The 42,536-nt window shown below is 60.4% G+C and carries 20 protein-coding genes (1 of these 20 only partly in view); 13 read left to right on the top strand and 7 right to left on the bottom strand.

Annotated features, from left to right (window positions below):
* Together JL015_RS11730 and JL015_RS11725 are read right to left on the bottom strand one after the other, a co-directional pair.
* Nucleotides 1-6,824 (bottom strand): non-ribosomal peptide synthetase (locus JL015_RS11730; RefSeq protein ID WP_201018594.1); only part of this gene is annotated, 6,824 nt, incomplete at its 3' end.
* Nucleotides 6,821-10,234, bottom strand: coding sequence for a non-ribosomal peptide synthetase (locus JL015_RS11725; RefSeq protein WP_201018593.1), 3,414 nt, complete (start codon nucleotides 10,232-10,234; stop codon nucleotides 6,821-6,823). The genes JL015_RS11725 and JL015_RS11730, both read right to left, overlap by 4 nt.
* 366 nt (nucleotides 10,235-10,600) lie before the next feature.
* Here JL015_RS11725 and tssI point away from each other — a divergent pair, with 366 nt between their 5' ends.
* Genes tssI through JL015_RS27680 form a run of 4 tightly spaced genes read left to right on the top strand, consistent with a single transcriptional unit; the run spans nucleotide 10,601 to nucleotide 18,361 of the window.
* Nucleotides 10,601-12,670, top strand: a complete 2,070-nt coding sequence (tssI, locus tag JL015_RS11720; protein WP_201018592.1) for a type VI secretion system Vgr family protein — start codon at nucleotides 10,601-10,603, stop codon at nucleotides 12,668-12,670.
* Entirely contained in the window at nucleotides 12,667-15,906 is a 3,240-nt protein-coding gene (locus tag JL015_RS11715) for a hypothetical protein (RefSeq protein ID WP_201018591.1), read from the top strand. Before tssI ends, JL015_RS11715 begins: the two co-directional genes overlap by 4 nt.
* Complete coding sequence (locus JL015_RS27685; RefSeq protein ID WP_236250201.1) at nucleotides 15,903-17,147, top strand: hypothetical protein; 1,245 nt, start codon at nucleotides 15,903-15,905, stop codon at nucleotides 17,145-17,147. The genes JL015_RS11715 and JL015_RS27685 overlap by 4 nt, the downstream gene beginning before the upstream one ends.
* Nucleotides 17,144-18,361, top strand: coding sequence for a hypothetical protein (locus tag JL015_RS27680; RefSeq protein ID WP_236250200.1), 1,218 nt, complete (start codon nucleotides 17,144-17,146; stop codon nucleotides 18,359-18,361). The genes JL015_RS27685 and JL015_RS27680 overlap by 4 nt, the downstream gene beginning before the upstream one ends.
* Nucleotides 18,362-18,374: 13 nt before the next feature.
* Here JL015_RS27680 and JL015_RS11700 read toward each other — a convergent pair whose 3' ends face one another.
* Nucleotides 18,375-19,358, bottom strand: a complete 984-nt coding sequence (locus JL015_RS11700; RefSeq protein WP_201018590.1) for a TauD/TfdA family dioxygenase — start codon at nucleotides 19,356-19,358, stop codon at nucleotides 18,375-18,377.
* Nucleotides 19,359-19,664: 306 nt separating this feature from the next.
* On the opposite strand from JL015_RS11700, the gene JL015_RS11695 reads away from it, so the two are divergent.
* Genes JL015_RS11695 through JL015_RS11660 form a run of 8 tightly spaced genes read left to right on the top strand, consistent with a single transcriptional unit; the run spans nucleotide 19,665 to nucleotide 25,868 of the window.
* Nucleotides 19,665-20,885 (top strand): PepSY-associated TM helix domain-containing protein, encoded by a 1,221-nt coding sequence (locus JL015_RS11695; RefSeq protein WP_201018589.1) that lies wholly within the window; start codon nucleotides 19,665-19,667, stop codon nucleotides 20,883-20,885.
* Nucleotides 20,882-21,424, top strand: a complete 543-nt coding sequence (locus JL015_RS11690) for a hypothetical protein (protein WP_025260691.1) — start codon at nucleotides 20,882-20,884, stop codon at nucleotides 21,422-21,424. The genes JL015_RS11695 and JL015_RS11690 overlap by 4 nt, the downstream gene beginning before the upstream one ends.
* Entirely contained in the window at nucleotides 21,421-21,759 is a 339-nt protein-coding gene (locus JL015_RS11685; protein WP_025260692.1) for a hypothetical protein, read from the top strand. Before JL015_RS11690 ends, JL015_RS11685 begins: the two co-directional genes overlap by 4 nt.
* Nucleotides 21,756-22,328: a DUF6162 family protein gene (locus JL015_RS11680; protein WP_201018588.1), complete on the top strand. Its 573-nt coding sequence runs from the start codon at nucleotides 21,756-21,758 to the stop codon at nucleotides 22,326-22,328. The genes JL015_RS11685 and JL015_RS11680 overlap by 4 nt, the downstream gene beginning before the upstream one ends.
* Before the next feature lie 35 nt (nucleotides 22,329-22,363).
* Entirely contained in the window at nucleotides 22,364-23,293 is a 930-nt protein-coding gene (locus JL015_RS11675; protein ID WP_201018587.1) for a metal ABC transporter substrate-binding protein, read from the top strand.
* Nucleotides 23,290-24,051 carry a metal ABC transporter ATP-binding protein gene (locus tag JL015_RS11670; protein ID WP_201018586.1) on the top strand — a complete coding sequence of 254 codons (762 nt, stop codon included), beginning with the start codon at nucleotides 23,290-23,292 and terminating at the stop codon, nucleotides 24,049-24,051. The genes JL015_RS11675 and JL015_RS11670 overlap by 4 nt, the downstream gene beginning before the upstream one ends.
* Nucleotides 24,051-24,950 carry a metal ABC transporter permease gene (locus JL015_RS11665; protein WP_201002881.1) on the top strand — a complete coding sequence of 300 codons (900 nt, stop codon included), beginning with the start codon at nucleotides 24,051-24,053 and terminating at the stop codon, nucleotides 24,948-24,950. Before JL015_RS11670 ends, JL015_RS11665 begins: the two co-directional genes overlap by 1 nt.
* Nucleotides 24,951-25,868 (top strand): metal ABC transporter substrate-binding protein, encoded by a 918-nt coding sequence (locus tag JL015_RS11660; protein ID WP_201018585.1) that lies wholly within the window; start codon nucleotides 24,951-24,953, stop codon nucleotides 25,866-25,868.
* A gap of 184 nt (nucleotides 25,869-26,052) precedes the next feature.
* On the opposite strand, the gene JL015_RS11655 is transcribed toward JL015_RS11660, so the two are convergent.
* The 4 genes from JL015_RS11655 to JL015_RS11640 form a co-directional block, all read right to left on the bottom strand.
* Nucleotides 26,053-26,280 carry an MbtH family protein gene (locus tag JL015_RS11655; protein ID WP_025260698.1) on the bottom strand — a complete coding sequence of 76 codons (228 nt, stop codon included), beginning with the start codon at nucleotides 26,278-26,280 and terminating at the stop codon, nucleotides 26,053-26,055.
* A gap of 81 nt (nucleotides 26,281-26,361) precedes the next feature.
* Nucleotides 26,362-27,774 carry an aspartate aminotransferase family protein gene (locus JL015_RS11650; protein ID WP_201018584.1) on the bottom strand — a complete coding sequence of 471 codons (1,413 nt, stop codon included), beginning with the start codon at nucleotides 27,772-27,774 and terminating at the stop codon, nucleotides 26,362-26,364.
* A 165-nt stretch (nucleotides 27,775-27,939) separates the two neighbouring features.
* Nucleotides 27,940-40,944: a non-ribosomal peptide synthetase gene (locus JL015_RS11645; RefSeq protein ID WP_307726266.1), complete on the bottom strand. Its 13,005-nt coding sequence runs from the start codon at nucleotides 40,942-40,944 to the stop codon at nucleotides 27,940-27,942.
* A gap of 97 nt (nucleotides 40,945-41,041) precedes the next feature.
* Nucleotides 41,042-41,800: a thioesterase II family protein gene (locus JL015_RS11640; RefSeq protein ID WP_201018583.1), complete on the bottom strand. Its 759-nt coding sequence runs from the start codon at nucleotides 41,798-41,800 to the stop codon at nucleotides 41,042-41,044.
* A 324-nt stretch (nucleotides 41,801-42,124) separates the two neighbouring features.
* On the opposite strand from JL015_RS11640, the gene JL015_RS11635 reads away from it, so the two are divergent.
* On the top strand, nucleotides 42,125-42,536 hold the 5' portion of the coding sequence (locus JL015_RS11635; protein ID WP_201002659.1) for an RNA polymerase factor sigma-70. 119 nt of this gene lie beyond the right edge of the window; the window shows 412 of its 531 coding nt (coding positions 1-412); its start codon is at nucleotides 42,125-42,127; its stop codon lies beyond the right edge, outside the window.

The following is a 42,536-nucleotide window of genomic DNA, read 5'->3' as shown; positions in this document are numbered from 1 at the left end:
TGGTCGCCAAAACGCTCGAACCATGGGATCAGGCTGGTGACGTCCAAAGCTTCGCCGCCAAACACAACAGTACGCAGTGCCAATGGCGCTTGAGATTCACACGCCACCCGCATCAACTGCTTGAACGCCGATGGCGTCTGGTTCAGCACCGTGACGTTTTCCTGCGCCAGCAAGGCATGGAAATCTTCCGGCGAGCGGCTGACGTCGCGAGGCACGATCACCAGGCGACCGCCGTGCAACAACGCGCCAAAAATCTCCCAGACCGAGAAGTCGAAGGCGTAGGAATGGAACAGCGTCCAGACATCCTGATCGTCAAACTTGAACCAGTCATCGGTGGCGGCAAACAGGCGCATCAGGTTGTGATGCGGCAACAGCGTGCCTTTTGGCTTGCCAGTCGAACCCGAGGTGTAGATCACGTAGGCCAGGTTATCCGGCGTCGTCAGGTTGACCGGGTTGCTGTCGGCATAACCACTCAGGGAATCGCTCAGCGACAAGGTCTGCACCTGCGGCGGCAGCGGCAGGCTGGCCAGCAAGTGATCCTGAGTCAGCAACAAGGCAATGCCGCTGTCATCCATCAGGTAGTTCAGGCGCTCAGATGGGGAATCCGGGTCCAGCGGCACATAGGCGCCACCCGCCTTGAGAATCGCCAGCAGGCCGACGATCATTTCCAGGCTGCGCTCCACCGCCAGACCGACCCGCACATCCGGGCCAACGCCCTGCTCGCGCAACTTGTGAGCCAACTGGTTGGCGCGACGGTTCAGTGCATCGTAGGTCAGTTGCTCATTGCCCAGAGTCAGGGCAATGGCCTGAGGCACACGAGCGGCCTGGGTTTCGATCAACTGGTGAGCGCACTGCGCGCTTGGCCACGCCTGCACGGCTTGCGTCCAGCCGGTGGGCAATGCCAGTTCGCCCAACGAGGCCGATGGTGCAGCGCTCAGGGTTTGCAGCAAGTGATCGAAATGGCTGGCCAGTTGCGCCACGGCCTCTGCACCAAAGTGCTGGCAGTCGTAGCTGAAACGTACCGACAGCACATCGGCAGCCTCGACAACCAGCGTCAGCGGATAATGCGCCTGTTCCTGATTGTGCAACCCACTGAAAGCCAAGCCTGCCGGGGCCTGTTGCAAGGCTTCGGACACCGGGTAGTTCTCGAACACCAGAATATTGTCGAACAACGCCTCGCCGCCGCTGGCCGCCAGACGCTGGATTTCGTACAGCGGCGTGTGCTCAAACTCGCGCAGGGCAAGGTTCTTGGCCTGCACGTGCTGCACCCAGTCAGCGACGGTCTGTTCAGGTCGCGGGCTGGCGATGACCGGCAAGGTATTGATGAACAGGCCAAGCTGCTCTTCAACCCCTGGCAAGTCCGCCGGGCGTCCTGCCACGGTTGCGCCAAAGGTCACGCTGGCTTGACCGGTGTAGCGCTGCAACAGCAACAGCCACGCCGATTGCACCAAGGTGTTGAGCGTCACGCGCTGCTCGCGGGCAAACTCGCTCAGGCGCTGGGTGCCGGCAGCATCGATCAGGTGGAAGTAATCGCCATAACCCTGCCCGCCTGCACTGGATTTAAGCGCCTGGACCAGACGGGTCGGCTCGTCCAGTTCGGCCACCTGTTCCGTCCAGAAGCGCTCGCTGGCCTGGGCATCCTGGCGTTGCAGCCATTCGATGTAATCGCGATAACGGCTACCCTGCTGTGGCAGCGGCTGGCCGCTGTAGCGTTGCAGCACTTCACCCAACAGGCGCGAACTGCTCCAGCCGTCCATGAGGATGTGATGGCTGGTGTAGATCAGGTGATGGGTATTGTCCGTCGTACGCAGCAGCGCCAGACGCAACAATGGCCCCTGGGTCAGATCGAAGCCTTTCTGGCGGTCGGCCTGCGCCCAGTCATCCAGCCATGTCGCCTGTTGTCCGCGAGCGTCCAGCTCAATGAACGGCAGGGTTGCCTGGCGCTGCACCACTTGCAGCGAGTGCTCAAGATGGCTGACGAATGCACTGCGCAGCACCTCATGAGCATCCACAGAAGCTTGCCAGGCAGCCTTGAAGCGTTCGACGTCCAGACCCGACACATCGACGCGCAACTGGTTGATGTAGTTGCCCGCCTCATGCTCGAAAAGGCTATGGAACAACATGCCTTGCTGCATCGGTGCCAGCGGGTAGATATCGTCGATATTCGCGGCGGCAATCGGCAAGCGGTCCAACTGCGCCTGAGTCAGGGCCGCCAGCGGGAAGTCCGATGGCGTAACGCCCTGCTGGCCATTGAGACAGTGTTCGATGACCTCTGTCAGCGCCTGCTCGTACTGACGCGCCAGTGCCTCGATGGTCGAAGCCTGATACACCTCGGCACTGAATGCCCAGTCCAGTTGCAACTGTCCATCGAATACCTGGCCATTGATGCTCAGCCAGTTGCTCAACGGCCCGTCTTCACTCAAGGCATGGCCGCAGCTGTCCGCGCTCGGCACAAACAGCGCGCCGTCACGTTCACTGAAGCTGCCGTCGAATTGACCCAGGTAGTTGAAGGTGACCTGCGCTTGCGGCAAGGCAGCCAGTTCACGACCAAAACCGGCATCGCCCAGATAACGCAGAACGCCATAACCGACGCCCTTGTTCGGCACGGCCCGCAATTGCTCCTTGATGCCGCAGATGCTGGCGCCCGTATCGGCCTGCGGTGTCACCTTGACCGGGAACAGGCTGCTGAACCAGCCGACAGTGCGGCTCAGGTCCATATCGTCAAACAGGTCTTCGCGGCCGTGCCCTTCAAGCTGGATCAACACCGATGGCTGCTGGCTCCACTGGCACAGCACCTGCGCCAGCGCGGTCAGCAGCAGGTCGTTGACCTGAGTCCGGTAAGCCGCTGGCGCTACCTTGAGCAGCTTGTGGGTGAGGTCTTTGCTCAGCCAGGACGAAGCATGGGCAACGTCACGATTGCGCTGCGTCCCTTCGGGATTATCACGGGGCAGCGGCTGGATATCGCCACTGAGGGTTTGTCGCCAGTAATCACGTTCGGCAGCCAGGGTTTCGCTGGCCGCATAACGATGCAGTTGCTCGGCCCAGGCCTTGAGAGAGCTGGTCTTGGCAGGCAACGCCAGGGCCTTGCCGGTATTCAGGGCGACATAGGCTTGTTGCAGGTCTTCCAGCAAGACACGCCACGATACGCCGTCCACTACCAAGTGATGGATGACCAGCAGCAGGCGCTGTTCGCCTTCGGGCAGGCTCACCAGCACTGCGCGCACAAGCGGGCCGTTCTTCAGGTCCAGGCTGCGCTGGGCTTCGTCGGCCAGTTCGGTCAGGCGCGAAAGATCGTCCAGCTCATGCACCCACAGCAGGTCGCGGGTGGACAGCGGCCCGAAGGTCGCCTGCCACTCGCCATCCTGTTGGGCAAAACCCAGGCGCAAGGCGTCATGTTGCTCGATCAAGGCCTGCAAGGCGGCCAGCAGATGACTGGCTTCCAGCGGGCTGTTGGGCTTGAGCATCACCGACTGGTTCCAGTGATGGCGCTCGGGAATCTTCATCTCGAAGAAGCGTGCCTGGATCGGCAGCAGCGGCAGGTTTCCGCTGACCTGCTCGACCACCGCAGCAGGCTTCTTCTGGATCAGCTTGGCCACCGTCGCCAACTGGGCGATGGTCTGTTTCTCGAACAGTTGCTTGGGGCTCAGTTTGAGGCCCTGACGCTTGGCACGGGCGATGATTTGCAGGCTGAGGATCGAATCCCCCCCCAGCTCGAAGAAGTTGTCGGTCGTGCCGACCTTATCCAGCTTGAGTACATCGGCCCAGACCGCCGCGAGTTTTTCCTCGATCTCGCCGACCGGTGCGGTATAGCGCTGTTTGACCACGCCCGGCTTGGGCAGCGCACGCTTGTCCAGCTTGCCGTTGGCGGTCAGCGGCAGACGCTCCAGCACCACGAACTGCGCAGGCACCAGGTATTCCGGCAGGCTGGCGGTCAGTTGTTCGCGCAGGTTTTCGACCTGCAACGTCGTGCCCGCAGCGGCCACGCAATAAGCCACCAGTTGCAGGCGGGACTCGTCACCTTCAACCGCTTGCGCCACCACCGCAGCCTCGGCCACTGACTCGAAACGCAGCAGTACCCGCGCCACTTCGGCAGGCTCCACGCGATAACCGCGCACTTTCACCTGATCGTCGCTGCGACCGATGAATTCCAGCAGCCCCTGACGACTGCGACGCACCCGATCACCGCTGCGATAGGCGCGCTGCCCTTCACCGGCAAAGGGGTCCGGCACAAAGCGTTCGGCCGTCAGGCCCGGTTGCCCGAGATAACCCAGCGCCACGCTGTCGCCACCAATGTACAACTCGCCCGCAACCTGTTCGTCGCTCAGGTTCAGCACATCGTCCAGCACGTAAGCGTGAGCACCCGGCAACGGCGTCCCCACCGGCACGGAGCGGGACGGATCGATGGCCCGGACTTCATGGGTCAGCACACCGACCGTGGTTTCACTGGGGCCGTAATGGTTGATGAAACGGCAGCCCGGCTTGAGCTGACGAACCTGCTCGAACAAGCCTGGCGGACAAGCCTCGCCGCCCACGATCAGCGCATGCTGTGGCAGTACGTCAGCGGGATTGGCGGCCTGCAACAGGGCCGCAAGATGGCCGGGCACGATTTTCAGCACGCCGACGCGATGCTCGGCCATGTACTCGGCAAAACCGTCCGGGTCGAAACCCAGGGCTTCGGTCAATACATGCAACGGACGCCCGGAACACAAGGCACCGAACAGCACGGTATGGCCCAGGTCGGCGGCGATGGTCGAGACCAGTGCCATGCTGGCGTTCGGCGCCAGCTCCAGACGTTCAAGCAGGCCGCGCACATAGCTGGCCAGCGCGCCATGGCTGACCAGTACACCCTTGGGCTGGCCAGTGGAGCCGGAGGTGTGAATCACATAGGCTGGCGACTGTGCCGAAACCTCAATAACCGGACTGCTCACAGACTGGTGCTGCCACTGCATCGGCGCATAGGCCAGGCCCTGACAGCCAGCGACTGCCAGCGAGGTCTGGCGCTGATCGCCTTCGGCACACAGCAGCACCCGCGCACGGGCACCCTCCAACATCTGTTGCAGGCGCGCATCCGGCGCCTTGACGTCCAGCGGCATGTAGACGCCGCCCGCCTTGAAGATCGCCAGCACCGCCGTGAGCCATTCCAGCGAGCGCTCCATCAGCACTGCCACGGGCTGGCCTTCGCCCACGCCCAGGCTCGCCAGATGATGTGCGAGGCGGTTGGCCGCCTGATCCAGCTCGGCAGTGCTCAAGGTATGTTCAAGGCAACGAGCGGCCAAGGCATGGGGCTGCTTCTCGACCTGAACATTCCATTGTTGCAGCACCTGCGCAGCAGGTTCACGGGCAACTTGCGGCTGCTGGACCGGCAACGCGCCCAGACTGAACAAAGGCGCTTCGGGAGCCGCCAGCAAGGTTTTGAACAGCTCCAGCAAGGCAGGAATGAAGCCCTCGATGGTCGAGCGCTTGTACAGATCGCTGGCGAAAGTCATGTCGCCATGGATCAACGTGCCGTCGTCGGTGATATCCAGCGCCAGATCGAAATGCGCGCCATCCTTGTGGAACTCATACTCGCTGACTTCCAGCCCCGGCAGCTTGAGCGCCACTTTCTGCTTGAGGACCACGTTCTGGTTGAACTTGGCCTGGAACAGCGGGTTGTGACCCAGGCTGCGCTCCGGTGCCAGTTGATCCACCAGTTGCTCGAACGGCACATCCTGATGAGCCTGGGCACCAAAGGAAGTCTCACGAATCCGGGCCAGCAGATCGAGATAGCTCAGGCGTTCGTCCACTTCGCAGCGCAGCACCTGAGTGTTGATGAAAAAGCCGATAAGGCCTTCGGTTTCAGCCCGGCCACGGTTGGCATTGGGTACACCGATACGGATATCCCGTTGCCCGGCCTTGCGGGACAGGAACAGGGAAAAACCGGCCAGTACCAGCATGAACAGGCTCATGCCCTGGCTACGGGCAAAGGCGTTCAGTTGGCGGGACAGGTCGAGGCCGAAGTCGAAGTGCAGGCGCTCGCCCTGAAAGCTCTGGGTCGCAGGCCGCTGAAAGTCATGGGCAGCCTCCAGCAGTGGCTGCTCATCACCCAGTTGCTGACGCCAGTAATCGAGCTGCCGCTCGCCCTCGCCCGCCTCCAGCCATTTGCGCTGCCAGATCGCATAGTCGGCGTACTGCAAGGGTAATTCCGGCAACACAGGTTCACGGCTCTCGCTGTAAGCCTGATAGCAATGCACGAACTCCTGAATCATCACATCCATCGACCAGCCATCGGAGACGATGTGGTGCATGCTCACCACCAGCACGTACTCGTCGGCAGCCAGGCGGTACAAGCTGGCACGCAGCAACGGCCCCTTTTGCAGATCGAACGGCTGACGGGTGCTCTGCTCGACCTGCTGAGCCAGCTCGATCTCGCGCACATCCACCGACAACGCCGACAGATCGACACGCTCCAGCGCCACATGCTGGTTGTCGAGAATCACTTGATGCGGTTGATCGCCTTCGGTGTGGAACACCGTGCGCAACACTTCATGGCGCTCGATCAGATGATCGAACGAGTGCAACAAGGCCGACTCGTCCAGCTCACCGCGCAAACGCAGGCCGGTGGTCATCTTGTAGGCATCGCTCAGCGGATCAAGCTGCCAGAGAAACAGCAGACGCTGTTGTGCGAAGGACAGCGGGATCTGCGCAAAATCATGACGACTGACCGGCACCGGCAACAGGCTGAAGTCCTTGCCTTCCTGGCGCAGCCTGGCGAGGAACTGTTGACGCTGTTCGAGGGGCAGCCCGACAAAGCGTTTAGCGATACGTGCAGCAGTAGTCCCGGTCATGCGCCAAATTCCTCCAGTGAATCCATGAACTGGTCCATATCGCTCCAGTCGTTGTCGGCCATGTCATCGGTGAGCAAAGCCACTTCGGCGGCCAGATCGCTCAGTACAGGTTTCTCGAACAGCGTGCGCAACGGCAGGCTGACACCCAGTTGCGTCTTGATCCGGGCAATCACTTGCGCGGCCAGCAGGGAATGACCGCCCAGCTCGAAGAACTGGTCGTCCAGACCAACCTGAGGGACGTGCAGCACTTCCACCCAGATGGCGGCCAGACAGACCTGCAACTCGGTTTGCGGTGCGCGGTAAGTGGCTTGCAACTGGCTCGGATCGGGAATCGGCAAGGCCTTGCGGTCGAGCTTACCGCTGGGGGTCAGCGGCAGGTTCGGCAACAGCAGCAGATGAGTCGGCACCATGTAGTCCGGCAGGCTGGCTTGCAGCTGGGACTTGATGTTCTGACGCAACGCCGCCTGTTCGGCATCGCCGGTTGCAACGGATTCTGGAACCAGATAAGCCACCAGTTGCGTGCTGCCGGCCAGTGGCAGCGCCAGAACCACCGCTTCGCGAATGCCGGAGCACTGCTGCAGGCGCGACTCGATTTCTCCCAGCTCGATCCGGAAGCCGCGAATCTTCACCTGATGATCGACGCGACCGATGTATTCCAGCGCACCATCGGCTCCCAGCCGCGCCCGGTCGCCGGTGCGATAAAGCCGTTCACCCGCCACGAACGGGTCGGCGATAAAGCGCTCGGCGCTCAGTGCCGGCTGGCCGTGATAACCCCGGGCCAGACCCGGCCCACCGATATACAACTCCCCCACCGCGCCTTGCGGCAGCAGGTTCAACTGGTCGTCGAGCACGTAAAGGCGACGTCCCGCCAGCCCCTGACCAATCGGCACGCCACGCCAGGAAACGGCTTCAGGCGTCAATGCGCTGCAATCGTAGATGCTCGAAACCACCGAGGCCTCGGTCGGCCCGTAAGTGTTGAGCAGACGCACATTGCCCAGCCCGGCCTTGCGCCACAAGCGCAAACCTTCAACCGCCATGGCTTCGCCGCCCACGTGGATCTGACGCAACGCGCCATAGTGAGCGGGTGGCCGGGCAGCGTAATCCTGAACCAGCGTCAGCCAGTACGCGGCTGGCAAGTCCGCCAGGGTAATACCGTACTCGACAACCGCCTGATGGAAAGTGGCACTGTCCCAGAGCCGATCATCGCGCAGCACCACACAGGCGCCATTGCAGAGCGGCGGATAGAACTGCTCCACAAAGCCGTCGAAACTGTTGGTTGCGAATTGCAGGACCTTATCGCCTTCGCGCAAATCGCTGTAGGCCGCCCCCAGGGTGACGAACTCGGCCAGCGCCCCATGACTGATGGCCACGCCCTTGGGACGACCGGTGGAGCCGGAGGTGTAGATCACGTAAGCCAGATTGGCCGGATCGACGTTTACATCCAGATCATGTTCAGTGGCTTCAGCCTGCCCATCCAGCAGGTCCAGACACAGGCACTGGATATCACCCAGCGGCGGCAGGCTCGCCAGCAGCTCGCTGCGGGTCAGCAGCCATTTGAGACCGCTGTCCTGCAACACATGGCTCAAGCGCTCGGTTGGTGTCTTGGGGTCCAGCGGCACATAGGCCCCGCCCGCCTTGAGAACGGCCAGTAACGCCACGGCCATTTCCAGCGAACGGCCCAGCGCAATGCCTACCAATACGTCAGGACCAACGCCCTGCTCGCGCAAGCGATGAGCCAGACGATTGCTGAGTTTATTCAGGTGTTCGTAGCTCAGGCCGGGAGCCTGGCGTTCGCCCGCCATGACCAGAGCCTGAGCCTGGGGCGTGCGCTTGACCTGTGCCTCGAACAGACGATGCGCGGGCGTGGAAATGCTGGCTCGTGGCGCGGCATCCACATCCAGCAACTGCTGACGCTCTTCAGCCGCCAGCATCGACAACTCACCCACCGACTGCTGCGGATTGGCACAAGCCGAGGCCAGCAGATTGCGCCAATGCCCGGCCAGACGGGCGATGGTCGCCTCGTCGAAGATATCGGTGGCATAGGTAAAGGCGGCATTGAGCTGTTCGCCTTCACCACTGGTGGCCAGCATCAGGTCGCTGGCGGCAGCATGGGCACGCCCGGCGGCGGCCTGTTGTTCCGCTGGCAGATTCGCGACCCGCAGGCCGCTTTCCAATTGCTTGTCCAACAGATCGGCAACCACCGGCTGATGGTTGAACATCACCTGGAACAGCGGGTTATGGCTCTGACTACGCTCAGGCTGCAAGGCATCGATCACGGCGTCGAACGGCAATTCCTGATGCGATTGCGCGCCCATCGCCGCCTGACGCACGGTCTGCAACAGATCGACAAAACGGGTGCCCGCCGTCACTTCGCTGCGCAGCACCTGGGTGTTGATGAAGCAGCCGATCAGGCCTTCGGTTTCACTGCGCGTACGGTTGGCAATCAACCCGCCGACGCGGATATCGGTCTGCCCGCTGTAGCGATGCAGCAGGCTCTTGAAGGAGGCCAGCAACACCACGAACAAGGTGACGCCCTGGCGCTGGGCCAGGGTTTTCAGGTCGCGCAACAGCGCAGTATCCAGCGAGATTTCAAGACGCGCGCCCTGATGCGTCGGCAACGCCGGGTGTGGCCGGTCGGTGGGCAGCTCCAGCACCGGATGCTCTTCACCCAGATGCGCACGCCAGTAATCGAGCTGACGTTCCTGCTCACCCGCCTCCAGCCAACTGCGCTGCCACAACGCATAATCGCGGTACTGCACGGCCAGCGGATTCAGTTGCAGAGGCTTGCCGGCAATCAGCGCATCGTAGCCGCGCAACCATTCATCGATCAGTACATTCATCGACCAGCCGTCGGTGATCATGTGATGCAGGTTCAACAGCAACACATGCTCCTGCTCTTGCAGACGCAACAGGCGAATGCTGAACAGCGGGCCTTTTTCCAGATCAAAGGACTGCTCGGCCTGCCGGGCCATTTCCAGATGCGCCTTCGACCAGCGCTGCTCTGCTGGCAAGACGCTCAGGTCCAGCAATTCGATGGTCACCGGCGCAGGCTCGGCCACCCGCTGGAATGCACGTTCCCCCTCCTGACCGAAGGTCGTGCGCAGGCTTTCATGGCGCTCTACCAAGGCACTGAATGCCTGCTCCAGCACCGCAACATCCAGCGAGCCGTTCAGGCACACCGACATCGGCAGGTTATAGGCGGAGCTTTCAGGGTCGAGCTGCCAGAGAAACCACATGCGCTGCTGGGCATAGGACAAGCCATCACGCTCAACAAGCCCAACGCAGGACGGGATCGGGAACAACGAAAAGTCCATGTCCTCCTGGCGCATACCGTCGAGAAACAACCGACGTTTTTCAGGGGGCAGCTCGACAAAACGGCGAGCCAGTTTATGGGCGTGTTCGGGATTCATGCATTGGGTCCTTGCTGAATAGGCCTGACCATGAGGCTTGGTCGTATGAACAAGAACGAATTGGAAGCAAAATATTTAACGGAAATTAATGGTCGGTAGCACATCGCCCTTATGCGCAAAAACATGCGCATGCAAAAACGCTAATAATCGCTGTAAGCCTCGTATTTAAAGGCTTTCGATCACTGCGCAAAGAATTGCGCGGGTGCGCAAGCTCTTGCGCACTTTTTGCTGAAAAAGTCGCCTCTTTTTCAAGCAGCCAAATGCCATGTGCTTGTATTTGCTGGATAAAAACCAGTCGGCATGATTTTTGACATACGTCTCTCCGCTCAACGGGCGTTATTGCCCATACAGACGGAGGAACAAGGGATGTCCGCACCCGCCCATCAAACACATTTCAGCCTGCATCTGGAGGACGTCAGACATGACTTTCAGGTGCTGGCCTTTACCGGCACGGAGGCCATCAACCAGCCCTTTGCCTTTGAGCTGGAACTGGTCAGCGAAAACCAGGCGCTGGATCTGGACAGCCTGCTCAATCGCTCTGCCTTTCTGCAGTTCGGCCCCGACGACGCTGGCGTGCATGGCTTGATCGACCGTATCGCTCAAGGCGACTCCCGCAAGCGACTGACCCACTACGCCATGACCCTGCGACCGCACCTCGCCTACCTGGGCCATCGCATCAATCAACGCATCTTCCAGCAACAGTCGGTGCCGGACATCATTGCCCGGATCCTGCAAGAGCACGGCATCCTGGCCGACCGCTATCACTTTCAACTCGGTCTGCCGTACCCGAAACGCGAGTACTGTGTGCAGTACGACGAATCGGACCTGCATTTCATTCAGCGACTCTGTGAAGAAGAAGGCCTGCACTATCACTTCCAGCACAGCAGGGCCATGCACCGGCTGGTATTCGGCGATGACCAGACGGTCTTTCCCAGGCTAAAGCCGCTGACCTATCGACAGGACAGCGGGATGGTCCCCGATGAACCGGTGGTCAAGCGCTTCAATGTGCGTCTTGAAACCCGCACCACTCGCACCACGCGGCGGGATTATGACTATCAGAAACCGCTGGTTCCCCTTGAAAGCGAAGTCCAGAACAAAACCCTGCCCGACCTTGAGGACTACGATTACCCCGGCCGTTTCAGCAACCGTGAGCGTGGCAATCTTCTGGCCCGACGGGCACTGGAACGCCACCGCCATGATTACCGCCTCGCCGAAGGCCATAGCGATCAGCCACGGCTGGTCAGCGGCCACTTTCTGGAACTGGCCAGTCACCCGCAGAAAAGCTGGAACCAGCTCTGGCTGCTGACCGAGGTTCGTCACGAAGGCCGCCAACCGCAGGTGCTGGAAGAGTCCGCTCGTCCTTCTGACTGGCAGGGCTATCGCAATACCTTCAGGGGTACGCCGTGGGACGCTTTCTATCGCCCGCCTCTGCGCCATCCCAAGCCACGCATTCAGGGCAGCCAGACCGCCATGGTCACCGGGCCCCAGGGCCAGGAAATCCATTGCGACAAACATGGCCGGATCAAGGTGCAGTTTCACTGGGACCGCGAGGGCCAGCAGGATGCCAAAAGCAGTTGCTGGCTGCGGGTGTCGTCCGGTTGGGCGGGCAATCGCTATGGCGCTGTCGTCCTGCCACGGGTCGGCATGGAGGTGCTGGTGACTTTTCTGGAAGGCGATCCCGATCAACCACTGGTCACCGGCTGCCTCTACCACGCCGAAAACACTCCGCCCTACAGCCTGCCCGAACACCGCACCCGCAGCGTCTTCAAGACGTTGAGCAGCCCCGGTGGCGGTGGCTCTAACGAGCTGCGCATCGAGGACCGCAAGGATCAGGAACAGATCTTCATTCACGCCCAGCGCAACTGGGACCAGAGCATCGGCCATGACCAGAAGATCCATGTCGGCCATGAGCGTCACGACCGGGTCGAGGCCAATAGCTACAGCGAATTCAAGGCCGAGGAACACCGCACCGTCAACGCCGACCGCAAGGTGGAAATCAGAGCAAACGATCACCTGAGCATCGCTCAGGTTCAGCACATCAAGGTGGGAGTGGCGCAGCTCGTAGAAGCCGGAAAGGAAATCCACATCAAGTCCGGCGACAAGCTGGTGATCGACGCCGGGATGGAGCTGACCCTCAAGGTCGGCGGCAGCTTTATCAAGATCGATCACAGTGGCGTGATGATGAACGGGCCATTGGTCAGGACCAATGAGGGCGGCTATCCAGGCATCGGGACCGAGGCGCCGCCAGTGCTGCCCGTCGCTCCAAAGGCGGCAGATACATCCGCTGCCGGCAGGAAACCTGTGACAGTGCCGTCCACCCCCAAACCTGAAACACCCACCTCCAGCCAGGGCCCCGAGGCACTTATCGTCGATGTCTGGGGCGATCCCGATCATGGCAGCCAGTTGATCCTGACGGGGCCGGAGGAGCAGCCATGAGCACGTTCAACGACAAGCCCATCACCCAGGGCACACGCAAGAAAACCGAGTACCTTGATGACCAGAATGCGCAGCTGGCTCTGCAGATTCCCCGCACCGACGGCGGCATGCTGCAAATCCCCCTGCTCCCCGATGCTCAAAGCACCCGGGAAGAGGAAACCATTCAGCGTAATACGCTGCTCTCCGTCCTGCCCCTGGCTCGCCTTCCGGGCTATGACAAGCCCGATGAATCCCCCAGGGGCGGCTTGCCTCGGCGAGGCCGCATTTATGTGTTCTGGCGCAACGTTTTATGGCGAGAGCTGGAAACCGATGGCCAGGGCCAGTTGTTCGAGGTGGATGTCGCTCACTGGCGCAGTGTCGCGCAGCAATTCGGCAATGCCGACCAGCGTGACCCGGTGGCCGTCCAGCAGCAGGTGATTCTGCTGCCAATGTTGTTGCAGGGTCGCTTTGTCGCCGATCAGTTGCGCATGGCTTACAGCGAACTGCCCTGGAGCTGGGAGCACATCGAATGGCTTGAAAGCGATGCCAACCGGATCAAGGTTCGCTGTCAGCATATTGCGCGGATCTGGGACACCGCTGTCGTGGGTTCGGAGCACTGGAAAACCACACAGGACAACCCGAGCCTACCGGTCAGCCGTATCCGCAAAGGCTTGCGAGCCAGGGATTTCAATATTGAAAGCGCCCTGCAGGACCCTCTGGATTTCACCCCGGAGTTTGCGACGTTCAGCGATGAGACATTGCTCAAACGTTTGCAGAGCCGCCAGGAGCAATTGGCACAACACCTCAAACAGCAACCGCCTGCGCCACTGCCCGACGTGGAAGCGGGCGTCGATCTGCTGGACAGCTACCAGTTGCGGGACAACACCCATCTGGTCGCCCTCATTCTTGAAGACCCGCTGTTTACCGTTCGCCACGCGACCGCCCAGATACGCGACTGCGTTTCCTATCTGCAAACCTTGAACGCCCTGATTGCCTTCCAGCCACACGGCCGTTATGCGCAGGTGCTGTATAGCGCTGTGGGTGGAAATTACGCTTACCTGAAAGGCCGGATTGACCTGCCGAGGTTTTATGAAACGGTGTTCGAGCAGGAGCGCAAGTTCGGACGCAAATCGCTGGCCGCACATCTTGCGCGACTGGTCGACGTGCTCGACAAAAAACTGCCCGCCGTCCTGATGGACTGGACCCATCGCCACGACGAAGCGTTGCTGGAACCTTACAGCCTGATGGCAAATGCTCTGGGCGCGCTTGAGTACACGCCTGCTCAGGCGGATGCCTTGCTGACCGGCATGGACGTTACAGAGCTGGAAACCTCCATCAGAACCCTGGTCAAGAACATCCTGCAGGCCGAGCACCCACTGGGCGCCATGCTGCTGGCCACAGACGCCGGGCAACCTCCCGAACTGCTCAAGCGCCTGATTGCCCTGCGCGACCTTGATCAACCAGCCGAGCCACAAGCCATGGGCCTGAGCACCCTGATGCTCAGCGCCTCCTTTGTCGACAAAGTGGATTGGCCCGCCCTGGGCAAGACCTTCGCGTACTTCATGGGTGACCTGCTGGATATTTTCGGTGCCAGCGTCGTGGCGCAACTCAGTCGGCTGTCCAGCAGCAGTCTCAAGATCAAACTCTACCGGCTCTTCATGCCGACCTTTAACACCCTCTCGGCTCTCTCGAAAAAGATGGCTGAAATCCGCCTGATGCCCATGGGCGAAGCACTGGCCGGGAACTATGTGGTCATCGGCGTTCATGGCGCAGGCTTGCGCAGAGGCCTGACCGACAGCGAACGCAGCGAACTGACCCGCAAGAACTACCGCTACGCCACCCTGCACAGCCAGTCCGGCGAAACCCTGGGCAGCACCAGCGCCAAAGGCCAAGGCAAGAACGCGCCCATGCTGCGCAATGTCATGGTGCTTGCCATCCCTCAGGGCCACCCCGAACTGGCGCACTACAGCAACTTCCGGGTGAACTTTGGGGCGCTGACTCAGGGGCTGGAGAAGACCAGGGTGGTGCCTACGTTGATGGTGGGGTTTGCGGTTTTTAACTTGGTGGTGCAGGTGGATGCGGTTGAAGAGTTCAATGCTAGTGAAGAAAAGTTTCGGGGGGCCTTTGGGGTGGGTAGCGCTTTAGCTGATCTTGTTGTAGCGCTAGGAGGACATAGCAAACTTCTTTTCGGTAAAGCCACCGAAAACGCACTAACTAGGCCGCGCATCAACGTAGCAAACGTTTTGTCGCGCTGGGCAAAAAACCTCGAGAAGCAGACAGGCAGCCCCAAGCTGCCTCTTCTTCGAGCCATTGGCGGTTCAGCCACACTATTTAGCGCAGCAATAAGCGCTTGGGACAGCTATCGAAACTATAACGATGGTAATTACGAGCTATCAGCAAGTTATGCAACCATTACAGCGGGAAATTTAATATGGCTAGCCTATACCATAGGCCTTACCATCAACCCCTTTGCGCTTTTGATCGGGGCAGCACTGGTGATTGGCGGAGCAGTGCTTGCCAATATATTTGATGACGATGCAATCGAACTTGCCGTGCGTTATGGCCCCCTCGGCACAGACTCTGCCGCTGAAGATTCGCCTGAAGACTTTCTACATTTAAAAGATCCGTTCATTGCCTATCAGCAATTAACGGGGCTTCTGTGCAAACCCGAGATCAATGCAATGCGACTCGGCGACTGGCGCAGAAAAGCCCCAGCACATCATCTTGAGGCACTGTTAAACGCCGACCAGCAACGCAAGCGCCCGACAAACACATATTGGCAAACCATCGCGCCCGACGCCAAGGCACTGGACGAGCAGGATTGGGTGGTGACTTTAAGTACCCCACTTCTGGGGATGCTCAGCAATAACACTCAACACTTTCAACTGCTGGCCCATGAATTTCAATCAAACATGGAAACCGGCAGGGCCTTCGCTAACAAGCACTATCACTGGCAAAGGGCGGGCAACCCAAAACTGGCGGCGGTGCCACTGGATGCAACCACCGCTCTGTATGTATTGCCCTCCTTCATTGAAACCACCTTTCCCATCAGCCGCACCGTCAGAACCGAAGGGCTGAGAATCAGTACCCAAATCGAATTGCATGCAGAACCGGGCAGCCCGCCTTTGCTGCTTCCGCAACCCCACCCCAAAAAGTGGACGCCTTTTACGCCTGCCCACCGCCGAGCACCCAATGGCAACCCGGAGAGCAACCCTCCTCTGTATTGGCAAATCGAAACCATCGAGAACCGTATATGAACGCAAATATTGATACTACCTACGCCAATAGCGCCTATCGCAGCGACAACAAAGGATCACTGCCGCCACCAAGATGGTACGTCCATCTCAACCGCAATGGCCTGTTCAACACGCATCTTGCCTTTGGTCATTACGCCGGGCTGGATTCAGCTACGGAAATCACTCTGCAACTGGAGTGCGAAGAACATCTGATTTATCAGAAGCAGAAAGTGGGTGGTGAAAAACAGGAAGTGTACTGTGATGCAAAACGCTGGCGATTTCAGAACTCCAGCAAGATACCGCATATTTTATTTACGCTTAAGCTAATGAGCTTTTTCTTTATATGGGCTCTTTGGGGTATGGGTACTTTCTATTCAGTAATTCTTGAACTGGCATATGGAAACGTGACGACTGAAATCGCTGTTTTAATAGCCGCGCTATCAGTAGGCTTGATGGTTACGTCTCTCGCCCTGTACATGACCGAAAAAAAATCTGTTCATTACATTCAAATTGTCGGACTCCTTATCTGCACTGGCCTTGTCTTCTGGCTAAAAGGCTCTCTCTTCGGCAGTAGCGAAATGCATATTTTCTTCTGGTTAGGCACCCTCCTCTACTTCATGGGCGCCATCGGCTTCGACTGTCTGCTCTGGCTACACAGCAAGGTCAGCCGCCACGACGGCAGCGAGTTCAATCGGGTAGACGGCATGGTGCGTTTCAAGCGGCGTTTTCGGCGTTTGTTTGTCGCGCCTTTCGAGGAGTTCGATCCGGTGCTGACGTTACTGCCCAGCGGCTACGGCTCTCATGACTACACGATCACGCTGTATCACCGCTACACCAACAAGAAGATATCTCTGGCAACCAAGATGCATTCACTGGGGCTGGATCAGGCGAATACCCTGGCCTTCTGGGATTGCCTGCAACGCTATATGGACGTCACCCAACCTCTGCCCGACCTTCCGGTGCTGGAACAAAGCCGCCATCTGGACCCCGTCACCGCCGCCCACGATACCAGCACCGGCCGCAACCCACGTCGCTGGCGCGATCAAGCAATAACAGGCTGGAAAACTTCGGGAGAAAAGAAACTCAACGAGCAATTGCAACGCTATCCCTGGCAGCAACAACCCTGCGTGATCAAAGCCCGCCTGAGTGAAGAGCTCACCATCGAAGCCTGGTACCGCGCTCAGGAAGCCAAGGGCATTCAAGCGACGCCCAAGGCTGAGGACTTTGCGCGACGCGCTGATTACGACGAGTCACAGATATGAACGCCTACGCCAATAGCGCTTATCGCAGCGACAGCCAGGAACCACTGCCGCCACCAGGATCGTATGCCCATCTCAACCGCAATGGCCTGTTCAATACACACCTTGCCTTCGGTCATTACGCCGAGCTGGATTCAGCTACGGAAATCAGTCTGCAACTGGAGTGCGAAGAGTATCGGGTCTATCAGACGCAAGAAGAAGCGGGCAAAAAACAGGAGGTGTATTGCGATGCAAAGCGCTGGCGCTTTCAGAACTCCAGCAAGATTCCGTACATATTATTTACATCTAAAATAATGTGCTTTTTCTTTATCTGGGCTGCTTGGGGGGTAGGAGTTCTACCTTTTATTAGAATAGGCTCAGAAGAATCCAGCGTAGAGTTTATGGCTTTTATGGGGGTCATATCTGCAGTTTGCATGGTGGTTTCCCTAGCTCTTTACATGACTGAAAAAAAAGCGGTCCATTACATTCAAATTTCCGGAATTTTCATCTGCGCAGCTATCGTCCTCTGGCTACAAGGCACTCTCTTCGGCAGTAGCGAAATGCATATTTCCTTCTGGTTAGGCACCTTCCTCTACTTCATGGGCGCCATCGGCTTCGACTGCCTGCTCTGGCTACACAGCAAGGTCAGCCGCCACGACGGCAGCGAGTTCAACCGTGTAGACGGCATGGTGCGTTTCAAGCGGCGTTTTCGGCGTTTGTTTGTCGCGCCTTTCGAGGAGTTCGATCCGGTGCTGACGTTACTGCCCAGTGGCTACGGCTCTCATGACTACACGATCACGCTGTATCACCGCTACACCAATAAAAAGATCTATCTGGCGACCAAGATGCATTCACTGGGACTGGATAAGGCCAACACTCTGGCCTTCTGGGATTGCCTGCAACGCTATATGGACGTCACCCAACCTCTGCCCGACCTTCCGGTGCTGGAACAAAGCCGCCATCTGGACCCCGTCACCGTCGCCCACGATGCCAGCACCGGGCGCAATCCACGCCGCTGGCGCGATCAAGCAATAACAGGCTGGAAAACTTCGGGAGAAAAGAAACTCAACGAGCAATTGCAACGCTATCCCTGGCACCAACAACCCTGCGTGATCAAAGCCCGCCTGAGCGAAGAACTCACTATCGAAGCCTGGTACCGCGCTCAGGAAGCCAAGGGCATTCAGGCAACGCCCAAGGCTGAAGATTTTGTGTCGCCGCCTGACTTTGAGAACGGCTAAGTGAAGGCCTGCATCACTTGGCCGATTCGGTATGCCCTTTGGCCATAGCCACTACCACCTTGCGCTTGCCGGTAAACGGTGAGCGCGCATGGGCCGAGAGCATGTTGTCCAGCATCAGGACGTCGTTTTCCAGCCAGGGGAAACTGACGGCGCACTCATCGAGCACACCACGAACTTCGTCCAGCAGGCTTTCTTCGATGGCTGAGCCGTCGCCGTAGTAGACGTTGCGCGGCAGGTCTTCTTCGTCCACCACATCGAGCAGGGTTTCACGCACTTCCGGCTGCAGGTTGGAGATGTGGAACAGATGCGCCTGGTTGAACCAGACCATGTCCTGAGTTACCGGATGGCGCGCCACTGCCTGGCAGATCTGCCGGGTGCGCAGTTCGCCGTCGTCTTTCCACTCGCATTGAATGTTGTGGGCGCGGCAGTAGGCTTCGACAACACTTTCGTCTTCGGTGTTGAACACCTGACTCCAGTCCACATCCAGGCCATTGCCGAAATTGCGCACGTACATGAGTTTCTTTTCGACGAAGCGATCACGAATGCGCGCAGGAATCCGGCGATAGATTTCACGGCTGTCGGCAATCGGGGTTTCACCGCCGGTTTCGGCAGCGATCATGCTGTAGAACCAGATGCGCATCGGCCATTCCAGGGTGTAAGCCTGCTCGTTGTGCAGGGGGATGCTCTGGTGGGCCGGGTATTCGGTGGAGGTGTAGACGCCTTTGGTCACGTTGCTGCGCGGCGTTGAACCGAACTCATAGTTGAGCAACAGGTCGCCAAACCCGGCGGCAAATTCACGAAAGGCTTCCGCACCGCCGACATTGAAGCCGCGGAACAGGATCCCGCCGCTGCGGTAAAGATGTTCGGCAACCAGTGGTTTGAACTCGCCCAGAGCTTCCATCAAGTCCAGGCCCGGCTCGGGCGCCTCCACCAGCATGGGCAAGGTACCGGCCCCGGCCCGTAATGGCCGGATATTCAAACTCAACGCATGACTCATGATGACTCTCCCTTGATGGCAAAGCGTGCGAGCCCCAACGGCCTGACGCAACACCGACGTCCTGATTTAACGTACCCGGCCACCTGAAAATTAGGCCTTTCCCGCAGAAAGACAGCTCACATCCGCCTTTTGAAACATTTACTTTCATTTGGACGAAAGAAATAATTACATCATTTGCATTCTCATTCGTCTTTATTAGATGCAGCGGCAGCATCGGCCAAAAGCCATGACCGTATTTTTACAAAAAGGAGTCTGTGCCCTTCAAAAAATGGCCGCTCTGACACCGTGAATCGAGACCGTTCCCCCATGTCAAAGAAGTCCCGCTCAAAAATCTGGTTTCTCGTCCATAGCTGGCTGGCGCTGCCGATCTGGTTCTTTGTGCTGATCGTGTGCGTCACCGGCACGCTGGCGGTGGTCAGCAAGGAAATCATGTGGCTGGCCAACCCGGAGATGCGTGCCGTCAAGCCATCGGATGATGCGCCACGGCTCAGCTTCGAGCAGATCAGGGCCACCATAGAGCGTAACGAACCGAACCTGATCATCGGCACGATGATGCAGCCGGACGGTGAATATTTCGCCCTGAGCGTCAATGTCACCTACCCCGACGGGCGTTCGGTACCGGCCTATGTGAACCCTTACACCGGACTTATCCAGGGCGTCACGCCGGCCTTCGACTTCCGCCGATTCACCCGCGCCCTGCATGGCTGGTGGCTGGTGCCTTTCACCAACGGCTATTCCTGGGGCTGGTATCTGGTGTCGATACTGGGCCTGCCGATGCTGGTGTCGCTGATCACCGGGCTGGTGGTCTACAAGAAGTTCTGGAAAGGCTTCCTGAAACCCACGTTGCGCTTCAACCATGGCGCGCGAATCTTCTGGGGCGACTTTCATCGTCTGAGCGGCATCTGGTCGATCTGGTTCATTGCCGTCATTTCGATCACCGGCACCTGGTTTCTGATCCAGGCGCTGCTCTGGGATAACCAGATCAGCATTTCCAGCAAGTCCCAGACGGCGTCCATCATTCCCCATAGCAGCGTGCCCCTCACCGCTGACGGCAGCCCTGCGCCGACCATCAGCCTGGACAAGGCCATCGAAATTGCCAAGCAACGGATTCCCGGCCTGGAAGCCAGCTTCATCAGCCCGCCCAGCAATGCCTACGCCAATATGGAGGTCGGTGGCCGCAGCTGGTATCCGCTGATGTACCAGACCGCCGAGATCAACCCGTACAGCGGTGAAATCGCCACCTCACACCTGTTGTCGGACCGCAACAATCTGGAGTTCGTCACCGAGTCCATGCGCCCACTGCATACCGGCGACTTCGGCGGCATCTGGATCAAGCTGATCTGGGCCTTCTTTGGCCTGCTGCTGAGCATGATGGTCCTCAGCGGCCTGCTGATCTGGAGTAAACGCACGGCACTGGCCACCCTCAATGCCCTGAAACGCGATGCCAAGGCCGAACAGGCCACCGTCAGGAAACAACAAACAGCACGACCGTCGCTGGCCACCGAAATTCCGGAGAACAACCTGTGAGCAAGGCCGCAACTGCACAACCTGTTTCGACCCTGAGCCGCGTCTGGCACAAATGGCGTTTCCATATCAATATCTTGCTGGTGCTGATTCCCTTGGGTTTCATGCCCAAGTACTTCGCCGATGACGCCCTGCTCCGGGGCGACAAGGGGCTCGGGCAGCGGGATCTGGGCACCATCCAGGTCGGGCCATGGAGCATGAAACTGGCCGAGGAACGCAATGAAGCGCCGATCTTTTCCGGCGCCTCGGGCTACATGAAAAACTTCAATGCCTCGCTGTGCGAAAGCTGCGCCGATCAGGTCAAGGCAACTTACCTGCGCATCGGTAAACCCCGCAGCCTGCGGACTGCCGGGGTGATCTTCTTCGGCGTGGCCTATCGCATGACTGCGTTCATGCAGATCCCGGAAAACACCGATCCCGATCAGGACCTGTGGATCACCATGGAGGGCTGGGACGGATCCGTGCATCAGACCTCAATTGCGCTGCAACAGGCCTCCCCTACGACCGTAGCCTGGCTGAAAAAACAAGGAGCCAAAAAATGATCGTACGCTTCCCGCTACGCCAGTTGGGTGTCAGCGCCCTCTTCCTGCTGAGCGTCGGCTTTGCCGGCAATGCCCTGGCCCACAACCCGATGTGCGAGTGCAAACAGATCGACGCCGAGCAGATCCGCTGCACCGGCGGTTTTTCCGATGGCAGCGGCGCGCCGGGGGTGACGCTGGACGTCATCGGCTATGACGAAACCATTCTGGTGCCCGGCAAGCTGGGCGCGGATTCAACCCTGACCTTCAAGCGCCCTTCCGCCGAGTTCTATGTGCTGTTCGATGCAGGCCCCGGCCATGTCGTGGAAATCGACCAAGCCGATATCGAGGCCCCATGAGTACGCCAACCCGACAGATCGTTCGCCCGGCTGGAGCCGGTCATGAAACCCTTTACGTGCTGCTGTTGTGCCTGCTGATTCTGGGTGTCGCCGCGACTGTAGTAGGCCTGCGTGGCGAGAAGCATGAGGCGGACACTGTCGCCAGCCATCAACTGGATGCACGTCGCGACCTGAGTGCCGCCGAGCAAGGCATCTACGCTGACCTGCGTGTGACACTGGACGAAGTACGCCTGCTGACGCAGGAACAACAGGAACCGGTCACCCCGCAGCAGCTGGCGGATGAAGGCTTTGCGCCCTTTGCCCGTGACGCCAGCTCCGTCAGCCGGGGCAATCATGCCTGGCAAATGGTCGAACACTCCTATCTGGGCCTGAGCCCTACACCGACAGTCGCCGGCTCCTTCCTGCTGCGCATCGAGGCCGACGACAAGGCCGAAGCCGACATCTGGATCAACCGCAAAGGCTCGCTGGCTGCACCGACCGATCTTGGCGACCAGGCTCTGATCAGCGCTGGCTGGCAGCAGGTCGTCGCGCAATTCGATGCCGGGGTTACCCGCCAGCATCGACACTGAACCCACGCATTCACTGAAAAGAAGACTGTTTACCCATGCCTATTTCATTGAAACGCCGTCCATTGCTGCGCGTCGTACTGGTTGGCCTGTTCGCAACCCTGCTCGCACCACTGGTCAGCGCCGACCCGGCCAAGCGCCTGCGGATCGGCATCACACTGCATCCTTACTACAGCTATGTCAGCAATATCGTCGGCGACAAGGCCGAGGTGGTTCCGCTGATTCCCGCCGGTTTCAACCCGCACGCCTATGAACCCCGCGCTGAAGACATCAAGCGTATCGGCTCGCTGGACGTTGTCGTGCTCAATGGCGTGGGCCATGACGACTTTGCCGACCGCATGATCGCCGCCAGTGAAAAACCGGATATCGCCACCATCGAAGCCAACGCTGATGTGCCGCTGCTGGCAGCCACCGGGATCGCGGCTCGTGGCGCGGGCAAAGTGGTCAACCCGCATACCTTCCTGTCGATCAGCGCCTCTATCGCACAGGTCAACAACATTGCCCGCGAACTGGGCAAACTTGACCCCGACAACGCCAAGACCTACACCGCCAATGCCCGCGCCTATGGCAAACGCCTGCGGCAGATGCGCGCCGACGCTCTGGCCAAACTCACCAAGGCCCCCAATGCCGACCTGCGAGTCGCCACGGTGCATGCGGCCTACGACTACCTGCTGCGTGAATTCGGCCTGGAAGTCACAGCCGTGGTCGAACCGGCTCACGGTATCGAGCCGAGCCCGAGCCAGTTGAAGAAGACCATCGACCAGTTGCGCGAACTGGACGTGAAAGTGATCTTCTCGGAGATGGACTTCCCGTCCACTTACGTCGAAACCATCCAGCGTGAATCCGGCGTCAAGCTCTACCCGCTGTCGCACATTTCCTATGGCGAATACAGCGCCGACAAGTACGAGAAGGAAATGAAAGGCAATCTGGATACCGTGGTCCGGGCCATTCAGGAGGCTGGCGCATGACCGCTGCCGAACCGATTTCCCTCGCCAGCCGCGGGCCTGGCGTCACCTTCGCCGATGTCAGCCTGACTCTGGGACGCACCACCATTCTGGACCGCATCAACTTCAATGTGCGGGCCGGCAGCGTGCATGCGCTGGTCGGGCCGAACGGCGGCGGCAAAAGCTCGCTGATCAAGACCCTGCTCGGGCAGATGCCCCATCAGGGCCAGCTCAGCCTGCAATGGCCCGGCTCACCCGGCCTGATCGGCTATGTACCTCAGGCGCTGGAGTTCGACCGCGGCCTGCCCATGACAGTCGATGACTTCATGGCTGCCATGTGCCAGCGGCGTCCGGCATTTCTCGGCTTGTCCCGCCACTACGCGAAAGCCATCGGCGAAGCTCTGGAGCGAGTCGGCATGCAGGACAAACGCAAGCGCCGCATGGGCGCCCTGTCCGGTGGCGAGCGCCAGCGCGTGCTGCTGGCCCAGGGTTTGATTCCGGCCCCGCAACTGCTGGTGCTCGATGAGCCGATGTCGGCCCTTGATGAAGCCGGTATCCAGGTATTCGAGCGCCTGCTCGGCGACTGGCGTCAGGCAGGCATTACGGTGCTGTGGATCGAGCATGATCTGGAGGCCGTCAAACGACTGGCCGATAACGTCACCGGCCTCAATCGCCGCGTCCTTTTCGATGAACCGGCGCACACCGCCCTGACACCCGAGCGGCTGCTGACGCTGTTCTCCGCCCATCCGCGTGCAGCGGACGCCCAAGGGAGTGCCGCGTGATGGATTACGAAAGCTTTCGCCTGTTCATTCAAAACCTGGCTTCGTCCGGCTACCTGCCAGAAGCACTGGCCTACGGTTTCGTGGTCAACGCCCTGCTCGCCGGCCTGCTGATCGGCCCGGTGCTGGGCGGCCTGGGCACGCTGGTGGTGGTCAAGCGTTTCGCGTTCTTCTCGGAAGCCGTGGGCCATGCGGCCCTGACCGGGGTGGCCATCGGCATTCTGCTGGGCGAACCCTACACCGGCCCTTATGGCAGCCTTTTCGGCTACTGCCTGCTGTTCGGTATCGTGCTCAACTACCTGCGCAACCGCACCGGTCTGGCACCGGACACCTTGATCGGCGTATTCCTTTCGGTGTCCCTGGCATTGGGCGCCAGCCTGTTGCTGGTGCTGGCGGGCAAGATCAACGTGCATATTCTGGAAAACGTCCTGTTCGGCTCGGTGCTGACCGTCAACGGCAGTGACCTGCTGGTGCTGCTGATTGTCGGCTCGCTGGTCATGGGCCTGAGCCTGCCGCTGTACAACCGCATCATGCTGGCCAGCTTCAACCCGCAACTGGCGGCTGTGCGAGGCGTTGCGGTCAAGACGCTGGATTACCTGTTCGTGATTCTGGTGACGCTGATTACCGTGGCTGCCGTGAAAGTCATCGGCGCCATTCTGGTGGGTGCCCTGCTGGTGATACCGGCTGCCGCTGCACGCTTGCTGAGCCAGTCACTCAAAGGCTTCTTCTGGATTTCGGTCGCCATTGCCACCGTCAGTACCTTGTGCGGCATCCTGCTGCCTATCGTCTTCGACCTGCCCGTGCCTTCAGGCGCGGCGATCATTCTGGTGGCGGGCGTCGGCTTCGCCTTGGCCGCCATCGCCCGCGGCACGGTCCCCAGCCTCAAAGGGAATATCGGATAAATGCCTACTCTGCGCACATTGACCCTCGCCCTGGCTCTCAGCGGCCTGTTCAGCAATAGCCTGTACGCGGCCGAAAGCAAAAGCGCCAGCCCGGAACCGGTCCGGGTTCTGGCCAGCCTGCCCATCACCTACGGCCTGGGGCAGATTCTGCTCAAGGACAGCGGCGTGGTGCTGGAACGCGCGGCAGCCGCCAACCTGCCCGGCTCACGCCAGACTGCCTACTTCACCGGGCGCGGTGCCGAAGCGCTGCGTAAACTCAGCGTGGAAGCCGATGCGGTGATCGGGCTGCGTTCGATCTGGGCCGATGACCCGCTTTACCCCAATGCCCGACGCAGCAATATCCGCATCGTCGAAATCGATGCCGCCCGCCCCGTGGATGGCAGCCTGCCGGGCATCGCCTTGCAACCCGGCCAGAACGTCGATGGCTTGAACAGTCAGCCCTGGCTGGCCAGCAATAACATGGGCCGCATGGCCGATGTGATGGCAGCGGATCTGGTACGTCTGGCTCCGGCCGCCAAACCGAAAATCGAAGCCAATCTGGCGGCCCTCAAGCAGCAGTTGCTCAAGCTCAGCGCAGCCAGTGAAGCCCGTCTGGCCAGTGCGGATAACCTGAGCGTGGTCAGCCTGTCCGACCGTTTCGGCTACCTGATCAGCGGCCTCAATCTGGAGCTGATCGACACCCAGGCGCTCACCGACGAACAGTGGACACCCGAGGCCCTGCAAAAGCTGACGGCTACGCTCAAGGATAATGATGTGGCGTTGGTGCTGGACCATCGCCAGCCACCGGAGCCCGTGAAAGCGGCCGTCACTGCGGCAGGCAGTAAACTGCTGGTGCTGGGAGTCGATGGAGAAGACCCGGTAGCCGAACTGCAGGGCAATATCGAGCAGGTTATTGCGGAGTTGGCAGGCAAGAAATAAACGCCCATAGAGGTCTGTGTGGGAGCGGATTTATCCGCGAAAGAGGTATGAAGTGCTGACGATGAAGATGCAGTGAGTGTGCCGGCCTCTTCCCGAATAAATTCGGTCCTACGGATTTGTGGGCAGCATAGAAACAAAAACGCCCCGACATTGATCGGGGCGTTTGTTTTAGGGCGCTACGCAATCAGTGTGCAGTAGCAGCCTGTGCTTCCATCTTCTGGCGCAGGCTCAGTGGACGCATGTCGGTCCACACTTCTTCGATGTAGGCCAGGCATTCCTTCTTGAAACCGCTCTTGCCCACGGTGCGCCAGCCGTTGGGGATTGCCTTGTAATCCGGCCAGATGGAATATTGCTCTTCGTGGTTGACCACGACCTGAAAGACGATGTCGTCGCGGTCGAAAACTGAAGTCATTGCTGCTCTCCATGGTTATTCAGTGCCGATGCGCCAATTCACAGCGGCTATGTAAAGTGAACGTATCGCTACGTCGAAAAATTAAAGACTGGCCACCGCCGCCGAAAGCGCCCGGCCGAATATACCGGCCACTTCGTCGATCTGCTCGGCCGTAATCACCAGCGGCGGCAGGAAGCGCACGACGCTGCCATGGCGACCGCCCAGTTCCAGAATCAGCCCACGCTTGAGGCATTCACGCTGTACCAGCGGTGCCAGGCGGGCAAATACCGGTGGATGCCCAAGTGCATCGGGTGCGCCGTTCGGGTCCACCAACTCGACACCGAGCATCAGCCCGCGACCGCGAATATCCCCCAGTTGCGGGAAGTCGCGTTGCAGGTCGCGCAGGTGCCGGGTCAAACGTGCGCCCACAGTGTTCACGTGTTCACAGACGTTGTGTTCCTTCAGATAACGCATCACCGCCGAACCAGCGGCCATAGCCATCTGATTACCCCGGAATGTACCGGCGTGAGCGCCCGGCTGCCAGGCATCCAGCCATTGGCGATAAACCACCACCGCCAGCGGCAGGCTGCCGCCGATGGCTTTGGACAGCACCACCACATCCGGGATGATCCCGGCATGCTCGAAGGCAAACATCTTGCCGGTGCGGGCGAAACCGCTCTGGATTTCATCGACGATCAGGGCAATGCCAGCCTTCTCGGTGATGCGGCGCAGGCCGCGCAACCAGTCCAGATCCGCCGGAATCACACCGCCCTCGCCCTGCACCACCTCGACAATCACCGCAGCCGGTAGCTGCACCCCGGCTTCGGGATCGTTGAGCAGGTTTTCCAGGTAATGCAGGTTGGCCTTGACCCCTTGCGCGCCACCCAGACCGAACGGGCAACGGTAATCGTAAGGGTATGGCATGAACTGCACGCCGGAGCTCAGCAAGGCACCCAAGGGTTTTTTCGGTCCCAGGCTGCCCATCAGGCTCAAGGCTCCCTGACTCATGCCGTGATAACCGCCCTGGAACGACAACACCGTGCTGCGCCCGGTTGCGGTACGCACCAGTTTCAGGGCGGCTTCCACAGCATCGGTGCCGGTAGGGCCGCAGAACTGGATTTTCGCTTCCTGCGCCAGTTCCTGCGGCAGAAGACCGAACAGGTCCTGGACGAACTGGTCCTTGACCGGCGTGGTGAGGTCCAGGGTATGCAACGGCAATTCGTCGCTGATGACTTGCTGGATAGCCTCGATCACGACCTGATGGTTATGACCCAAAGCCAGGGTGCCAGCACCCGCCAGGCAATCGATGAAGCGACGCCCTTCGACGTCCTCGACATGAATACCCTTGGCGCGTTTGAGTGCCAGGGGAATACGTCGCGGATAGCTGCGAGCGTTGGACTCCTGGCGGTTCTGGCGGGCCAACAATGGCGATTCGTCGAACTGGTAAAGCTTCTCGGCAGGCTGCGGGGCGACCGGTGCCGGCTGATCTTCAATAAACCTGGTAGCGACTGACATCTGTGCAACCCTCAATACGCTGTCGATAAGCGAAATCCGTAAGTGGCCTGATACACACGTGCATCAGGCATTTATTCCTTCATTGAAAACGCGCCAGAGGCCTGCGGATTTACACCCCGTAACAGCTTTTTTATCCGCAAAGCCTTCAGCCCGACGAGAGGCGAATCACAACCCTTCCAGTTCAGCCATCAGGTCCGCCAGCCGGTCGAATTTCTGTTCATCGACCTTCTGCCCGCCAAGACCTTCCAGATGCCCGGCCAACCCTTGAATGGTGTTGAACTCGAACATGGCACGCAGCGGTACATTGCGTTGCAATAGCTTCTGCGCACGGGTCACCACCTGAGTTGCCAGCAGCGAATGCCCACCCAGCTCGAAGAAGTTGTCGGTGATCCCGACACGCTCGACTTTCAACACATCGGCCCAGATCGTCGCCAGTTGCTGCTCCATTTCGCTCTGCGGTGCCACGTAGTCGTTCTGCACCTGGCTGACATCCGGCTTGGGCAGAGCCTTGCGGTCCAGCTTGCCGTTCGGGGTCAGTGGCATGGCCTCCAGCATCACCAGATGGCTTGGCACCATGTAGTCCGGCAGGCTGGTCTTGAGATGGCTTTTCAGTTCGTCGCGCAGCAAGTCCGGGTCCTGAGCATTGCCACGCGGCACCAGATACGCCGCCAGCACCTTGCCCAACGGTCCGTCGATATCCAGCACTACAGATTCACGAATCGCTTCATGCTCCTGCAGACGGGTTTCGATCTCGCCCAGTTCGATGCGGTAGCCGCGAATCTTCACCTGATGGTCGACCCGGCCCACGTATTCGAGCACGCCGTCAGACCTTCTGCGCGCAAGGTCGCCGGTGCGATACAGACGCTCGCCGGTTGCACCGAACGGGTTGGGCACAAACACCGGCACGGTGCGCAACGGGTCGCTGACATAACCACGACCGACACCAGTCCCGGTCACACACAGTTCGCCGACAGCGCCCAGCGGCACCAGCTCCAGCGCCTCGTCGAGCAGGTACAGACGGTTGTTGTCCGTTGGCGTGCCGATGGGCAGGTAGGTGCTGCGAGTCGACTCCGGATCGACGCGGAAGAACGCCACGTCGTCTGAACATTCGGCAGGACCATAAGCGTTGACCAGCCCGATATCCGGGTAGCGTTGCAACCATTGATTAGCCAGTTCCGGCGGCATTGCCTCACCGGTCGGCAGCATCCAGCGCAGGCCATCGAGGCTTGCGCGCTCCTCGGCCAGCAGCCCTTGAATCAGGGACGGCACGCTTTCCAGCACGCTGATGCTCTGGGCCTGAACGTGACTCAGCAAGGCCTGCGGATCACGGGCGATATCGTTTGGCACGATGTCCACCCGCGCACCGAACAATGGCGCTGCCAGGAACTGCCAGACCGAGATATCGAAGCTCTGCGAAGCAGTCTGGGCGATCACGTCTGCATCGCTCAGGTTCAGATAAGGCACCTTGCTCAACTGGTTATTGAGCATGCCGCGTTGCTCGACCATCACGCCTTTGGGCAATCCGGTGGAACCCGAGGTGAAGATCACGTAGGCCAGATTGTCCGGCGCGCTGTATAGACCGGGATTGTCCTGCGACAGCTCACTCTGCTGCACCGCTTCCCAGACCAGCAAACGTGGACGACCCGCTTCAGCGATATCGGCCAGCAAGGCCTGAGCCTGGTCACGACATTCGGCACTGCACACCAGTACCGGCGTGCGGCTTTGCTGAATGATGCCGCTCAGACGCTGGTTCGGCAGCGCCGGGTCCAGCGGCAGGTAACCGGCTCCGGCCTTGAAGCTGCCGATAATCATGCCCAGCAGTTCGGGACCACGCTCGGCCAGCAAGGCTATCGGCTGATCGAAACCGGCTCCGGTCTCGATCAAGGCATGGCCAAGACGGTTGCTGAGTGCGTTCAGCTCGGCATAGCTGTACTGGCGATCCTGGCAACTGACGACGGTACGCTGTGGATGGGCCACGACCTGCGCCTCGAACAGCTCGGCATAGCTGCGCTCCAGCGGGTAGTCGTGGTCGCTCCTGTTGCAGCCATCGAGCAGGAACTCGCGCTCCGTTTCACTGAGCAGCGCCAGCTCGGACATATCGCCATGGAAGCCTTCGATCAAGGCCAGCAGCAGGCGCTTGAACTCGCCCAGCATGCTCTGGACCGTGGTTTCGTCGAAGTAGCGCTGGTCATAGGACAGATGCAGGCCCAGGTCATCGCCGGGGTAACACACTGCCGTGAGCGGATAGTTGGTGTGGGTACGGCCTGAATCCGAAGTGGCGTTGAGGCTTTGCGCACGATCCAGCACCGAGACTTCAACCGGCGCGTTCTCGAACACGAACAGGCTGTCGAACAACGGCTGGCCCTTGGGCAGCTCGCTGTTTTCCTGGATGGTCACCAGCGGCAGGTACTCGTACTCGCGCAGCTCCATATTGCTTTCCAGCAAACGGTTCAGCCACTGGCGAACACTGCAACGCTGGTCATCCTGCGGCAAGCCCACGCGCAGGGCGATGGTGTTGATGAACAGGCCCACCGTGCGCTGCATCTGTGGCATTTCCACCGGACGCCCGGCCACGGTCACACCGAACACCACGTCCCGGTCACCGCTCATGCGCCGCAGGGTCAAGGCCCAGGCCGCCTGGGCAAAGGTGTTGATGGTCAGTTGATGCTGCTGGGCCAGTTCGCGCAGTCGCACACCATCGGCCACATCCAGACGGGTGTAGCAGTCGCCCACCACCATGCCGCCACTGTCACCGGCATGTTCGCGCAGGAACGGACGGTCGCTCGGGATCGGCGTCGGACGCTCGAAGCCCTTGAGGTTCTGCCGCCACCAGTCACGGGCCTGTACCAGACCACGACGCTGCAACCAGCCGATGTAATCGCGATAGCGCGGCGGCGCGGCCAGTTGTGCATCGCGGCCTTCGCCCAGCGCGGTGTAGATGTCGAAGAAGTCGTTCATCAGCAACGAGCGGCACCAGGCATCGATCAGGATGTGGTGGTTGCTCATCATGAACCAGTAGCGCGCCTCGTCGACACGGATCAGGCGCAGGTGGAACGGCGGCTGGTTGAGCAGATCGAAACCGGCCTCGCGCTCGGACTTGAGCAAGGCTTGCAGACGCGGCTCCTGCTGGTCCTGGGCAACGTCGCGCCAGTCCAGATAGTCGATTGGCGTGTTGCCGGGTTTGTGAATGACTTGCAGCATGGTTTCGCCGATATCCCAGCAGAACGAGGCACGCAAGGCTTCGTGACGGGCAATGACTGCCTGCCAGGCCTGGGCGAAACGTTGCGGGTCCAGCTCGCTGTTGATGCGGTAGCGATCCTGCATGTAATACAGACCGGTGCCCGGTTCCAGCAGGGTATGCAGCAGCATGCCCTCCTGCATCGGGGTCAGCGGGTAGACATCTTCGATATGGCTCGCCGGAACCGGCAGCGCATCCAGATGCGCCTGATCCAGAGCGGCCAGCGGGAAGTCCGAAGGTGTCAGGCCGCCGCTGCCATCTGCCAGACAATGGACAATCAGCGCCTGCAACTGCGCCAGATAAGCCTGCGCCAGTTCAGTAATGGCCTGGGTCTGGTAACGCTCGCCACTGAAGGTCCAGCGCAGCACCAGTTCGCCGCCGTACACCTGACTGTCAATGCTCAGTTCGTTTGGCAACGGTGCATGGGCGTCATGGGCCGCACCCGCCGACTCTTCCAGCGGACGGAACAAGGCATCGCTGCCAAAGCTCTGGTCGAACTGCCCCAGGTAGTTGAAGGTGATCGGCGCGACCGGCAAGGCTTGCATTGCAGCGCGGCTGTTGCCATCGGCCAGATAACGCAGCACGCCATAACCCAGGCCCTTGTGAGGAACCTGACGCAATTGCTCCTTGATCGCCTTGATCGATGCGCCCGGCCCAGCCTCTTCGGCCAATCCAGGCGTCAGGCGCAGTGGATAGGCACTGGTGAACCAGCCCACGGTACGGGTCAGGTCGATTTCGTCGAACAGGGTTTCGCGGCCATGGCCTTCGAGCTGAATCAACGCCGACGCCTGCCCGCTCCAGCGGCAGACCACCTGTGCCAGCGCGGTCAGCAGCAGGTCGTTGACCTGAGTCCGATAAGCGCTCGGTGCCTGCTGCAAAAGCTGTCGGGTACTTTGCGCATCCAGACGCACACTGACGGTCTGTGCATGAATATTCTGCTGACCACCCTGCGGATTATTGCAAGGCAATTCAGCACCCGGCCCGCTGAGCTGACGCTGCCACCAGGCCAGCTCCTCGCGCAAGGATTCGCTGCCGGCGTAAGCCTGTAGACGCCCGGCCCAGTCACGGAAGGCGCTGGTCTTGGCTGGCAGTTTGACGGTTGCGGCATCGACAAGCTGGCGATAGGCGACTTGCAGATCGTCCAGCAGCACGCGCCATGAAACGCCATCGACAACCAAGTGGTGAATGACCATCAGCAGGCGCTGCTGGCCCTGCGGCCCATCCACCAGCAAGGCACGCAGCAGCGGGCCGCTTTGCAGATCCAGGCTGCGCTGGGTGTCCGCAAACAGTGCGGCGCATTCGCTCATATCGGAAACACGCGCTTGCAGCAGCAGGCTTTCACCGGTGACAGCACGGTGCTCGGCCTGCCATTTTCCGGCGTTGTCCCGGAAGCTCAGGCGCAAGGCATCATGTTGTTCAAGAATCGCCCGCAGAGCCTGTTCGAGATGACGAGGCTCCAGGGCCGTGGTCGGCTCCAGCACCAGCGCCTGATTCCAGTGCTGGCGCTCAGGGATCGGCGTCTCGAAGAACCAGTGCTGAATCGGCGTCAGGGCCGATTCGCCGGTCAGCAGGCCTTGCTCGGCCACCACCCGCTCGCTGGTAGTGGCCACGGCGGCCAGGGTCTGGACGGTCTGGTGCTGGAACAGGTCGCGAGGGCTGAAATGAATCCCGGCCTGACGCGCACGGCTGACCACCTGGATCGACAGGATCGAATCGCCGCCCAGCTCGAAGAAGTTGTCGTTGAGGCCGACTTTTTCCACATTCAGCACAGCACACCAGATACCCGCCAGGGTCTGCTCCAGTTCACTGGTGGGTGCCACATAACTCTGACGATTGAGTTCCGGGTCCGGTGCTGGCAAGGCACGGCGATCAAGCTTGCCGTTGGCGGTCAGCGGCATGCTGTCCAGCAGGATCAGATGCGCAGGCACCATGTAATCCGGCAGTTGCGCCTTCAGATGCGCCTTGAGCGACTCGCGCAGTTGCGCCTGTTGCTCCTCGCCCTGCCCGGCCACATCAGTGACCAGATAACCGGCCAGTTGCTTGCCCGATGGCGTATCCAGCGCCAGCACCACGGCTTCGCGGATGGCTTCGTGTTCCAACAGACGGGTTTCGATTTCGCCCAGTTCGATACGGAAACCGCGGATCTTCACCTGATGGTCGATCCGGCCCAGATACTCCACCAGACCATCGGCACGCTGGCGCACCAGATCGCCGGTGCGATACAGACGCCCGCCATTGCCACTGAACGGATCGGCGACAAAACGCTCGGCAGTCATCGCCGCCCGCTCGTGGTAGCCCTGAGCAAGACCGGCGCCGCCGACATACAGCTCACCGGTCGCACCCTGGGGCACCAGCGCCAGATCGGCATCGAGGATGTAAGCCACCCGAGCGCCCACCACGCTGCCGATCGGCACGCTGGCTTCGCCCTCTTCCAGCCAGGCCGGTGCCAGACTGGCCAGCGGCATGACCACGGTTTCAGTCGGACCATAGGCGTTGAAGAACAGTTCAGGCTTGAACACCGCACGAATACGCTGTAAATGCTCACCGGTCAGCGCCTCGCCACCGGTGATGCACATGCGCACCGGCAACGTCTGGCCCTGAGTCGAAAGCCATTGCGCCAACTGGCTGCCATAGCTTGGCGTGAAACCGAGAATGTTCACGTGCTGACTGCGGATCAGTTCGCAGATTTCTTCGGCGTCCCATTGCCCCTGGGCACGCAATACCACCCGCGCCCCGCTGAGCAGTGGCACCAGCAGACGCTCGGTGGCTGCGTCGAAGTTGATCGAATAGAAATGCAGCTCACAGTCATCGGGACGCATCTCGAAGCGGCGAATCACCGCCTGACAATGCATGGCGATTTCACCGTGGGACACCACCACGCCCTTGGGCTTGCCGGTGGAGCCAGAGGTGTAAATCAAGTACGCCTGATGCTGCGGCAGGCTGATGAAAGGCAACTCGCTCGCCGGGTAAGCAGCCAGCGCGGGCAAATCATCTTCCAGGCACCAGCGACCGACGCCCGCAGGCAGTTCGCCCAAGGCCTCGAACAAGGCGGCATTGCTCAACAACAGGCCGACGCCGCTGTCTTCGATCATGTATTGCAGGCGCTCCAGCGGGTACTCCGGGTCCAACGGCACATAGGCGCCACCGGCCTTGAGGATCGCCAGCAGGCCGACCACCATGTCCAGCGAGCGCTCCAGCGCCAGGCCGACACGCACTTGCGGGCCAACACCACGCTCGCGCAGCATCCAGGCCAGACGATTGGCGCGGCCCTCCAGTTCGGCATAGCTCAGGGTTTCACCGGCGAAGGTCAAGGCAGGTGCGCTCGGGCGTGCTTTGGCCTGTTCGGCAAACAGGCTGTGGATGCACTGATCCAGACGCTGTTCACCCGCTTCGACACCCAGGCTGTCGAGCAACTGCTGACGCTCGGCGTCCTGCAACAGCGGCAGTTCGCTCAAGCGCTGCGCCGGATCAGCCAGCAAGGCTTGCAGCAGGTTTAGCAAATGCCCTGCCATTTGCGCGATGCGCGGCTCGTCGAACAGATCGGTGCTGTAGGTCAGGCAGCAACCCAGACGATGATCCAGCTCAGTGACTTCCAGGTTCAGGTCGAACTTGGTGGCCCGGGCATCGTTGACCAGATATTCGACAGTCATGCCTGCCAGTTCGCGGCTCTGCTGGAATTCCCAGCGTTGCACGTTGCACATCACCTGGAACAGCGGGTTGTAAGCCGCGCTGCGCGGTGGTTGCAGGGCTTCCACAAGATGATCGAACGGCAAGTCCTGATGGGACTGACCTTCGATGACCGTGTGACGAACCTGCTCGAACAGTTGCTCGACACACATCTGGCCGTCGAGCTGGACGCGCAGCACCTGGGTGTTGAGGAATGCACCGATCAGCCCTTCGCTTTCCGGGCGAATCCGGTTGGCAACAGGAGCGCCGATGCGCAGATCGTTCTGGCCGCTGTAACGGTAGAGCAGCACCGCCAGAGTAGCGGTCATGGTCATGAACAGGGTCAGGCCATTATTGGCGTTGAAAGCCCGCACGCGAGCGGCCAGTTCATCGCTCAGATCAAAGCGATACAGCTCGCCCTTGTGGCTCTGCACCGGCGGACGCGGACGGTCGCTCGGCAATTCCAGCAGCGGATGCTCGTTGCCCAGTTGCGTCGTCCAGTAATCCAGTTGGCGCTGACGCTCACCCGCTTCCATCCACTGACGCTGCCAGACGCTGTAATCCAGGTATTGCACCGCCAGAGGCTCCAGCGGCGAAGATCGACCTTCAAGGAAAGCTTCGTAGAGCAAGCCCAGCTCACGGGCGAAGATATCCATCGCCCAGCCTTCGGTGACGATGTGGTGCAAAGTCAGGACGAAGTAGTGTTCCAGTTCGCCAGCCCGAACCATGCAGGCACGCAGCAGCGGGCCGGTTTCCAGATCGAAAGGCTTGTGCGCTTCGCTGTCGGCGAATTCTTGCAAGCGACGCTGACGGGATTCGCCTTGCAACGCCGAGAAGTCCTGCCATTGCATGCGCAGGCCGGTTTCCTCGGAGACTTTCTGGCACGCCACGCCATTGACGCTCGGGAAAGTAGTGCGCAGGGTTTCGTGGCGCAGGATCAGGGCCTGCAATGCGGCCTCGAAACACTCGATGTTCAGCACGCCGTTCAAGCGCGCCATGCCGCCCACGTTATACGCCGGGCTGTCCGGCTCCATCTGCCACAGGAACCACATGCGCTGCTGGGAATAGGACAGCGGCACTGGCTGGTTGCGGTCGATCCGGGCAATCGGCTGCTGGCTGTTACGGGCTCCGGACGCCTGAATGGCCTGGACCTGTTCGACAAACGCCCCCAGCTCACTGGCCTCGAACAGCGCACGAAGCGGCAGCTCGATATCGCAGGCCTGACGCACCCTGGAGATGATCTGAGTGGCCAGCAAGGAGTGGCCGCCCAAGGCAAAGAAGTCGTCACGCAGACCAATGCGCGGCACACCCAGCACTTCGCGCCAGATACTGGCGACCTGTTTCTGCAAGGCCGTTTCGGGCTCGACATGTTCACGGCTCTGCCAGACCGGCTCGGGCAAGGCGCGGCGATCCAGCTTGCCGCTGGGGCTCAGTGGCATGCTGTCCAGACGCACCAGTTGCGCAGGGACCATGTACTCAGGCAGCTCAAGGGCCAGCGAAGACTTGATACGCTCGATCTGCTCGGCCTCGGCTTCCTGTTCCAGCACTGCCGTGTAGTAACCGATCAATTGCGGGCCGGAGGCGGTTTCACGCACCAGTACCGCGGCCTGGCCAACGCCTTCTTGAGCCAGCAATCGGGCTTCGATCTCCTGAGGCTCGACACGGAAGCCGCGCAGTTTGACCTGCTGGTCCAGACGGCCCAGATACTCCAGCGAACCGTCCGCCGCCCAGCGCACCAGGTCACCGGTGCGGTACAGACGTACGCCCTCTTCGCCCAGCGGATCGACGACAAAACGCTCGGCCGTCAACCCCGGACGCCCCAGGTAGCCACGGGCCAGACCGATACCACCGATGCACAGTTCGCCTGCAACGCCACGGGGCAGCAGGTTCAGCTCGCTGTCCAGAACGCGGCACAACACGTTGCCCAGCGGTCGGCCAATCGGCGAGCGCTCGCCATCCGCCAACTGACAGTGCCAGTGAGTGACGTTGATCGCGGTTTCAGTCGGGCCATAACGATTGTGCAGTTGCACATTCGGCAGTTGCTCCAGCACCCGGTTGCGCAGTTCGGCAGGCAGCGCTTCGCCACCAGAGAACAGGCGACGCAAGCTGCTGCACTGCTGTGCCAGCGGCTCATCGATGAACAGTTGCAGCAGCGGCGGCACGAAATGCAGCGTGGTGACGCCGTATTCCTTGATGCGTTGGGCAATGCGATGCGGGTCGCGATGCTCGCCGGGATCGGCCAGCAACAGGCGGCAGCCGGTGATCAGTGGCCAGAAGCATTCCCACACCGAAACGTCGAAACTGATCGGTGCCTTCTGCATCAGCACATCGGTTTCGTCCAGTGCGTAAGTGGCCTGCATCCATTGCAGGCGCTCGGCCAGTGCGGCATGGGTATTGCCCACGCCCTTGGGTTGGCCGGTGGAGCCGGAGGTGTAGATCACGTACGCCAGGTTATCGCCATGCAGGTGCAGGCCCGGCGCGCTGACAGGCCAGTTTTCCAGATGCAGGGTGTCCATGACGATGGTGCTGACGCTTTCGGCGCTCGGCAGATCGCCCAGCAAATGGCTTTGGGTCAGCAGCAGCGCAACGCCGCTGTCGGCGAGCATGTAGGCCAGTCGCTCGGTCGGATAATCAGGGTCCAGCGGCACATAGGCGCCGCCAGCCTTGATGATCGCCAGCAGGCCGATCAGTAGTTGCGGCGAACGCTCGGCTGCAATCGCCACCTTGACGTCCGGGCCGACGCCCTTGTCGCGCAGGTAGTGGGCCAGACGGTTGGCCTGGGCATGCAGGCTGGCAAAGTCGAGGCTGCCGCCGTCCCACATCAGGGCAATACGCTCCGGGGTCTGGCGGGCCTGAAGGTTCAGAAGCTCCGGCAACCATTGTCCGGCAGGTGCGCAAGGCGCAGCGCCCCAACGGGCCTGCTCGGCCAGATCCTCGGTGCTGAGCAACTGCACATCGCCCAGAACGATATCGGTCTGCTCGCAGACTTGAGTCAAAAGACGCACGAACTGCGCGGCCATGCGCACAATGGTTTCACGCTCGAACAGCTCGTCGGCATAGTCGAAGGACAGGTTCAGCCGACCGTTGCGGTCCTCTTCACTGTGCAGTTGCAGGTCGAACTTGGCTTCACGGCTGTGCCACGGCAACTCTTCAGCCAGCAAACCCGGCAGACGGCGCAAGGCGCTCAGGTCCCGCTGCTGATGGTTGAACAGAACCTGGAACAGGCCGTGCTCTCGGGCCTGAGGGAACGCCTCGACCAGTTGATCGAACGGCAGGTCCTGATTGGCCTGGGCTTCCAGCGCCGCCTGACGGGTTTGCGCCAGCAGCGAGGAAAATGGCAGGCGCGAATCCAGTTGCGCACGCAGCACCAGGGTGTTGATGAAGAAACCGATCAGGCCTTGGGTCTCATGACGCGGCCGGTTGGCACCGGGCACACCGATACGAATATCGTTCTGCCCGCTGTAGCGATGCAGCAGGCTCTGGAAACCGGAGAGCAGCAGCATGAACGGGGTCGACTGATAAGCCTGGGCGGCCTGCTTTACTGCGGCGCTCAACTCGTTGCTCAGGCGCAGGCTGTAACGCGAAGCGCTGTGTTGCTTGCGGGCCGAACGCGGATGATCGGTGGCCAGAGCCAGGGTCGGTTGCTCGTCACCCAGTTGCGCTTTCCAGTAATCGAGCTGACGCTGAGCCTCGCCACGGGCCAGCCATTCACGCTGCCAGTGGCCGTAATCGGCATAACGCAACGACAGCGGCGCCAACTCCAGCGGCTGCCCCTGAATGGCAGCGGCGTACAGGCGCGAGAATTCGTCGATCAGCACATTCAGCGACCAGCCGTCGGCCACGATATGGTGCAGCGTGACCAGTAACTGATGCTCCTCATCGTCCAGCTTCACCAGCGTGACGCGCAGCAACGGGCCAGTTTGCAGATCGAAAGGCAGGCGTGCCTGTTCTTCGCGGATAGCCAGGGCACGGGCCTGACGCTCTTCGCCGGACAGGTCGCTGATATCGATCACCTGCAACGAAAACTCGCTGACCGGATCGATACGCTGCAAGGCCACGCCGTCCTGCTCGTAAAAACGGGTGCGCAGGGATTCATGACGCTCGATCAGGCGCTGGAAACTGCTACGCAGCGCGGTGGTGTCCAGTTCGCCACGCAGGTGCAGGCCACCGGGAATGTTGTAGGCACTGCCTTGCGGGTCCATTTGCCAGAGGAACCACAAGCGGTTCTGGGCCAGGGATTGCGGCAGCGCCTCGTTACCCGGCAAGCGGGCAATGCTGTCTTGTGTCTGGCCATCGCGTTGCAGCACTTCGATCTGTGCAACCAGCGCCGCCAGGGTCGGAGCTTCAAACAACAGGCGCAGGTTCAGTTCGATACCCAGCGCTTCACGCAGACTGGCGACCACCTGGGTCGCGACAATCGAGTTACCGCCCAGCAGGAAGAAGTGATCATCGGCGGCCACCTCTTCCAGTTGCAGGTGTTCACACCAGATTTTCGCAACCTGCGCCTGCAGATTGGAGCTGGAAGCCGAAGCCGCTTCCCTGGCAGCCACGATGCTTTCAGGGAAGACCGCATAACTGTCCAGGCTGCCGTCGGCCAGTCGGGTGCGGCAGGCGGAACGTTGCAGTTTGCCGCTGGAGGTCTTGGGCAAGGCACCCGGATTGAGCAGCACCACCACACTCGGTGCTTCCTGGAAGGCCTCGGCAACAGCCTGACGAATCATCTTGATCAGCGTCTCGGGAGCCAGGGTTTTCTGCACGCTGCGACCGACTTCCGCCGCGATGCCGATGCCTTCACTGCCTTGCTGGGTCACGGCGAACGCGGCAATCCGGCCTTTGCGCACCACATCGACGTCACGCTCGACAGCCTTTTCGATGTCCTGGGGATACAGATTGTGGCCGCGCACGATCAGCATGTCTTTCAAGCGACCGGTGATATACAGCTCGCCATGGCGCAGGAAACCCAGGTCACCGGTGCGCAGCCAGGTACGGCCTTCATGCTCGACGAAAGACTTGGCCGTGGCTTCAGGGTTACGCCAGTAACCGTGGGCGATGCTCGGACCACAGGCCCAGATTTCACCGACACTGTTTTCACCCAGCACGGCAAGGGTCTGCGGGTCGGCAATCAGCACGCCATGTTCAGGCTGGCTGGTCCCGCAACTCATGACCGGGTTGCCATCCCCCGGCTCGGCAATATTGCGCGCCAGTGCTCGCTCATCCAGACGCAGGGATGGAATGCCCTTGCCGCGCTGACCACCAGCCACGAACAGGGTGGCTTCGGCCAGGCCATAAGAGGCGAAGAAGCTGTCTGGCGTAAAACCGCAGACGGCAAACTTTTCAGCGAAACTGTCCAGGCTGTCCTGGCGAATCGGCTCCGAGCCCGAATAGGCCACACGCCAGCGGCTGAGATCCAGACGTGCCAGCGCCGAATCACTGACCCGCGAACTGCACAACTGATAGGCGAAGTCCGGGCCGCCGCTGATGGTGCCGCCGTATTCGCTGATCGCTTCCAGCCAGCGCAATGGCCGGGTCAGGAAATAGGCAGGCGCCATCAACACGCAAGGCACGCCACTGAAGATCGGTTGCAGCAAGCCGCCGATCAGCCCCATGTCGTGGTACAGCGGCAGCCAGCTGACGATCACATCATCAGGATTGAGATCGATACCGAAGCCGTGACGGATCAGCAGTTCGTTGGCGACCAGATTGCCATGGCTGACCTGAACGCCTTTGGGCAAGGCGGTGGAACCGGAGGTGTATTGCAGGAAAGCGATATCGTCGCTGTTCAGGGCAGGTCCCTGCCAGCCTTCGGCGATTGCGCTGTCGAGGGTGTCGACACACAACAGTTGCGGGGCATTGGCAGCCGCCAGCTCATCCATTTGCAGCAAGGCCGTGCGCAGGTCCGAGCCGGTCAACAACAGGCGCGGCTCGGCATCGGCGATGATCGACAGCAGACGCTCCTGGTGATGACGACGATTGGATTCCGGCGGATAAGCCGGCACCGCAATCACACCGGCATACAGGCAGCCAAAGAATGCTGCCACGTAATCCGGCCCGCTGTGGAACAACAGAATCGCACGATCACCAGGCTCGGCCCGGGCTTTCAGCGCGGCGGCGATGGTCCGCGCACGCAGGTCAAGATCATGGTAGGTCAGCACGATGCCCTGGTCTTTTTCGTCAGTGAGAAAACGCAGGGCCAGGCGGTCCGGCGTCTGCTCGGCGCGACGCTGAAGGGCTTGTGCCAGGGTATCGGGGAGTTCAAACGCATCCATGATGAGGTTCCTGCTGTATTCGGCTTGCCAAATGAGGTCTGGATTTCAAGAAAAAACGCGCGTTCTCAGGCACAGACGCGCGTGAGGCAATGGGGGATCAACCGGCCGCCCGGGCCAGATGCCGCGCTGCGCTGTTGCGCCAGCGGGTCAGGTGTTGCTCGGCGTAACGCCGCAGGTGACGAAACAATTGCGCCTGCTCGTCGACCAGATAGAAGTGATGGCCCTCGAACATGTCCAGGGAAAAGCCGGTGCAGGTTTCTTCCTGCCAGTCGAGCAGTTCCTCGACCGTGACGCTGTCCTGCTTGCCGCCAAAGACATGGATCGGCACGCTCAACGGCTCGCGCTCGCCATATTTGAAACTGCCGCAGGCCAGGAAATCGGCGCGCAGAATGGGCAGCATCAACTGCATCAGTTCATCGTTGGCAATGATGTTTTCGCTGGTGCCCTTGAGTTTGCGCAGCCGGGCAATCAGTTGCTCGTCTGTCTTGGCGATGGCGTATTCGCTCACATCGCGACGCACCGGCCCCGCCGACGCCGAGACGAACATTGCGATTGGCGCAGGCAGACCACGCGCCCGCAGGACATGGGCCAACTCGAAGGAAAGCAAGGCTCCGAGGCTATGTCCGAAAATCGCGTAGGGTTTGTCCAGTTCGACACTGATCTCATCGGCAAGACGATTGGCCAGCTGTACGATATCGGTCTGCAGGGGTTCGTTCATGCGCATGCCACGACCCGGCAGCTCAAGAGGACGAACGTTCAGCCACTCCGGCAACTTGCGCCGCCACGGGCTGTAGAACATCGCACTGGCCCCGGAAAAAGGCAGACAGAACAGCGTCAGGCTCGCAGGAGTGCTCATATCAGGCCCTGCCATCCGGTAACGCCGATGAAAAAGCTGCGATGCGCGCGCTCGAAACCCATTGTGTCCTCCTGATTTGGTCCATGGCCGCTGTCGTGGACGGGCCTGTCATCAATGAGAACGGATGGCATCTGGAAATAATTAGTCGCATCTGAGACGTGCGCATCAAAAGCGCACAAAGGATCGGATCGCCCCCTATAGGTGCACTGATTCAATTTCGCATTTGACAATTATTATCATTAAGCCTAGTTTACCCGCCGATAAGTTGGTGCCACCCAATACCGGGACGCTCCTTCCCCAAAGACTCGCAGCAAGGTGAATTCCATGACGGAACAAGTGCTCACAAGTAAGTGTGACTCACCCTTACTCCAGGTTTTTATCGACAACTATTTGCTGTTGGTCAAAATCGCCGCCCGCATCGTTGGCTGCCGTTCCCGCGCCGAAGATGTGGTGCAGGACGCATTTTTCAGGCTGCGTTCCGCTCCTCAGATCACCCTTTCATTCAAGGCTCAGCTCAGCTACCTGTTCCAGATCGTGCGCAACCTGGCCATCGATCACTATCGCAAGCAGGCGCTGGAGCTCAAGTACACAGGCCCCGAGGATGAAGGCTTGAACGTTGTAGTCCAGGGTGCTTCGCCGGAAACCTCGCATATCAATTTCTCCAGCCTGGAGAAAATCGCCGACGCCCTGTCGGAGCTGCCGGATCGCACTCGATACGCCTTCGAGATGTATCGCC

It is taken from the genome of Pseudomonas cichorii (assembly GCF_015471405.1).
GTDB lineage: Bacteria > Pseudomonadota > Gammaproteobacteria > Pseudomonadales > Pseudomonadaceae > Aquipseudomonas > Aquipseudomonas serbiensis.
The sequence above is the reverse complement of the archived record's forward strand: the minus strand, read 5'-3'. Positions and strand labels throughout refer to the sequence as shown.

Excerpts from the sequence above, each read along its gene's own strand:
- JL015_RS11660 (WP_201018585.1), top strand. The coding sequence starts at position 24,951 with ATGCCTACTCTGCGCACATTGACCCTCGCCCTGGCTCTCAGCGGCCTG.
- JL015_RS11715 (WP_201018591.1), top strand. The coding sequence starts at position 12,667 with ATGAGCACGTTCAACGACAAGCCCATCACCCAGGGCACACGCAAGAAA.
- JL015_RS11700 (WP_201018590.1), bottom strand. The coding sequence starts at position 19,358 with ATGAGTCATGCGTTGAGTTTGAATATCCGGCCATTACGGGCCGGGGCC.
- tssI (WP_201018592.1), top strand. The coding sequence starts at position 10,601 with ATGTCCGCACCCGCCCATCAAACACATTTCAGCCTGCATCTGGAGGAC.
- JL015_RS11695 (WP_201018589.1), top strand. The coding sequence starts at position 19,665 with ATGTCAAAGAAGTCCCGCTCAAAAATCTGGTTTCTCGTCCATAGCTGG.
- JL015_RS11655 (WP_025260698.1), bottom strand. The coding sequence starts at position 26,280 with ATGACTTCAGTTTTCGACCGCGACGACATCGTCTTTCAGGTCGTGGTC.
- JL015_RS11685 (WP_025260692.1), top strand. The coding sequence starts at position 21,421 with ATGATCGTACGCTTCCCGCTACGCCAGTTGGGTGTCAGCGCCCTCTTC.
- JL015_RS27680 (WP_236250200.1), top strand. The coding sequence starts at position 17,144 with ATGAACGCCTACGCCAATAGCGCTTATCGCAGCGACAGCCAGGAACCA.
- JL015_RS11725 (WP_201018593.1), bottom strand. The coding sequence starts at position 10,234 with ATGAATCCCGAACACGCCCATAAACTGGCTCGCCGTTTTGTCGAGCTG.
- JL015_RS11665 (WP_201002881.1), top strand. The coding sequence starts at position 24,051 with ATGGATTACGAAAGCTTTCGCCTGTTCATTCAAAACCTGGCTTCGTCC.
- JL015_RS11645 (WP_307726266.1), bottom strand. The coding sequence starts at position 40,944 with ATGGATGCGTTTGAACTCCCCGATACCCTGGCACAAGCCCTTCAGCGT.
- JL015_RS11650 (WP_201018584.1), bottom strand. The coding sequence starts at position 27,774 with ATGTCAGTCGCTACCAGGTTTATTGAAGATCAGCCGGCACCGGTCGCC.
- JL015_RS11640 (WP_201018583.1), bottom strand. The coding sequence starts at position 41,800 with ATGAGCACTCCTGCGAGCCTGACGCTGTTCTGTCTGCCTTTTTCCGGG.
- JL015_RS27685 (WP_236250201.1), top strand. The coding sequence starts at position 15,903 with ATGAACGCAAATATTGATACTACCTACGCCAATAGCGCCTATCGCAGC.
- JL015_RS11675 (WP_201018587.1), top strand. The coding sequence starts at position 22,364 with ATGCCTATTTCATTGAAACGCCGTCCATTGCTGCGCGTCGTACTGGTT.
- JL015_RS11670 (WP_201018586.1), top strand. The coding sequence starts at position 23,290 with ATGACCGCTGCCGAACCGATTTCCCTCGCCAGCCGCGGGCCTGGCGTC.
- JL015_RS11680 (WP_201018588.1), top strand. The coding sequence starts at position 21,756 with ATGAGTACGCCAACCCGACAGATCGTTCGCCCGGCTGGAGCCGGTCAT.